56 protein-coding genes and 2 tRNA genes (1 of these 58 running past the window's edge) are annotated in these 57,671 nt (G+C 40.9%); 40 read left to right on the forward strand and 18 right to left on the reverse strand.

The annotated features are described in order from the left end of the window. Window positions 1-146: 146 nt before the first annotated feature. From EHO58_RS10425 to EHO58_RS10440, 4 genes are all read right to left on the reverse strand, one after another. Window positions 147-986 carry a sterol desaturase family protein gene (locus EHO58_RS10425; protein WP_135679881.1) on the reverse strand — a complete coding sequence of 280 codons (840 nt, stop codon included), beginning with the start codon at window positions 984-986 and terminating at the stop codon, window positions 147-149. Window positions 987-1,088: 102 nt separating this feature from the next. Beyond that, a complete protein-coding gene (locus EHO58_RS10430; protein WP_135679882.1) occupies window positions 1,089-2,204 on the reverse strand; it encodes a helix-turn-helix domain-containing protein in 1,116 nt (371 codons plus the stop codon). Continuing rightward, window positions 2,201-2,572, reverse strand: a complete 372-nt coding sequence (locus EHO58_RS10435; protein ID WP_135628970.1) for a type II toxin-antitoxin system VapC family toxin — start codon at window positions 2,570-2,572, stop codon at window positions 2,201-2,203. Before EHO58_RS10435 ends, EHO58_RS10430 begins: the two co-directional genes overlap by 4 nt. Further along, complete coding sequence (locus EHO58_RS10440) at window positions 2,569-2,772, reverse strand: type II toxin-antitoxin system VapB family antitoxin (RefSeq protein WP_135628971.1); 204 nt, start codon at window positions 2,770-2,772, stop codon at window positions 2,569-2,571. The genes EHO58_RS10435 and EHO58_RS10440 overlap by 4 nt, the downstream gene beginning before the upstream one ends. Window positions 2,773-3,106: 334 nt before the next feature. On the opposite strand from EHO58_RS10440, the gene EHO58_RS10445 reads away from it, so the two are divergent. The 12 genes from EHO58_RS10445 to rpsG all read left to right on the forward strand — a co-directional run bounded on the left by EHO58_RS10445 (window position 3,107) and on the right by rpsG (window position 15,187). Continuing rightward, a tRNA-Thr gene (locus tag EHO58_RS10445) sits at window positions 3,107-3,178 on the forward strand. A gap of 10 nt (window positions 3,179-3,188) precedes the next feature. Then, a tRNA-Trp gene (locus EHO58_RS10450) sits at window positions 3,189-3,259 on the forward strand. Window positions 3,260-3,303: 44 nt separating this feature from the next. Continuing rightward, complete coding sequence (gene secE, locus EHO58_RS10455; protein ID WP_086448612.1) at window positions 3,304-3,486, forward strand: preprotein translocase subunit SecE; 183 nt, start codon at window positions 3,304-3,306, stop codon at window positions 3,484-3,486. Window positions 3,487-3,511: 25 nt separating this feature from the next. Continuing rightward, a complete protein-coding gene (nusG, locus tag EHO58_RS10460; RefSeq protein WP_020770487.1) occupies window positions 3,512-4,057 on the forward strand; it encodes a transcription termination/antitermination protein NusG in 546 nt (181 codons plus the stop codon). 41 nt (window positions 4,058-4,098) lie between these two features. Next, window positions 4,099-4,527: a 50S ribosomal protein L11 gene (gene rplK, locus EHO58_RS10465; RefSeq protein WP_100709196.1), complete on the forward strand. Its 429-nt coding sequence runs from the start codon at window positions 4,099-4,101 to the stop codon at window positions 4,525-4,527. Between the two features lie 3 nt (window positions 4,528-4,530). Then, entirely contained in the window at window positions 4,531-5,223 is a 693-nt protein-coding gene (gene rplA / locus EHO58_RS10470; protein WP_100705591.1) for a 50S ribosomal protein L1, read from the forward strand. Between the two features lie 26 nt (window positions 5,224-5,249). Then, window positions 5,250-5,783 (forward strand): 50S ribosomal protein L10, encoded by a 534-nt coding sequence (gene rplJ, locus EHO58_RS10475; protein WP_135628972.1) that lies wholly within the window; start codon window positions 5,250-5,252, stop codon window positions 5,781-5,783. A 48-nt stretch (window positions 5,784-5,831) separates the two neighbouring features. Further along, a complete protein-coding gene (gene rplL, locus EHO58_RS10480; RefSeq protein WP_135628973.1) occupies window positions 5,832-6,215 on the forward strand; it encodes a 50S ribosomal protein L7/L12 in 384 nt (127 codons plus the stop codon). A 135-nt stretch (window positions 6,216-6,350) separates the two neighbouring features. Next, window positions 6,351-10,031, forward strand: a complete 3,681-nt coding sequence (rpoB, locus tag EHO58_RS10485) for a DNA-directed RNA polymerase subunit beta (protein WP_135679883.1) — start codon at window positions 6,351-6,353, stop codon at window positions 10,029-10,031. Window positions 10,032-10,046: 15 nt separating this feature from the next. Then, complete coding sequence (gene rpoC, locus EHO58_RS10490; protein WP_135628975.1) at window positions 10,047-14,252, forward strand: DNA-directed RNA polymerase subunit beta'; 4,206 nt, start codon at window positions 10,047-10,049, stop codon at window positions 14,250-14,252. A 75-nt stretch (window positions 14,253-14,327) separates the two neighbouring features. Continuing rightward, the gene (gene rpsL / locus EHO58_RS10495) at window positions 14,328-14,702 is read left to right on the forward strand and encodes a 30S ribosomal protein S12 (RefSeq protein ID WP_008596375.1); all 375 of its coding nucleotides are present in this window, start codon (window positions 14,328-14,330) and stop codon (window positions 14,700-14,702) included. 11 nt (window positions 14,703-14,713) lie between these two features. Further along, window positions 14,714-15,187, forward strand: coding sequence for a 30S ribosomal protein S7 (gene rpsG / locus EHO58_RS10500; protein ID WP_008594381.1), 474 nt, complete (start codon window positions 14,714-14,716; stop codon window positions 15,185-15,187). A gap of 75 nt (window positions 15,188-15,262) precedes the next feature. Here rpsG and EHO58_RS10505 read toward each other — a convergent pair whose 3' ends face one another. Next, window positions 15,263-16,996, reverse strand: coding sequence for a hypothetical protein (locus EHO58_RS10505; RefSeq protein ID WP_135679884.1), 1,734 nt, complete (start codon window positions 16,994-16,996; stop codon window positions 15,263-15,265). 249 nt (window positions 16,997-17,245) lie between these two features. Further along, entirely contained in the window at window positions 17,246-17,866 is a 621-nt protein-coding gene (locus EHO58_RS10510; protein WP_135679885.1) for an adenylate/guanylate cyclase domain-containing protein, read from the reverse strand. Window positions 17,867-17,964: 98 nt separating this feature from the next. Between EHO58_RS10510 and EHO58_RS10515 the strand changes: the two genes are divergently transcribed. Then, a complete protein-coding gene (locus EHO58_RS10515) occupies window positions 17,965-18,804 on the forward strand; it encodes a sterol desaturase family protein (RefSeq protein ID WP_135679886.1) in 840 nt (279 codons plus the stop codon). Window position 18,805: 1 nt separating this feature from the next. Here the strand turns inward: EHO58_RS10515 and EHO58_RS10520 are convergent, their stop codons facing one another. Then, a complete protein-coding gene (locus tag EHO58_RS10520) occupies window positions 18,806-20,335 on the reverse strand; it encodes a metallophosphoesterase (protein WP_135679887.1) in 1,530 nt (509 codons plus the stop codon). 104 nt (window positions 20,336-20,439) lie between these two features. Here EHO58_RS10520 and EHO58_RS10525 point away from each other — a divergent pair, with 104 nt between their 5' ends. The 3 genes from EHO58_RS10525 to EHO58_RS10535 are packed head-to-tail and all read left to right on the forward strand — an operon-like array spanning window position 20,440 to window position 24,836. Further along, window positions 20,440-22,167 carry a GMC oxidoreductase gene (locus EHO58_RS10525; protein WP_135679888.1) on the forward strand — a complete coding sequence of 576 codons (1,728 nt, stop codon included), beginning with the start codon at window positions 20,440-20,442 and terminating at the stop codon, window positions 22,165-22,167. A gap of 9 nt (window positions 22,168-22,176) precedes the next feature. Continuing rightward, window positions 22,177-24,009: an alpha/beta hydrolase gene (locus tag EHO58_RS10530; RefSeq protein WP_135679889.1), complete on the forward strand. Its 1,833-nt coding sequence runs from the start codon at window positions 22,177-22,179 to the stop codon at window positions 24,007-24,009. A gap of 2 nt (window positions 24,010-24,011) precedes the next feature. Next, window positions 24,012-24,836 (forward strand): SDR family NAD(P)-dependent oxidoreductase, encoded by an 825-nt coding sequence (locus tag EHO58_RS10535; protein WP_135679890.1) that lies wholly within the window; start codon window positions 24,012-24,014, stop codon window positions 24,834-24,836. 7 nt (window positions 24,837-24,843) lie between these two features. On the opposite strand, the gene EHO58_RS10540 is transcribed toward EHO58_RS10535, so the two are convergent. Further along, window positions 24,844-25,293 carry an SRPBCC domain-containing protein gene (locus tag EHO58_RS10540; protein WP_100724335.1) on the reverse strand — a complete coding sequence of 150 codons (450 nt, stop codon included), beginning with the start codon at window positions 25,291-25,293 and terminating at the stop codon, window positions 24,844-24,846. A gap of 66 nt (window positions 25,294-25,359) precedes the next feature. On the opposite strand from EHO58_RS10540, the gene EHO58_RS10545 reads away from it, so the two are divergent. From EHO58_RS10545 to EHO58_RS10565, 5 genes are all read left to right on the forward strand, one after another. Further along, window positions 25,360-27,444 carry a 7TM diverse intracellular signaling domain-containing protein gene (locus tag EHO58_RS10545; RefSeq protein WP_135679891.1) on the forward strand — a complete coding sequence of 695 codons (2,085 nt, stop codon included), beginning with the start codon at window positions 25,360-25,362 and terminating at the stop codon, window positions 27,442-27,444. Between the two features lie 166 nt (window positions 27,445-27,610). Then, entirely contained in the window at window positions 27,611-29,632 is a 2,022-nt protein-coding gene (locus EHO58_RS10550; protein WP_244241132.1) for a 7TM diverse intracellular signaling domain-containing protein, read from the forward strand. A 76-nt stretch (window positions 29,633-29,708) separates the two neighbouring features. Beyond that, window positions 29,709-31,010: a cyclic nucleotide-gated ion channel gene (locus EHO58_RS10555; protein ID WP_135679893.1), complete on the forward strand. Its 1,302-nt coding sequence runs from the start codon at window positions 29,709-29,711 to the stop codon at window positions 31,008-31,010. A 91-nt stretch (window positions 31,011-31,101) separates the two neighbouring features. After that, a complete protein-coding gene (locus tag EHO58_RS10560) occupies window positions 31,102-31,542 on the forward strand; it encodes a DUF1761 domain-containing protein (protein WP_135679894.1) in 441 nt (146 codons plus the stop codon). A gap of 111 nt (window positions 31,543-31,653) precedes the next feature. Next, window positions 31,654-33,708, forward strand: a complete 2,055-nt coding sequence (locus EHO58_RS10565; protein ID WP_135679895.1) for a sensor histidine kinase — start codon at window positions 31,654-31,656, stop codon at window positions 33,706-33,708. Here EHO58_RS10565 and EHO58_RS10570 read toward each other — a convergent pair. The 3 genes from EHO58_RS10570 to EHO58_RS10580 all read right to left on the reverse strand — a co-directional run bounded on the left by EHO58_RS10570 (window position 33,700) and on the right by EHO58_RS10580 (window position 37,371). Then, window positions 33,700-35,025, reverse strand: coding sequence for a di-heme oxidoreductase family protein (locus EHO58_RS10570; protein ID WP_244241133.1), 1,326 nt, complete (start codon window positions 35,023-35,025; stop codon window positions 33,700-33,702). The two genes, EHO58_RS10565 and EHO58_RS10570, sit on opposite strands and share 9 nt — an antisense overlap. Before the next feature lie 143 nt (window positions 35,026-35,168). After that, complete coding sequence (locus EHO58_RS10575; RefSeq protein ID WP_135679896.1) at window positions 35,169-36,656, reverse strand: RCC1 domain-containing protein; 1,488 nt, start codon at window positions 36,654-36,656, stop codon at window positions 35,169-35,171. A 127-nt stretch (window positions 36,657-36,783) separates the two neighbouring features. Beyond that, complete coding sequence (locus tag EHO58_RS10580) at window positions 36,784-37,371, reverse strand: YdeI/OmpD-associated family protein (protein ID WP_135679897.1); 588 nt, start codon at window positions 37,369-37,371, stop codon at window positions 36,784-36,786. Between the two features lie 68 nt (window positions 37,372-37,439). Between EHO58_RS10580 and EHO58_RS10585 the strand changes: the two genes are divergently transcribed. Together EHO58_RS10585 and EHO58_RS10590 are read left to right on the forward strand one after the other, a co-directional pair. Then, entirely contained in the window at window positions 37,440-38,459 is a 1,020-nt protein-coding gene (locus EHO58_RS10585) for an MBL fold metallo-hydrolase (protein WP_135679898.1), read from the forward strand. A 36-nt stretch (window positions 38,460-38,495) separates the two neighbouring features. Beyond that, window positions 38,496-39,545 (forward strand): questin oxidase family protein, encoded by a 1,050-nt coding sequence (locus EHO58_RS10590; RefSeq protein WP_135679899.1) that lies wholly within the window; start codon window positions 38,496-38,498, stop codon window positions 39,543-39,545. On the opposite strand, the gene EHO58_RS10595 is transcribed toward EHO58_RS10590, so the two are convergent. The 6 genes from EHO58_RS10595 to EHO58_RS10620 form a co-directional block, all read right to left on the reverse strand. Then, entirely contained in the window at window positions 39,542-40,141 is a 600-nt protein-coding gene (locus EHO58_RS10595) for an alpha-ketoglutarate-dependent dioxygenase AlkB family protein (protein WP_135679900.1), read from the reverse strand. The two genes, EHO58_RS10590 and EHO58_RS10595, sit on opposite strands and share 4 nt — an antisense overlap. After that, complete coding sequence (locus tag EHO58_RS10600; protein ID WP_208728780.1) at window positions 40,128-40,331, reverse strand: Ada metal-binding domain-containing protein; 204 nt, start codon at window positions 40,329-40,331, stop codon at window positions 40,128-40,130. Before EHO58_RS10600 ends, EHO58_RS10595 begins: the two co-directional genes overlap by 14 nt. A 41-nt stretch (window positions 40,332-40,372) precedes the next feature. Next, window positions 40,373-41,077, reverse strand: a complete 705-nt coding sequence (locus EHO58_RS10605) for a 2OG-Fe(II) oxygenase (RefSeq protein WP_135679902.1) — start codon at window positions 41,075-41,077, stop codon at window positions 40,373-40,375. Further along, window positions 41,074-41,934: a bifunctional helix-turn-helix domain-containing protein/methylated-DNA--[protein]-cysteine S-methyltransferase gene (locus EHO58_RS10610; protein WP_135628996.1), complete on the reverse strand. Its 861-nt coding sequence runs from the start codon at window positions 41,932-41,934 to the stop codon at window positions 41,074-41,076. Before EHO58_RS10610 ends, EHO58_RS10605 begins: the two co-directional genes overlap by 4 nt. 170 nt (window positions 41,935-42,104) lie before the next feature. After that, window positions 42,105-44,117: a S8 family serine peptidase gene (locus tag EHO58_RS10615; RefSeq protein WP_244241134.1), complete on the reverse strand. Its 2,013-nt coding sequence runs from the start codon at window positions 44,115-44,117 to the stop codon at window positions 42,105-42,107. 1 nt (window position 44,118) lies between these two features. Beyond that, the gene (locus tag EHO58_RS10620; protein WP_135679903.1) at window positions 44,119-45,651 is read right to left on the reverse strand and encodes a choice-of-anchor D domain-containing protein; all 1,533 of its coding nucleotides are present in this window, start codon (window positions 45,649-45,651) and stop codon (window positions 44,119-44,121) included. 266 nt (window positions 45,652-45,917) lie between these two features. On the opposite strand from EHO58_RS10620, the gene EHO58_RS10625 reads away from it, so the two are divergent. Continuing rightward, a complete protein-coding gene (locus EHO58_RS10625; protein ID WP_135679904.1) occupies window positions 45,918-46,583 on the forward strand; it encodes a TetR/AcrR family transcriptional regulator in 666 nt (221 codons plus the stop codon). Window position 46,584: 1 nt separating this feature from the next. Continuing rightward, entirely contained in the window at window positions 46,585-47,886 is a 1,302-nt protein-coding gene (locus tag EHO58_RS10630) for a glycoside hydrolase family 1 protein (protein WP_135679905.1), read from the forward strand. Window positions 47,887-47,892: 6 nt separating this feature from the next. Here the strand turns inward: EHO58_RS10630 and EHO58_RS10635 are convergent, their stop codons facing one another. Further along, window positions 47,893-48,522, reverse strand: coding sequence for a TetR/AcrR family transcriptional regulator (locus EHO58_RS10635; protein ID WP_135679906.1), 630 nt, complete (start codon window positions 48,520-48,522; stop codon window positions 47,893-47,895). Window positions 48,523-48,687: 165 nt separating this feature from the next. Between EHO58_RS10635 and EHO58_RS10640 the strand changes: the two genes are divergently transcribed. The 15 genes from EHO58_RS10640 to rplN all read left to right on the forward strand — a co-directional run. Further along, window positions 48,688-49,107: a DUF1761 domain-containing protein gene (locus EHO58_RS10640; RefSeq protein WP_135679907.1), complete on the forward strand. Its 420-nt coding sequence runs from the start codon at window positions 48,688-48,690 to the stop codon at window positions 49,105-49,107. Between the two features lie 228 nt (window positions 49,108-49,335). Beyond that, entirely contained in the window at window positions 49,336-51,210 is a 1,875-nt protein-coding gene (locus EHO58_RS10645; RefSeq protein WP_135679908.1) for an elongation factor G-like protein, read from the forward strand. Between the two features lie 51 nt (window positions 51,211-51,261). Next, entirely contained in the window at window positions 51,262-52,467 is a 1,206-nt protein-coding gene (gene tuf / locus EHO58_RS10650; protein WP_100710919.1) for an elongation factor Tu, read from the forward strand. Between the two features lie 10 nt (window positions 52,468-52,477). Beyond that, complete coding sequence (gene rpsJ / locus EHO58_RS10655) at window positions 52,478-52,786, forward strand: 30S ribosomal protein S10 (protein WP_008593919.1); 309 nt, start codon at window positions 52,478-52,480, stop codon at window positions 52,784-52,786. Between the two features lie 11 nt (window positions 52,787-52,797). Next, window positions 52,798-53,418, forward strand: coding sequence for a 50S ribosomal protein L3 (rplC, locus tag EHO58_RS10660; protein ID WP_135679909.1), 621 nt, complete (start codon window positions 52,798-52,800; stop codon window positions 53,416-53,418). Between the two features lie 15 nt (window positions 53,419-53,433). Beyond that, window positions 53,434-54,069 carry a 50S ribosomal protein L4 gene (gene rplD, locus EHO58_RS10665; RefSeq protein ID WP_135629005.1) on the forward strand — a complete coding sequence of 212 codons (636 nt, stop codon included), beginning with the start codon at window positions 53,434-53,436 and terminating at the stop codon, window positions 54,067-54,069. Then, the gene (locus tag EHO58_RS10670) at window positions 54,066-54,374 is read left to right on the forward strand and encodes a 50S ribosomal protein L23 (RefSeq protein WP_086448201.1); all 309 of its coding nucleotides are present in this window, start codon (window positions 54,066-54,068) and stop codon (window positions 54,372-54,374) included. The genes rplD and EHO58_RS10670 overlap by 4 nt, the downstream gene beginning before the upstream one ends. 3 nt (window positions 54,375-54,377) lie before the next feature. Then, window positions 54,378-55,217, forward strand: a complete 840-nt coding sequence (rplB, locus tag EHO58_RS10675; protein WP_100724357.1) for a 50S ribosomal protein L2 — start codon at window positions 54,378-54,380, stop codon at window positions 55,215-55,217. A 2-nt stretch (window positions 55,218-55,219) separates the two neighbouring features. Beyond that, entirely contained in the window at window positions 55,220-55,501 is a 282-nt protein-coding gene (gene rpsS / locus EHO58_RS10680) for a 30S ribosomal protein S19 (protein WP_024863921.1), read from the forward strand. Continuing rightward, window positions 55,501-55,833: a 50S ribosomal protein L22 gene (gene rplV, locus EHO58_RS10685; protein ID WP_086448203.1), complete on the forward strand. Its 333-nt coding sequence runs from the start codon at window positions 55,501-55,503 to the stop codon at window positions 55,831-55,833. The genes rpsS and rplV overlap by 1 nt, the downstream gene beginning before the upstream one ends. A gap of 11 nt (window positions 55,834-55,844) precedes the next feature. Next, a complete protein-coding gene (gene rpsC, locus EHO58_RS10690; protein ID WP_135629006.1) occupies window positions 55,845-56,522 on the forward strand; it encodes a 30S ribosomal protein S3 in 678 nt (225 codons plus the stop codon). Between the two features lie 30 nt (window positions 56,523-56,552). Continuing rightward, the gene (rplP, locus tag EHO58_RS10695) at window positions 56,553-56,966 is read left to right on the forward strand and encodes a 50S ribosomal protein L16 (protein WP_008593851.1); all 414 of its coding nucleotides are present in this window, start codon (window positions 56,553-56,555) and stop codon (window positions 56,964-56,966) included. Further along, window positions 56,963-57,265, forward strand: coding sequence for a 50S ribosomal protein L29 (gene rpmC, locus EHO58_RS10700; protein ID WP_135629007.1), 303 nt, complete (start codon window positions 56,963-56,965; stop codon window positions 57,263-57,265). Before rplP ends, rpmC begins: the two co-directional genes overlap by 4 nt. Before the next feature lie 2 nt (window positions 57,266-57,267). Continuing rightward, a complete protein-coding gene (gene rpsQ, locus EHO58_RS10705; RefSeq protein ID WP_008596401.1) occupies window positions 57,268-57,537 on the forward strand; it encodes a 30S ribosomal protein S17 in 270 nt (89 codons plus the stop codon). A gap of 1 nt (window position 57,538) precedes the next feature. Next, window positions 57,539-57,671 carry the beginning of a 50S ribosomal protein L14 gene (rplN, locus tag EHO58_RS10710; RefSeq protein WP_008596038.1) on the forward strand. It continues 260 nt past the right edge of the window, so 133 of the gene's 393 nt are visible here — the first part of the coding sequence; its start codon is at window positions 57,539-57,541; its stop codon lies off the right edge, out of view.

A 57,671-nucleotide genomic window follows, 5' to 3' on the forward strand; every position in this document is an offset into this window, starting at 1 on the left:
GTTCAGGCGGTGGTGACGGGGGAGGAGGTCACGGTGGCGGTGGCCATGGAGGAAGCGGAATTATATTCTAAGTTTTAGATACAAAAAAAGGAAACCGAGGAGACTCGGTTTCCAGTTTGAGCTAATGAAAATTGTATAGAGGAAATTTACTTCGCAAACCCAATCTGAGAAGCTAAGTCGGTTTTTGAATAATCTTCCTTCTTCTCTACTACCTCATCAAAATAGGTTTCGTAATTCGGGAAATTTGTTCCCATGATCCTATCCCAAAAATTGAAATAGAGGCTATAGTTCCCATGAAACTTTTGGTGATGAAGATTATGATGGGTAGAAGTATTGATCCATTTTGTGATCGGATGACTTGCCCAACCTTTCGGAAAAAATTCATATCCTAGATGCCACCATATATTCATTATCATCGCATAGAATGTATGGAATATAAATACTCCGAAATGGATCGGAACCAAACTGATAAACGGCACCACATAAATCGCTTCTAAAAAGGCTTCTGCCCAATGGAAATTATAAGCGGCTAAAGGAGAAGGGTTTACGGATTTATGATGGATTGCATGAACAAAAGTATAAACCTTTTTGTGATGCATTAACCTATGAGCCCAATAAAACCAAGTCTCATGCCAAACTGTGATCAAGATATAACTTAAGATCGCGTAAGCCCAACCTCTTTCGGAAATATCGAAGTAGAGCGCTCTTGGAAGATATCCTAATTTTTGAAGACTGAAAGAAATAACTGCAACCAAGCTGAACATTACCATCGTAACGGCAGACTGTTTGATCTCGTATACTACCTTCTCCCATTTTGGAAAATTTTTCTGGATCCTGTATTTCTCAAAGTATCCTTTTTTCCAAACCCAGAATATAAAGAATGCAAGTCCTGCTAAAGGATAGTATCTAATAAAGTTCATAGAAAGTTGGAATAGTCCGAAATTCCGAACACATTCCCAACCGAAATCACAAGCGTTGATTGCCATTTTTCCTCCGATCTCTGTATTCAGTTTACGGCGGATCCTAAAAGAAATCGTCCTCCCCGATCGGGGTGGAATAAAATATACGTCCAGACCGATCGAAACGGACTATTTGGACTTACTTTTACGGATTTTATTTCTGTATTCGGAAGGTGTAAATCCGGTCTCCTTTCGGAAAACCTCGTTAAAAGCGGATTTGGAGCCAAATCCTGAAGAATAGGCGATAGATAATAAAACTTCCTGAGGATCTGATTCTATTTTCTTTTTAGCTTCTTCAACCCTGTATTCATTCAATAATTGAAAGAAATTTTTTCCAATCTCGTTGTTCAGGTATTCTGAAAGTTGGTGAGTGCTGATCTCTAATTTGCCTGCCAAAAATCCGAGAGTCAGATCTTCTTTTAAGAATACCTTCTCCTTTTGGAATAGGCTTTCTAAACTTTGTTTTATATTCTCTAGGTCTAAGCCGCCAAGTTGAGTGGCTCTGTATTTTTTTTCTTCTTCTACAACTCTTTGGACTTCTAAGAAAAATTCAGGAAATCCCTGGCGTAGTATATACAAAGCGCATAAGAATATCCCGATTAGAGAACCGACACCTTCTAATCCTCTGATAGATCCAATAGATACGGAGACGAATCCGTATAATATAATGATTAAGATACAAATGCTTACTCCTAAGATCGTAAGCATCCTCGGATCTTTGTAAATTACCGAAAGTCTGAATCCCCAAAATAAACGGAAGAATGTGGAAAGTAGGAATACGAACATGACTCCCATTGTGCTCAATACCGGAATTTTCAAAAATAAAGGGAGGCCGGTTTGTAGCAGACTTTTCAGTACTTCTATCTTTTCGGGTCCGCCTGAAAAATAGAAGGGCGACATCCATAGAAAGATTGCAAGAGCGGGAAGCATCTTTAGGTAAAAAATTTTTTTGGACTCGGGTGTGTTTCCCATCGCAAGAAGAAGATAACGTTCGATGAAGGGACCCATCAATCCCGAAACAGGAAGATGGGTGAGATATAATCCAGGGTAATATATGATCACCTTACAAGTGAGTAAGAATGCGTGAGTGAGAAAGATACCGACTAAGAAAAAAATAATCGCTAATAGATTTTGTTTTTCTCCTCTAGGAGAAGAGAAAATTTCTCCGAGTGAAAATAAAAAAGCGAGTCCGATCGAAAAGGCTAAAAATAAAGAAGTATAAGATTGGGTTCCAAACTCGTTCATGTTGTAATTTCCGCGATGCCAACCTTCTCCGCAGCCTTTGTTAAAGATAAGTCTGCAGAATATAATTTAACACTTCCTAAGATACAACTTGCAAGCAAATGTGCGTCGATCCAGCCGATTCCTAGTCCGGCCAGCGAATTTCTTTCGGAAAATATCATGGTCTCTTTATGGTTTGCAATCGGAACTTCTTTCAATTGGGCATATTCGGTTAGAAAGGAATTCTTATTTTTAAAATTTCCCAAACTGAGTTCTCCCTCTACCATAGGATGACGTCGTACTAAGCCAAGGCTTAGTAGTTCGACCAGTTTGGGATCCGATTTGCGCAGATGATTGATCCAAACTGAGGTGTCTACGAGCACCGCCGTCATTTAGAGGTTTTTTTGCGGGTAGGACCTTCCGCTTTTGGATCGCTTCCACCTAAGAGAGCCATTCTTTCTGCAGATTTTTCTCGAATAAGTGCACGCAATCCCTCCTGCACGAGACGTGTCTTTTCTAAGATCCCGGTATAATCTTGTGCACTGGAGATCAGTTCGTCTGGAATGTATAGAGTGGTTTTGACAGCTAACATGAATGGTAATATATGGTGTTAAGTGCCATATGTCAAGAGAGTGGGAGCGGAAAAGTGATTCGGCGCTAGAAAATTGGTTCCGCCTTACCGCTGGCGGAGAAAATTTTGAATGTACGTTACCTTCTTCTCATATGTCTTGTTTACTTATGTCACATAAGAGAGATATCATCTCACTAAAGTCAAGTAGGGCTTTGCGAAGAAGACCCAAAAATTTCTCCCCCTTGCATAAATAATGCCAGCAACCAGGTAAGAGCCGCTAAAACCTTGACCAGGGACCCTGGGTAAAAATACTGTGTATTTCTAGCTCCTCTTCTGGGAGCGGGTAGATAGACATGCCCTCTTAGCTCAGTGGTAGAGCACTTCCATGGTAAGGAAGGGGTCACCAGTTCAAGCCTGGTAGAGGGCTAAGTTCGAATAGGTCTGTAGTTTAATGGTAGAACAAGGATCTCCAAAGTCCTTGGTGGGAGTTCGATTCTCTCCAGACCTGGAGTTTTGATCCTAAGGTTCGACAAAGTTTAGGAAGGATTTATAGTGAAGTTTGGCGCATTTGTACAAGAATGTAGAGAAGAACTTAAAAAAGTTCAATGGCCGAATAGACAAGAGGTGATGCAGTCCACCATCGTTGTTCTAGTCACGGTTTTATTTTTCTCTGCTTTTCTATTCTTTTCGGATACTGCGATTGTGAAGTTGCTTACCGGATTCTGGAATCTGTAAGAACTTAGGATAAAATGTGATTATGATGGCTGATTTGAAATGGTATGCGTTACAGACTTATTCCGGTCACGAGAATAAGGTCCAGAAAAATCTGGAAAAGCTGATCCAACAGCGTAAGCTGGAGGAAAAGATTTCTCAAGTGCGTATTCCTACCATGGAAGTCGCCGAGATGAAGAACGGCAAAAAGAAGGTCACTAAGAAGAAACTTATGCCGGGCTATGTTCTTGTTGAAATGGATATGGACGAGGACCTTCGATTCATGATCCAAAGTCTTCCTTCTGTTTCCACTTTTGTGGGATCAAAAGATGGAGGACCAGAACCTCTTTCCGTAGACGAGGTGAAAAATCTTTTCGCGGAAACCGGAGAGTTCCAATCAGAGGAGCCAGTTACTCCTAGATTGTTGTTTAAAGTGGGAGATAGCCTGAAGATTATCGACGGTCCTTTCGCGAATTTTACTGGAGTCGTAGACGAGATCTTCCCGGACAAAGGAAGACTCAGAGTGAAGGTGGAGATTTTCGGACGCTCTACCCCTGTGGAATTAGATTATCTACAGGTCAAAACCGAACCCTGACCGGTGGGAGAACCGGGAGAAACAAATAAGGTGTTTCGCCAATGGCAGCAAAAAAAGTAGTAAAGCAGATTAAGCTCCAGGTTGAAGCCGGTAAGGCCAACCCTGCTCCTCCAGTCGGACCGGCTCTCGGTCAGGCAGGATTGAACATCATGGAGTTCTGCAAGCAGTTCAACGAAAGAAGTAAGTCCCAGATCGGGTACAAACTTCCTGTAGTAATTACAGTATTCTCCGACAGGAGTTTTACATTCATTACCAAGTCTCCTCCGGCAGCTCTTCTTGTTAAGAAAGCGATCGGATTAGAGTCTGGTTCCGCAACTCCTCATACCACTAAGGTAGGGAAGATTTCTCGTAAGCAATTAGAAGAAATTGCTAAAACCAAAATGGAAGACTTAAACGCGAATGATCTGGACGCAGCTGTTCAAATTATCGCTGGAACTTGTCGTTCTATGGGCGTTACGGTAGAGGGTTAATTCATGAAACGCGGAAAAAAATATCGCGCGGCTAAAGAGAAAGTCGACGCAACTAAAGTTTATCCGATCGATAAAGCTGTAGAATTAGCTCAGGCTTCTTCTTACTCTAAGTTCGACGGAACGATAGAAATCGCTACGAAAGTAAATTATAAATCTCTCCAAAACGTGAGGGGAACTATTTCTCTTCCTCACGGAACCGGTAAACTGGTTCGGGTTCTTGTTTTCTGTAAAGGAGACAAACAAAACGACGCGAAAAACGCAGGTGCGGAATTCGTGGGCGATATGGACCTGATCGAGAAAGTTGCCGGCGGTTGGACCGACTTCGACGCTTGCGTTGCTACTCCTGATATGATGAAGGAAGTAGGTAAACTGGGACCGATCTTAGGACGTAAAGGTTTAATGCCTAAGCCTAAGGCTGGAACAGTTACTAACGATGTTGCGAAAGCAGTTGGCGAACTGAAATCAGGACGTATCGAATACCGTCCGGACAAAGGCGGAGTCGTTCACCTAGGTGTTGGTAAAGTCAGTTTTGATCATACCAAACTAGTAGAAAACATTCGTACAGTAGTTCAAACTCTTCTCCGAGACAAACCTTCGGATGCAAAGGGTGATTATCTGAAAACTTTCTCCGTTTCCCCAACTATGGGTGCAGGCGTGAAAGTAGACGTTAAGGAACTGGTCAACACATCCATTTAAGGATGTAGTAGACGGGAGTAGGAACAATGCCCAGCCAGGAAAAAATTGAAGCAGTAGCCGAATTAAAAGGCAGATTAGAAAAACGTAGCGACTTTATCCTAGCCAGCTACAGCGGACTCACAGTAGAAGAGATCACAAATCTTCGCGCGAAACTTCGTAAAGAAGGATCCGAGATGAAAGTGATCAAGAACAATCTCTTCTTACTCGCATTAAAAGAATCCGAGAAGCATAAGGATAAGAACATCGCCTTCGGTTCCGAATACCAAGGACCGTTAGCAGCGATTTTCTCAGACGCAAACCTTCCGAATGCAGCGAAGGTCCTAAAAGAATTCGCAAAGACGAATAAGAATCTTATTCTGAAAGCGGGATACTTGGACGGATCCGTTCTGGACGGAGAGGGAGTGGAAGCAATCGCAGGTCTTCCTTCGAGAGAGCAATTATTGGCTCAAATCGCAGGCGGTATCAATGGTCCGGCAAGAAGTATCGCTTCTGGCTTGAACCAAATTATCGCAGGACTCGCACGTGCTATCCAGGCAGCGGCAGAGAAGAATAATCAGTAGAACTAATTTAGTAGTTAAAAGGACCAAACGGAATCAAAGGAGCACCATATGTCTACCACTGAAGCGTTATTAGAGCAACTCGGCAAACTTACACTAGTAGAAGCAGCCGATCTAGTTAAAAAAATGGAGGAGAAGTTCGGAATTTCCGCAGCGGCTCCAGTAGCAGTAGCTGCAGCAGCACCAGCAGGTGGAGCAGCAGCGGCAGCAGATGAGCCTGCTTCCTTCAACGTTGTATTGAAAGGTTTCGGCGATAAAAAAATCGAAGTTATCAAGGTTGTTCGCGAGATCACTGGTCTTGGCTTGAAAGAAGCAAAAGATCTAGTAGAAGCTGGCGGAAAGTCTGTTAAAGACGGCGTTGCGAAAGCAGAAGCTGACGACATTAAAAAGAAATTAGAAGCTGTCGGAGCTCAAATCGAACTTAAGGCTGTCTAATCAGGGAGCCGAGGCTTTGTCTCCTCGATATCTGATTACAATCCTTTCACTCAGGCAAGGAGGCCAGCGGACGTCCTTGCCTTATTGTATTTTTTCGCGCAGTTATAATTTTCCATCATCCCAGGGAGCACACGAATGTACGGTCAAGTAGAAAGAAAACGGGTAAACTTCGGTAAGATCACCAATTTGGATTACCTTCCTAACTTGATTCAGATTCAGAAGAAGTCATTCGATTGGTTTCTTCAATCCGAAGTTAAGGATCCCACAAAAAGAAAAAACCAGGGACTAGAAGCGGTTTTTAGAGAAACCTTCCCTATTGAAAGTCCGAACAACGACATGGTGATGGAATACAGTCACTATGTTTTAGGAGACGCTAAAAAATCTCCTCAAGAATGTAAGGACACAGATGCTACTTTCGCTCTTCCTTTAAAAGCGGTCATTCGACTTATCATCAAAGAAACCGGAGAGATCCGTGAGCAGGTCGTCTATATGGGCGATCTTCCTGTAATGACTGAACAGGGAACCTTTATCATCAACGGAGCTGAGCGTGTTGTAGTTTCTCAGCTTCACCGTTCACCAGGTATCTTCTTCTCTTATGATGAAGAAAGAGATACTTACTCCGCCAGAGTGATCCCTTATCGCGGATCCTGGTTGGAATTTGAAATGGACAATAAGGGAATTTTGGTCGCTAAGATCGATCGTAAGAAAAAATTCCCTGCAACTCTTCTTGTTAAGTCTTTAGGGCACGGAACAAACGAAGAGATATTACGTTTATTTTATAAATCCTCCAAAGCAAAGATCGGAGGAGCTTCTACGAAGGAACTCAAACGTCTGATCGGACGTAGAGTGATCGCGGACGTGATCAATATGGAAACCGGAGAGGTAATGCTCGATGCCGGTTCCAAGATCAACGAAGATAATATCTCCATCTTAAAAGAGATGAAGGTGAAGGAAGTTGAACTCGTAGAATATCCTAAAGACAAGGATAATCCTGTTTTAGTTAACTGCTTGGAAAAAGACGGAGTCAACGATTACGAAGACGCAGTTCTTAAATTCCACGGTATCATGAGACAAGGCGAACCTTCTACGATCGAGAACGCAGAAGCCGAATTGAATCGCCTCTTCTTCTCTCCTAAATCTTTTGATCTGGGCGATGTGGGTCGTTACAAGATCAATAGCAAATTCGAATTCAATAACCCTAAAGAATTCACCAGCGCAATCGAAAGAGTTCTTCGCCCTGCAGATATCATCGAGACTGTACGTTACCTTCTCAACTTGATCTCTGAAACTGAAAACTACTATCCGGACGATATTGACCACTTAGGTAACCGTCGTATTCGTTCTGTCGGTGAGTTGATCGCTAACCAACTTAAAGTTGGTTTTACTCGTGTAGAAAGAGTGATCAAAGAAAGAATGACTGTTCAAGAAGTTGGAACTCAAACACCACAACTTCTGATCTCCATTAAACCGATCACTGCAGTTATCAATGAGTTCTTCGGATCCAGCCAATTGTCCCAGTTTATGGATCAGACAAACCCTCTGGCAGAGCTCACTCACAAACGTCGTTTGAACGCTTTAGGACCTGGTGGTCTTTCCAGAGATAGAGCGGGATTCGAAGTGCGTGACGTTCACTACAGCCACTACGGTCGTATGTGTCCGATTGAAACTCCTGAAGGTCCAAACATCGGACTTATTCTCTCCATGTCTTCTTATGCGAGAGTGAACGATTATGGATTCTTGGAAACTCCGTACAGAGTTGTTAAGAACAGTAAAGTTTCCAATAACATAGAATATTTAACCGCAGATAAGGAAGAATATCATTCTATCGCGGTATCTTCTTCTCCTGTAGATGAGAAGGGAGAGTTTAAAAATAAACTTATCTCTACTCGTCACAGATCGGATTACCCTTTCCGCAACCCGAACGAGATCCAATACATGGACTTAGCTCCAATGCAGGTGGTATCCGTTTCTACTGCGTTGATCCCATTCTTAGAGCATGATGACGCGAACCGCGCGCTCATGGGTTCTAACATGCAACGTCAGGCGGTTCCTCTTCTTAGACAAGAGGCTCCTTTCGTTGGAACCGGAATGGAAACTCGTGCAGCTTACGATTCTCGTATTTGTATCATCTCCAGACATGAAGGTGTGGTTACATACGTAGATGCGGAGAAGGTTGTAATCGAGCGTAAAGGCGGAAAAGAATCCGATACTTACGATCTTACTAAATTTAAGAAAACCAACCAAGGTACTTGTTTCAACCAAACTCCAGTTGTTGGAGTGGTTCACTCAGAGATCGACGGTAAAGTTACTAAAGTCAGCAAAGAGAAAATCGAAGTGACTGCGGATAACGGAAACGTTCGCGAATACAATCTGATCTCCGGTAACAAACAATACCAACCAATCGTTTCTAACGGCGAAGAAGTTCGCAGAGGAACTACCATCGCGGGACAAATCGTTTCCGGCGAAAGAATGGATGAGAATGGTAACATTCTACAAAAAGGAACCGTTCTTGCGGACGGTCCTGCGGTAGACAATGGAACACTCGCACTTGGACGTAACGTTCTTGTGGCATTCATGCCTTGGGAAGGTTACAACTTCGAGGATGCGATCCTAATCTCCGAGAAAGTTGTAAAAGACGATATTTTCTCTTCTATCCACATCGAAGAGTTCGAGATCCAAGCAAGAGAAACTAAACTTGGACAAGAACAGATCACAAGAGATATTCCGAATCTTTCGGACAAAGCTTTCCGTGATCTAGATGAAACCGGTGTGATCCGAGTTGGTGCAGAAGTAAAACCGGGAGATATCCTGGTAGGTATGGTGACTCCTAAAGGGGAAACCGATCTAACTCCTGAATACAAACTTCTTCACTCCATCTTCGGAGAAAAAGCGAAGGAAGTAAGAGATTCCTCTCTTCGTATGCCGAACGGTTTCGAAGGAACTGTAATCGATATCAAACGTTTCTCACGCGAGAAGGGAGATGAACTTCCTGCCGGTGTGGAAGAAATGGTGAAAGTTTTCGTAGCTCGTAAACGTAAACTTCTGGTCGGAGATAAAATGGCAGGACGCCACGGTAACAAAGGTGTCGTTGCGCGTATTATGGCAGAAGAAGACATGCCTTACATGGAAGACGGTACTCCAATGGATATCGTTCTGAACCCGTTAGGTGTTCCTTCTCGTATGAACCTCGGACAAATTTTCGAAACTCAACTCGGACTTGCTGCAAGCAAACTTGGAATCAATTTCGAAACTCCAGTTTTCGACGGAGCTACTGAAGCAGATGTAGAGAAGTATTGCAAAGAAGCAAATCTTCCTCTCAGCTCTAAATTCAAATTATACGACGGACGTACCGGATTACCTTTCATGAACGAGGTATTCTGTGGTTACATCTACATGTTGAAACTCGCTCACTTGGTGGACGATAAGATCCACGCTCGTTCTACCGGACCTTACTCTTTGGTTACTCAACAACCACTTGGAGGAAAGGCTCAGTTCGGTGGTCAGCGTTTAGGAGAGATGGAGGTCTGGGCTCTCGAAGCTTACGGCGCATCTCATACTCTTCAGGAACTTCTTACCATCAAGTCAGACGACATGCTCGGAAGAGCAAGAATCTACGAAGCTATCGTTAAAGGGATCCATTCCATTAAACCAGGAATTCCGGAATCCTTCAACGTATTGGTGCAGGAACTCAGGGGTCTTGCATTGGATATCGTCATCACTGACTCGGAAGGTAACAGCGTTGATATCTCCGACTACGAAGATGAATATTCCAAGAGCAAGAAGAAGATTAAGTTCGAAACGATCGAGAACGCCTAAGGGAAGTAAGGTAGCATGAGATCCAATAACGATTTTGAATCAATAACAATCAGATTAGCGTCTCCGGAAAGGATCAAAGAATGGTCTTACGGAGAAGTCAAAAAACCTGAGACAATCAACTACCGTACTTTAAAGCCGGAGAGAGACGGTCTTTTCTGCGAGAAAATTTTCGGAACTACTAAGGACTGGGAATGTTATTGCGGAAAGTTCAAGTCCATCCGCTACAAAGGCGTGGTTTGCGACAAATGTGGTGTTGAGGTAACTCACTCTAAAGTTCGTCGCGAGCGTATGGGTCATATCGAACTCGCAGCTCCAGTTTCTCATATCTGGTATTACCGTTCCGTTCCTTCTAGAATGGGACTTCTCTTGGACATGACCATCAATCAGCTCAAGAGCGTTCTTTATTTCGAAAAATATGTGATCATCGATCCGGCTGATACCGGAAGAAATCGCGGCGAGTTAATCGACGAAGAAGAATATCACGCTTACCTAGATGAATACGGCGACAAGTTTGTTGCTGGTATCGGTGCGGACGCGATCAAAGAACTTCTTTCTCGTATCGATGTGGATGCAGAAGCTCGTATCATCCGCCAAAAGATCCAAGAAAAAGAAAAGATCTCCGACAAAAGAATCCTGAAACGTTTGGAAGTATTAGAAGCTTTCCGTGATTCAGGAAACCGTCCTGAGTGGATGGTTCTGGATGTAGTTCCGGTCATTCCACCTGAACTTCGTCCAATGGTTCAGTTAGAAGGTGGACGTTTTGCTACCTCCGACTTGAACGATCTATATCGTAGAGTTATCAACCGTAACAACCGTCTAAAACGCCTTCTTGCGTTAAAAGCTCCTGAGATCATCGTACGTAACGAAAAACGTATGCTCCAAGAAGCGGTTGACGCGTTATTCGATAATAGCCGCCGCAAACGTACCGTAAAAGGTAAAGGTAACAGACCTCTTAAATCCATTTCAGACATGTTGAAAGGAAAGCAGGGACGTTTCCGCCAAAACCTACTCGGTAAGCGTGTGGACTACTCCGGTCGTTCCGTGATCGTAGTCGGTCCTGAGCTGAAATACCACGAGATGGGTCTTCCTAAGAAGATGGCTCTCGAGTTATTTAAACCTTTTATAATGAAACGTTTGGTGGATCTGGACTTAGCTCCTAACATCAAATCCGCTAAGAAAAAAGTAGAAGCAGAAGAAAAAGAAGTTTTCGACGTTCTGGAAACTGTAGTGAAAGAGCATCCGGTCATGTTAAACCGTGCACCTACTCTTCACCGTTTAGGGATCCAAGCATTCCTTCCGGTTCTTGTAGAAGGAAAAGCGATCAAACTTCACCCTCTTGTATGTCACGCATTCAATGCTGACTTCGACGGGGACCAAATGGCGATCCACGTTCCACTGACTCCAAAAGCTCAGTTGGAAGTTTGGATGCTAATGCTTTCTCCTCACAATATTCTGAACCCTGCAAACGGCCACCCGATCTGCGGACCTACTCAGGATATCGTACTTGGAATTTATTATCTAACTTCTGAACTTCCAACAGAAGCAGGAGTTCCTCTTAAATCTTTCGCGAACCTTGATGAGGTTACTTACGCGATCGATAGAGGAGTGATCGAGTATAGAACTAAAATTTCCGTTCTTCACCAAGGGAAGATCCTGGAGACTACTGCAGGTCGTTTGATCTTCAATACTGTTCTTCCGGAAGGATATCCTTATGTGAACCGTGCTCTTTCCGATAAAGAGACGAACAGAATTATTGCTGAAGTGTATGAGAAATACGGACCGGCTCAAACCGTTCTGATGTTAGACGATATTAAAAAATTAGGATATCGTTATGCAACTATCTTCAGCCCGACTATCTCTATCGAAGACATCAGAGTGTCTCCGGGTAAAGTTACTCTTGTTGGCGATGCTAACAAAGAAGTAGAGAGAGCCGACGGAGAATATCGTAAAGGTATTATCACTAACGAAGAACGTAAGAAAAAAGTGATCGAGATCTGGACTAAAACCAACGACCTCATCACCGACTCCATGTTCAAGGAATTGGAAAAAGACAAGGGTGGATATAACCCTGTCTTCATCATGGCGGCTTCCGGTGCTCGTGGATCTAAACAACAGATCCGTCAGTTGGCCGGTATGCGTGGTCTGATGGCGAAACCTTCCGGAGAGATCATTGAACTTGCGATTCGTTCCAACTTCCGCGAGGGATTAAGCGTTCTTGAATTCTTCATCTCTACTCACGGTGCTCGTAAAGGTCTTGCGGATACCGCGTTAAAAACTGCGGACGCAGGTTATTTGACCCGTCGTTTGGTGGATATTTCTCAAGACGTTATCGTCGCTGAAGACGATTGCGGAACCGAAGAATGTATCACTCTTGGAACCGTAAAAGAAGGTGAGAACGTTATCGTTTCTCTTAGCGACCGTGTATTCGGACGTTATACTTCTGAAGATATCGTAGACCCTGTTTCTGAAAGTGTAGTTTATCCTAAAGGATCTTTGATCACTAGAGAAGTAGGACAGAAACTGGAGAACCTTGGTTACGAAAAGATCAAAGTTCGTTCTCCTCTGACTTGCGAAGCTCGTTGGGGAATCTGTATTAAATGTTACGGAATGGATATGGCTCGCTTGACTCCTGCAGAGATTGGAGAAGCAGTCGGAACCATCGCGGCTCAGTCTATCGGACAACCTGGAACTCAGTTAACGATGAGGACATTCCACATCGGTGGTGCCGCTTCCGCAAAAGTACAAGAGAAGGAACACAAAGTAGGTTATCGTGCGATCGTTAATTCGATCAACGGTAGAACTTTACAAACGAATGATAGAGGTTTGATCTTCTCTCGTCGTGGTTCCATCGTAGTTCAAAGATTGATCCAACAGTTCAATTCTTCCGACCTAACCAACTTAAGAGTTGAGAACGGACAGAAAGTGGATAAAGGAGAGTTGGTTGCAACTCTTGCTTCTGGAGAGAACGTAACATCAGATGCTCCAGGAACAGTAAAAATCGCAGACGGACTCTTCAGGATTCTGGGAGAAGAAGCGGTTGTTCCTGTTAAAACTTCCACTACTCTGAACGTAAAAGTAGCACAAATTACTGAGCCGAATCAAGCTCTGGCAGAATTTGACCCATTCAACGAAATCGGTGTTACCGAACTCGAAGGAACCGCCTCTTGGGTGGATCTGGAAGTCGGTAAAAACGTTCGTAGGGACGAAGACGTTAAGACATCTAACGTTAATTATAAAGTAATCGAGCAACGTAGGGAAAAATTGATCCCAAGGATCGTAGTATCTTCTGGCGGAAGCAAAGAAGAATATCTGGTTCCTGTGGATGCGATCATCTCCGTTCAAAACGGAGACAAAGTGAAAGCGGGAGATATCCTCTTCAAGATCCCAACCGTTGCAGAAAAAACCCGGGATATTACCGGTGGTCTTCCAAGGGTAGACGAACTTTTCGAAGCTCGTCGTCCTAAAGACGCAACCACTCTTGCAGAAACTGACGGAAGGATAGAAGATAACGGAGAGATCGTAAAAGAAAAACGAGTTCTCTATATCGTTCCTGATAACGAAGAGCTGGATAAAGTAAAAGTAACCATTCCGATCGGAAAACAATTACGTGTTCGTCACGGAGACTTCGTAAAACGCGGAGATCAAATGGACGATGGAAACTTGGATCCACATGATATCTTGAGAGTAAAAGGTGTTACTGCACTTCAAGTATATCTTGTGCAAGAGGTTCAAGAGGTTTACAGACTACAAGGGGTGCATATCAATGATAAGCACATCGAAGTAGTTGTTCGCCAGATGATGCGTAAGGTTTTAATTACCGATTCCGGAGACACATCTTTCGTGAACCAACAACAAGTAGATCGTTTCGCTTTCTTGGAAGAAAACAAGAGAGTGGTAGCTGAAGGAGGATCTCCTGCTCAGTGTGTTCCGATCTTATTAGGTTTAACGAAAGCATCTTTGAATACTGAGTCGTTCTTCTCTGCTGCTTCCTTCCAGGAAACAACGAAGGTGTTAACTGACGCTGCAATCAAAGGAAAAACTGATAACTTAGCGGGACTTAAAGAGAACGTTATTATCGGTCACATGATCCCTGCGGGAACCGGAATGAGAAAATATCGCGATGTCGCGGTGTTCAAAGAAACTTACGGGGATCTAGATCGTCCTCTGGAAGTGGAAGAGGAAGAAATTCCGATGGCCATACCGGAAGACAACGAGAATTAAAGGAAAGCTTTACAATAGAGCAGGGTCGGTAGAACTGGTAAAATAGGTCACCGGCCTGCTAAAAAGAAGAAACTCATGCCTACAATTAGCCAACTTATACGTCACGGCAGGAAGAAACAGGTTAACAAATCTAAATCTCCTGCATTAAAAAGTAGCCCGCAGCGTCGGGGAGTGTGCACGAAGGTGACTACCTTCACACCGAAAAAACCGAACTCAGCTTTGAGAAAAGTTGCAAGGGTTCGTTTAACAACCGGTATCGAAGTGACCGCTTATATTCCCGGAGAGGGACATAACCTGCAAGAGCACAACGTTGTTCTGATCCGCGGGGGAAGGGTAAAAGACCTTCCAGGGGTTCGTTATCATATTATCCGTGGTACCTTGGATACTCTCGGTATCGATAAACGTCGTAAGAGTCGTTCTAAGTATGGAACGAAAAAACCTAAGGCGTAAGGGAGTTAGGAATGTCTAGAAGAAGAGGAAAAGTAGAACCACGCAAGATTCAACCGGATTCGGTTTATGGAGATGCAAACATCGCGAAGTTTATCAACTGCTTGATGTTGGACGGAAAAAAATCCGTAGCAGAATCTTTGTTTTATGACGCTCTGGATCTGATCCAAAAAAAGACCGGAAACGATCCTTACGTTACTTTTAAAGAAGCATTAGAAAACGTTAAACCACAAGTGGAAGTAAAATCCCGCCGCGTGGGTGGTGTGACTTACCAAGTTCCGATCGAAGTTCGTCCGGAAAGACGTTTAGCACTTGGAATCAGATGGTTGATCCGTTATTCCAGGGACAGAAACGAAAAAGGTATGGCTAACAAGCTTGCTGCAGAATTTATCGAGGCTCAAAAAGGCACCGGAGCAGCAATCAAGAAGAAAGAAGATATCCGTAAAATGGCAGATGCTAACAAAGCATTCAGCCACTATCGCTGGTAAGAATCTTTTAAATAGTTCGCGGTTGCATGAGACCGCGAACAAGTTTGATGAAGGGACTCCTAAAGAGTCCCTTTTTTATTTTATAAGCCTAATATCTCGATTAGATCTGTAGAATTTTTCAATACGAAATCCGATAATTATAAAAACCAAAAGTAGTAAATACCATAGTATTAACCTTATTTCGGTCCCATTTACAAAAAAGGAATAATAGAGAAATTTAAGATCTATACCTGTTTTGCTAAAAAGAAATTCGCACATAATAAATCTATGATCGAAATGGGTATAATAATTATCAGGCATATTTATGAAAGTCCATGTTTGAAGCAGGGATAAACAAGTAAGAAGCCCTATTAGGAAATTCCAGCCGTATTTCTCCCATTCGTTTGATCTTCTTTCCCTAATATAGTCAAAGGTAAGCTTAATTCCTAAAAAGGAATAATATGCGATTATAGGGTATACTGCTATCCAGTATCGTCCTACAGGGCAAGAGCCTAACCAAAAAATAGTATGAAATAAATTTGGGAGATGCCCGGCAAAGATCAAAGTTAAGGGAAAAATCGACCGGATAATATTTTTTCTAAATAAACGAGCAATCTCTATGAACGAAAAAAGAAGGAGAGGATTTAAGGCGAATAGACCGCGATCCGTATCAAAAAGATATCCCGTATAACGACCGACTAGATCGCTCACAAGGAAATCTCTTGATTGATAAGGAGAGATGGACCCGAATATAAATTGGTTATAAAAAATAAACACAATTAAACCTAAGGCATACACGGTTGTTCCGAATATCAATTTAGTTTTTTCATTACGGAAGATATAAACCCAATACAATATTAAGATAACTGAAACTCCTAAGAACTTGATGTGTAAAAATGGAAAGATAATTAAAACTATTGGAATATAGGTTTTGAACCGGCCAAATTTATTTTCGTAAAGGGAATAAAAAGAAACAAAAAGTAGAATAGAGATTAGCACTTCCGGAAATATCTGGCTAGAATATGCTATATAAGGCATTCCGAATATTGCAGAAACTATAATTAATGATTCGAATTTGGATCTGATCTCGGACAGAACAATCATTAATATTAGGGCGAAAAAGGCGGAGAAAGCGATCGTGATTAATACTTTAGCAGTTAATACCGGGACAGGTTTAATAATTCCTTGCTGATTTGCAAATGCAGGAGAAATGAACAGGGCTAAAAATGGGTAGTGTATAGAATACTCTATTCCGTTTTTTGAAATGCCATGGTCTCTGAAATCACGAAATAATAAGGACGGTTTATCTGTTTGAGATTGGTTATTTATTTCTAAATCAAAATCCTCGATTAATGATTCACTCAGGATCATATAATGAGGTTCATCTCCGATAAATGGAACCGATGAGTTCGCAAAAGAGATATAAAATAAAGAATAACATATTAGGAAAAAAGAAACAAAGAGTAAGAAGGATTTTTGTCTAACTTTTCCGTAATTTAGGATCAATATTAAAAGAGAGAGGATCAATGAAACAATCATCGCTTTATAATATAATTTGTATTCAGTAGTTTTGACCTGAAATAAATATAGGCTGGTTTCCGGTGTAATCGGTTCTTTTAGGACAAATTTTAAATTGGCAGTGCTGTTCTTGGCCGGGATCTCTATGTTGGTATAATCGTTTGCGACAATCCATTCTCCAATTTTGGTCCCATTATTAGAAATTGATAAGTTAAACTTTTTTTCCGAAGAGTTCCCGAGGGAGAATTTAAAATTTTTATCAATACCTTTGACAAAACATCCTGAAAAAAATTGATCCTTTATAGTGTACATATCGCCGGACTGAACAAGCCCCGAAGGCGAAGTTGTGCAGGTCGAATCACCTTGGCTTAAAAAGACAAGAGGTATGAGGTTGGATAAGAGAAAAAAACTTATTGGTATCCATATAGATTTTATGGAACGAAAGAATGCGCAAATGGATGCCATATCGAATCTGCGATTCATTCTTTTCGTTTGGATATTGTGGAAAAGTATATTATTTATTATTTGAAAATTTCTTCTTAATAAGAGTAAAAGAAATCGTTAGTACAAAACTTTATACGCTCCATTGGTTCCTGCAGGAACATCTTTGATTGTTTCGAACTTCAAACCTGTATCTTGCGCATTATCAAAAACAGTTTGAGTGATCAAGATCTCTCCTGCTTCTGCGGTATCTTCTCCTAATTTGCTTGCTGTGTTTACTTCTGAACCGAAAACGTCGGAGTCTCCTATCTTCAGAACTTTTCCGTAGCCTAATCCAACGCAGAGAAGGATTTTTTCTTCCGGAATTTTGTCCTTATTATATTCTAATAATTCTTTTTGCATTCTGATTGCTGCTTGGAGTCCCTTCCCAACATTTCTGAAGATCACTAAAAAACTATCCCCTTCCGATTTGAGAAGGATCCCGTCATGATCTTCTATGATTGGCACTAATACTCTTTCGGATTCATGGATGGTTTGCAGAAAATGGATGATCCCGAACTTTTCAACACCTCGCGAAAATCCCGAAAGATCGGTGAACATAATGCACCAAACTTCTCCGAATAGATCCCAGATGCGGGCGTCTATCTTTTCTTTATCTGCCCCCGGTTTTAATCTTTCTAAAACTAGGTTCTCTAGTCTGTCTTCGGATGCGCTTGCGAATATACTTCTCTTGAATGCCATAAGAATCGATTAGTAGGTCTTACTAATTGGATTTCGTCGACTTATTTTTTGAAAGACTAAATCTTTAAAATCGGTTATTCTAATCCTGGAAGGTCGGAATGAGATTCGTTTGTGAATTAAGTTGGGAATACTGTGTATCCGGTTTTGCTCTTTACCAATTAAAAATGAATTTCCTGCGTTATTATCCGATTGCGGGACTCGCATTTCTGGTTTTCTGGGTTTGGAAAAAGGACTTATTTCAAAAGTTTAGGATCCAAAAAGATTTTCCTAAAAAAGAAAGGATCATCTTCGAATTAAAACAATCCGCAGTTACTCTAATAATGTTCTGCGTGATCGCAGTTTCCGTTTATGTTCTAGGGAAATTGAAAATACTTCATATAAAAACATATAAGGATTTTACTGAATATGGATTGGGTTATGCGATATTCAGTTTTGTACTACTTACAATCTGGCACGAGACCTGGTTCTATTGGGCTCATCGGATCATGCATCATCGAAAAATTTATCCTTATATACATTCTGTACATCATCGATCCGTAAATCCTTCTCCGATGGCGGCTTATAATTTTCATTGGGTCGAAGCTTTTCTGGAAGGTGTATATGTAGTCCCGGCTCTATGTATCCTTCCTCTTCATTTTTATGTATTTCTGATCCATACTTTTTATGCAATGATCATGAATATTTGGTGGCATCTCGGATATGAATTCTTTCCTAAAGGATGGACTACTCATCCTTTATTGAAATGGATCAATACTTCTACCCATCATAATCTTCATCACCAGAAATTCCATGGGAACTATAGTCTCTATTTTAATTTTTGGGATAAAATAATGGGGACAAATTTTAAGGATTATTCCGAAATTTTCGAGAATCGTGTAGGCGCGGAGAAGAAGGAGGGGATCTCCGTAATTCCCTCCACCTACTTGCAAAAATCTTAATTTATTCTTTGATCCTTACTTTTAATAATCTTCTTCTGAGGCGTATTTCTTCTTCTAAAGATCTGGATAAGGCTTCGAACTTTTTGTTTTGAAGATCTATATTCTCAACCAATGTTTCGTACATCGGATTGGTTTTTCCATCCGGAACTAAGAAGTTCGGTTTTAGTTCTCCTTCAGTATAGACCTTAAAAGACGCTACGTTTGCATCTTCATCTATGAATAACACAGCTCCTCCGTGAGAAGACATCGGTTGTATTGTATCTACTACCCAACCACCTGTGTTAAACACTTCTTTGCCGGGAATTTTTAAACCTAGGTCTTGGGTTTCGACTGCAAACGGTTTATGTGTATGGCCAAAAATGAAAGTATAATCATTCGGGAATTCTCTTTTGGTTTTTTGTGTCTCCGCTTTCCATTGTGCAGGAAGAGTTTCTCCCAAATAAGAATTCATATTATGGACTACTTCGTCACTTAGCACGGAATCAGACATTCCTCTTTCTGCCTGTCCCACTTTGACTACAACCTTAGTAAGGATAGATCTAAGCACCCATGCAAAAATCGTTTTGAGAAAGAGGGCAACTTTTAGATTTCGAACAGCGTAATCTGCTACATTTTTCGCTAACCGGCTCACCGCTTTTTCATCTTGCAGCATATCATAAATGAGCCCGATACCTGTTCCTACTTTTCCAGATCTTCCAAGTGTAGACCAAAAGAAGTCAATCCATGCAAAGTTCTCTCTTTCTAATACGTAGATGGATGTCGGATTCGGAACCTCTTTTTGTTTTCGGAAAGGGATATAATTTCCCATCTTTGTCCAAACAGATTGAGTAGGCTTCGGTTTATCCTTGTCCTCATCCATTTCGGGTAACAGAACTCTTTGGACCGTGCTCATCAAAGAATAGATGTTTTCCAAAAAATGTCCGTGAGTTAAGAACACAGAACGTTTTCCGTTTTTAGAAGGGATTTCCAGATTTGGATAAGCGATCACCGCTTCCGCCTTCTTTAATTTTTTATTCCTTCTTAAAATTCCGGTAAGTAAGTCGGATTGAATGAAGTCTGGATTTACCATCTTTGTGGTATGCCATGTTTGATTGATATACTGATTCGGCTTTAGGTTTGCGATATACTCCATGTACTGCTTTTCTCTCGCAGTTTCCCAAAGATGGTGATCGTGATTGCCCGGGATATAAACAATACTTTCTGAAAAATGATGTTTGGTTTCTTTATATGCAATATCCAAAAATCTTTCGAAGGTCATGGATGCTTCGTTAATATCACCTAATGCTAATTCAAGTACGTCGCCTAATAATATGAATTGAGGCGGCTTTGAAGAACCATTTACCGAGTGAACGATATGTTTTAAACAGTTGAGAAGTTCGGCAAGTGCAGGCGAAGTTTTTTGAGGATTTACTTTGAATCGATCTGAATCTTTTACCGGATCCGGAAACTCTTCGATGTATGTAAGTAAACTGTTATATGCTCCTAGGTGAATGTCGGAGATAACGATATATTTAATTTTACTCTTAGGCATTTAGGAAGTGAATCATTCAAAAAACGTTAATAAAATCAATTAATTATTGCTATTTTTAGGTAAATGCGGCAAATAAGTAGATTTTTCGACGTTAGGAGGTCTACTTGAAATCTTACGAGGCTATAATCATCGGAACCGGATTCGGCGGTTCGATCAATGCCTGTCGTTTATCTAAAAAATGGCCAGGTAAAGTTTTAGTACTCGAACGAGGGAAAGAATATCCTAAAGGTTCTTTTCCGAGATCTCCAGAGGGAATGTCCAAAAACTTTTGGAATATTCCGGAAGAAGGTCATATTCCTAGATCTTCCAAATTCAAAAGAGCAGGTAGACAAACCGGATTATTCGATATTCGTAATTATCCGAAAATAGATGTGGTCCTTTCCGCCGGTTTAGGCGGAGGTTCTTTGATATATGCAAACGTGTTTTTGGAACCGCCTGATCATATTTTCGATCATCGCTGGCCTGAAACTATTAAAAAGAAACATTTAAAACCTTATTATAAAATAGTAAAAGATATCTTGGGCTCAAGGCCCATTCCGGATACCGCAGAAGATAGACGTAAAGTAGTTCGCACTGAATTATACGAAAATTTTGCGAAACATGAATCCAGAGTTTCTAAAAGAGCGGACATTAACGTATTCTTCGGTAACGATTTTAAGAAACCGACTCCTATTGGAGTTCAGGAAAAAAACCGTTTTGGAGCGATCCAAACTTCCTGTACGTATTGCGCGGAATGTGATGTAGGATGTAATACACATTCTAAAAATACTCTGGATCTGAATTATCTTTTTGTAGCTAGGAATTCCAACAAGGCTGAGATCAAGACTGAACATCTTGCTACTAAAATTGTTCCTTTGAATAGTAAAGGAGAAGAGGATCCTTCCAAATCGGGGGAACACGGTTATAGGGTTCATTATCTGAATTTGCAAGATGGAAAAACTTCCGAGTCTTTTGCGGATACAAAACGTATCGTGGTTTCCGCAGGAACTTTGGGGTCTACGGAACTTTTACTTAAATGTAAAACTAAGTTTAAGACCTTAACTAAAATTTCGGATAAACTGGGGACACAATTCTCAGGCAACGGCGATTTTCTTTCTTTTGCTGCCAAAGGGAAGAAACCTGCAGATCCGAATTATGGTCCGGTGATCACTCAATATACGGACTATAATTTATTCTCCGGTTTCGATTCTAAAAAAGCGTTCTTGCTGGAAGATGCAAGTTATCCGGTATTCGCTTCTTATTTCGTTTCAGGTGCACTCCCTATCGTTTTCAAATTAAAGTATATTTTTCATTTTATTGGAGAACTGTTCAAGAGTATCATCAGCGGGAAAATTTTCGGCAGAGTAGGATTTCTTTTAAGTGAAGCTTTGAAAGGGGATCTTTCTTACACTTCTGCGGTTCTTCTTTGTATGGGGATAGATACTTCGGACGGGAAGATGTATCTGGATAAAAAAGGAAATCTTCAGATACAGTGGCCTCAAAAAGAGAATCTAACACTTTATAATACCATAATGGATGTGAACAAAAGGTTCGCGAAATTCACCGACGCAAAGACAAGATTCCCAATGCCGACTTATTCTTGGCCGGTCCGAAATAACGTTACTGTTCACCCTCTAGGTGGTTGCGTTTTGGGAACTTCCGCGAATGCGGGAGTTTGTTCTTCGGACCCTAAAACTTTCGGTAAGGTTTTCGGTTACGAAGGTTTGTACGTCGCGGATGGCAGTTTATTGCCAACCGCAGTTGGTGCTAACCCTTCTATGACTATTTCCGCTCTTTCGGAAATGGTAGCGGAAGGAATTACAGGCAAGAAGCCGAATGCAAGTTTAAGGTAGGATATTCGATTGGCTACAGCGACGAAAAATAAATCAAAAAAAAATGCGAGTAAATCTAAGTTAGGCAAAACAGGAGTCAGTTCTCATCCGGTAAGTTTAGAATTTACCGAGGAAATGAAAGGTTTCGTTTCCATGCCTGGATCTTTTAATTATCAGGAAGATTATTCTGCGGGGAAGAAGGCAGGGAACTATCTGATGTTTCACTTAACGATCCGCGTGAATGATACTCAATTTTTTGTGTATGATCCGGATGAGACCGGCGAGGCTATCGGTTGGGTAGAATGCCAGCCTTTAGGCGGAAGATTCGAAGTAGAAAAAGGGGTCTTCCATTGTTTCGTGGATTATGGAAAACCTTCTGCCAACGAAAAACATATGAAATACCGTTTGTTCTTAAAGAACAAAGCAGGTAAGAAGATCACCTTAAACGGATTTAAGAAAGTGGTAGATGACGGTATTTTAAATATCTGGAGAGATACTTCTACACTTTATACTACCGTATACGAAGGATATGTAGATGAAAAAGCGGAGCCTAAAGCTAAGGTCCTTGCTAAAGGTATCTTACATATATTAGAAAAAGATTTTATTAAACAGATGACCACCTTCAAATCCAATGGCCGCACTTTTTCGGAAAGAAAAGACGCATTGTTCAGATTCGGTGAATTGTTCATGGGAAATCTCTGGGAAATTTACGGGGCCCAATTCAGAAAAGCGGAACCTGAGTTATGGAGAGAAAGAGATATTCCTGTATTCACTTTGGACGGGGTCAAAAATTCTAAGATCACTTTCCATCCATTCACTACCGATGATAAAATTTCACTGAATCTAGTTCGTTTTCAGAAGAAGGAGAGTAAGGATGTTGTAATCCTTATGCACGGGCTTACTACTTCTACAGATATGTTTGTTATGCCTGAGCATAAAAATCTTGTAACCTATCTGCATGAGAACGGATTTACCGATGTTTGGAGTTTCGACTGGAGGGGAAGTTTACGTTTTAATTATAATCTTTTTCCTCATAGATATACTTTAGATGATATCGCTCTCTATGATGTGCCGGCAGCTTTGAAAGTAGTAAAGGATGCAGTGGGTTCCGGGAAACGGATCCACTTTGTTGTTCATTGTGTCGGATCTATCTCCTTCTTCATGAGTTTGTTTGCAGGAAAGATTGATGGAGTGACTAGCGTCGTATCCAATAGTGTCTCTCTCACTCCTAATGTTCCGACTTGGTCTAAGATTAAATTGGCATTTTCTCCTTTTTTGATGGAGTCCGTTTTTAGATTCCCGAATGTAAACCCTCGTTGGTATTATCTGCCTGGTTTGGCTTCCGGAAAGTTACTCTCCAGATTCGTAAGCCTTTTTCATCATGAATGCGATGAACCTGCTTGCCATATGCTGAGTTTGATGTGGGGGACAGGATGGCCTGCTTGTTATGAGCACGCGAATCTTCCTGATATTACTCATAGAAGGGTAGGTGATTTGTTCGGGGCAACTTCTATGAACTATTATCGACATATCAGGAAAGCTGTGGGTCGAAAAGCTATGATCAAGTTTAGACCTACAGATGGTCGCTATGATTCTTTGCCTAATAATTATCTAGATAAGGCATCCGAGGTCAAAACTCCTGTGTTATTTATGACCGGGGACCAGAATAAAGTATTCAAAGATTCTAATATTATTGCTTATGAAACATTGAATCGTTTGAATCCGGGAAATAAAAACGAACTGTTCATCGCCGAGGGTTATGGCCATCAGGATACTCTGATGGGGAAAAAAAGCGATAAGGACGTGTTCCCTAGAATAGTGGAGTTCCTACGTAAGAATTCCAACGGAGTGAAAAAAGGATAAATATGTCTAAAGAAAACCGACCAGTCGTTTTTCTAACAGGAGCAGCTGGAGGGATCGGCAGAGAAACTGCGTCCCTTCTCTCCGAAAAAGGGTATCTTCTCTTTTTAACCGATTTGCAGAAACAATCTGCAGATCTGAAAAAGTTCGCTGATTCATTAGGAAAAGATCATATTGTTTTTCCTTGTGATATCTCTAAGGCCGCTGATTCGGAAAAAGCGATCAAAGAATGTGTAAAACAGTTCGGAAAGATCGATGTGCTTGTGAACAATGCGGGAATTATGAGACCTTCTAAGTTTGAAGATCTCACCCAAGACGAGATAGACGAACAAATAGAAATTAATATTATCGGCACCATTCGATTGACTAAATTGGGGATGCCTTCTCTTAAAAAATCGCAAGGTAAATTAGTGATCTTATCCTCTTTAGCCGGGATTGTTCCGGCACCTCATCATTCTATTTATAGTGCGACTAAATTTGCACTTAGAGGTTTTGCTTTAAGTTTATATTTGGAATGGAAAGAGATAGGTATACGTGTTAGTTCCATTTTGCCTGGAACCATTCAGTCTCCTATGACCAAGTATATGGCGTCTAGAGATAGTTCTCCTATGGCTTATATCAATCCACCTTTACCACCTTCTGTGGTGGCAAAGGCTATTTGGAAAGCGATCAAAACGGATAAGGCCGAGATCTATGTTCCGTATTCTCAAGGATTACTGGCTAGAGTTGCGTTATTATTCCCTTCTTTATTGTCTTTGATCTATCCGATCATGGCCAAAAAAGGAGTTCGAAATTTCGAATCATGGAAGAGAAAAGGAGTTTTTGACTGAGGCGAAATTAGAAATTATCTTCGCTTAACTCTTTTAATTTTTGATTCATTTTTATATGTGAATTACGCACTGCGGTTTGGATATGCGAACTAAATACATTAGGCATAATCCCGGTTAAGATTGCAGTGTGACTGAATTTGGTGCGACCAGGGGTGATCTTTTCGAAAGTGAAACGATGATCTCCGGCAAACATGTATTTGAAAAAGAGCGGAAAGGCACCTTTCCAAGATATGGATTTAGAATTGGCGAGTTCGTATATCAATGCCTTGGTGGGCAGATACACTCCCGTGAAATAATAATCGAAAACAATAATCGTTCCGTCTTGCACCGGTTTGCCGAGAATCCTTTTTAAGAAAGGGTTCCAGGAAGGAAACTTGGAGAAGTCGGTAAAAATACTCCAAATTTTTTCGGGAGATGCCTGGATTTCTATCGAGGTGACGATTGTTTGAGGATTCATTCGTCACATATCTGATGTTCTATCTGAAAAATGTCTATCTAATAAATGTTTAAAATTCGGTAATTTATGAATTGTAAAAGTTTTATTCTCTATATCGCTTTCATTGCGTTATTCGCAAGTTCTTCTTTGTCTGCAGAAGATAAGATCCACGTTAGTAAAGATATTGAAAGATTACCTTTGGGTAAATCGGTCTATTATCTGGAAGATCCGGAAAGAAAATTAACGTTCGAAGATATTTCGAAGCCGGATGTTGGATCCAAGTTCATTAAATCCGACAAAGATTCATTAGATTTTGGTCAATTAAATTATAATTATTGGTTTCGGCTAACTTTCGAGAACGATACTCCGGAGTCGGTTTCGAAACTAGTGGAGATCAACTACAGCAATATAGATATAGCACAATTTTATAAACCGAATTCCGACGGCACTTATTCTAAAGAAGAGAGCGGGATGCTTTTTCCTTTTTCTGCCAGAAGTTTTAAGAACAGGAACTTCGTTTATCAGATAGAATTGGAACCAGGACAACAAAAAACTTATTATTTAATGACTTGGACCAGTGGTGGGCTGAATATTCCGCTTACTCTTTGGGACAAGGAAACATTCTCCCAATACAATGCGGACGTTCAACATGGTTTAGGTTTATATTATGGAGTGATGATAGTAATGATCCTCTATAATATTTTCATCTTCTTCTCCGTAAGAGATGTGAGTTATTTCTACTACGTATCTTATATTCTCGGTTTTTTAGGGATACAGTTGGTTCTTACCGGGCATGGATTCCAATATTTATGGCCGGCATTTCCTTTTTTACAAAGGAATTTTTACGTGGTTTTCACAGGTATCTGTATGGCCTCGGTTCTACTATTCACAAAAAGGTTTTTGAATACAAAGGATAATGTTCCTAAATGGTTAGATAAATCAATGAAGATACTGATTGTCGCTCATGGGTTTATTACTCTGACTCCTTTAGTTTTACCTCCCGAGATTACAGTAAAATTAGCGTTACTTTTGACCCTTCCTGTTCTGATCTTCATCCCGACTGCGACGGTGATCAGCTTTTTGAAAAAGTTCCGTCCCGCACGTTATTTCCTTTTGGCATTCACGGTTCTTACAGTTTCAGGAACAGTGGTAGTTCTTCGTTTTATTAATGTTTTAGGTTCTACCTTCTTAACCGAATACGGATTGTATCTTGGCTCTACAATGGAAGTCATTCTTCTTTCCATCGCCTTGGCGGATCGTATCAATATTATGAAGAAGGAAAAGGAAGAAGCCCAGGCAAAAACCTTGGAGATGCAAAAGATACTTACGGAGTCTTATGCTAGATTTGTTCCAAAAGACTTTTTAGCCAATTTAGGGAAAGACTCCATCTTGGATGTGAGGCTCGGCGATCAGATCCAGAAAGAGATGGCAGTTCTATTCAGTGATATTCGCTCCTTTACCACATTATCCGAACAGATGACTCCTGCTGAGAATTTCAATTTTATCAATTCTTACTTAAGTAGGATGAGCCCGATTATCCAACGACATAATGGATTTATAGATAAGTTTATCGGCGACGCGATCATGGCCCTATTTCAAAGAAACGTAATAGATGCCGTTTCCGCAGGTGTGGAAATGCAAAGGTATTTGAAAGAATATAACGAACACAGGAATCGCCAAGGTTATATTCCTATTCAGATCGGAGTCGGGATACATTCAGGATCTTTAATGCTCGGAACAATCGGAGCGGAAGAAAGGTTAGAAGGTACCGTAATTTCAGACACAGTCAACCTTGCTTCTCGGATCGAAAGTCTCACTAAAGTATACGGTTCTAGGATCGCAGTCAGTGAAAGTGCGATTGAAGAAGTGAAAAAATACGGTAAATTCCATTTTCGCTTCTTGGACAGAGTAAAAGTCAAAGGTAAACAAAAACCTGTTTCCGTTTATGAAGTGTTCGACGGGGACGAGCCTCAACACCAAGATCTGAAATTAAAAACCAAAGAATCCTATGAAAAAGGCGTGAAAGCGTTTTACTCTAACTCATTCGAGGAGGCAAAACAACAGTTTGAGAATGTAATCTCCATCTTCCCGGATGATAAGGCTACACAACTCTACTTAAAACGTTTGTACCCTGTAACTCATGATCGGAAGTTAGAAGAAGTAGAAGAATAACCTGTGCCGAACGGCATCCGGTAATGATAAATCATCCGCCACTGGGAACGTGAAAAGGCTATTTTATTCTTTCCTAAAGAAGGGAGGAGTAAAATATTCCTACAAACGTATTCCAATGTACCTATTCAGGTTTTTCGTTCTAATTTTATGTTTTTCGGCCTCGTCTTTGTTTTCGGAGGAGGCCATTCCTTTATCTTCCCAGGTAGAACGTAAAAGAATTAGTACTGAGGTCTATTTTTTAGAAGATCCTAATAAGGGTCTTGGGATAGAGAAGGTCTCCTCCTTAGAGTATTCCGGAAAATTCAAAAAATCGGATATGGATCCTTTGAATTTCGGACAGACTAACTTCGATTATTGGATCAGGATTACCCTTAAAAACCCAGAAAAGACACAGATCCGAAAAATTTTAGAAATAGATTATACGAATATAGATCGAGTGGATTTTTTTGCAGAAGATATATCCGGCAAACAAGAGTTAATCAATTCGAGTGGGATGGCTTTTCCTTATCCTGTTCGAAAAGTAAATCACAGAAATTTTATCTATACTTTGGATTTTAAACCGGAGCAGATCCGTACTTTTTATCTGAAGTTAAACACAAGCGGTGGTTTGGTTTTCCCACTGATCGTATGGAACCCGGAGACCTTCTATCATCATAACGCCGATATTCATTTAGGTCTTGGATTGTATTATGGGATCATGTGCGTGATGATCCTTTATCATTTGTTGATATTCTTATCCACTCGAGATATCAGTTATCTATTTTTTGTGACCAATATTTTCGGATTTTTCGGGATACAATTGGTACTTACCGGTCATGGATTCCAATATTTATGGTCGGAACATCCGGATTTACAGAGGAATTTATACGTAGTCTTCACTGGAATATGTATGTCCTCTTTGGTATTGTTCGCCCAAAAGTTTTTGAATACGGAAGAGAATATAAATCGTAATCTGAATTATTCTCTTCATTTTACTTGGGTGCTTCATGCTCTTCTAATATTCTCTCCTTTGTTTTTGCCTCCTGAATTTACGGTAAAAGTAAGTTTGGCTCTGAGTATTCTTGCTCCTTCTTTAGTTTTGATCGCTGCTTCTATTTGCTTTTTCAAAAATTATAGACCGGCCAGATACTTTCTATTGGCGTTTAGCTTCTTATGTATCTCCGGAATGTTCGTGGTTTTAAAATTCGCGAACTTGGTCGGAGTTTCCAATTGGGCAGATGATGGATTGTATATAGGCTCTTCTATGTCCGCATTGATATTCTCATTTGCGTTAGCAGATAAGATCAATATTCTCAAAAAAGAAAAAGAAGATGCACAACGTAAGATTTTCGAAGCGCAAAAAGAAAATCTGGAAATGCAGAAAACTCTGAACGATTCTTTGGAAACCTTAGTGATAGAAAGGACCAAGACGATAGAAGAGCAAAAACTGGATATAGAAGCTAAGGCGAAATTGATCGAGAAGGACCTTGCTATCGCCGGGAAGATCCAATTTTCACTTCTTCCTTCTATTCTTCCAAAAGCACATAATGTAAGAATTGCATATAGATGTATTCCGATGTTGCATGTAGGTGGGGACTTTGTAGATCTGATCTCCGATAGAACAGGTAGAGCTCTTGGAATATTTATCTGTGATGTGACCGGACATGGGACGGGTGCCGCTATGGTCGCTGCAATGGTAAAGATGGCCCTTGCAGATTGGTCCGATTATTTAAGCGATCCAGGATACATGCTCGCAAAAATGAGAGCCCAACTTATGGGAAAACTGAACGGAAATTTTGTGACAGCTACTATGATCACATTCTATCCCGAATCAGGAAGGATCTTAATTGCAAATGCAGGTCATCCGGAAGCGATATTGATCCGTAAATCAAACGGAAAACATGAGACCTATCGCCCTACCGGGATTGCGATCAATGAGTTCTTATCCACACCGAATTACCAAACCTTAAAAACTGAATTATCTAAAGGTGATAAACTCATTCTATACACCGACGGTCTTCCGGAAGCAAGATCCAGAGAGGGAGACTTTTATGGGGATGATAGATTTTTAGATCTGCTCAAAAATTTTTCCGAATTAGAGCCTGAACTTTTTTGTAACTCAGTGATCGGGAAGATCCAACATTTCACTCAAGAAGAACAAAGTTCTCATGACGACATGGCAATGGTCGTTTTAGAATATCTAGGCTAATCCGGTTTTTCATATACAGTGCTGTAGAAAGGCCAATACTCGGTCCGATACTTAAGTCAGCTTCTTAGGTCGAGTTATGATAAGCTCAAATAATCGCGTTAGAGTATATTGGGATCTACTTGTATTCGTCTGTATATTTTGGGCTTCTTTAGAATCTCCTCTTAGGATCGTTATTTCTTATGATCAGAATCTTCTCCTTACCGGTGTTTATTTCTTTATAGATTCGGTCTTTGCATTAGATATCGTTTGGAATTGTATCACCCCTGAATATAAGGAAGGGAAATGGATCGTTCTAAGATCCGAAGTGATCCGCGATTATTTAAAGTCTTGGTTTATTATAGATTTGATCGCGGCAGTACCTTTCGAATACGCCACGCTTAAAATTTTCGGGTTACAACAATCCCAATATCCTTATCTATATCTCATTTTAGGCGTAACCCGGATCTTAAAAGTATTTCGAATCTCAGATATACTTCATAGGATCAATCTGGCTTTCCAGCCCACTCCTGGGATCTTAAGACTGGTACTTTTTGCCTTTTGGGTCACATTAGTCGCTCATTGGTGCGCGGTTGGCTGGTTGTATATGGATAATCTTCAGGATTACCAGACAGGTCAGTCTGAATATATTAAAGCCTTGTATTGGACCGTGACTACCATCGCCACTGTGGGTTATGGAGACATTACTCCTTCTACCGATTTGCAAAGAATATATACAATATTCGTAATGATGTTAGGAGCCGGTGTATATGCAACTGTTATCGGTAATATCGCAAGCATATTAGGGAATCTTGATCTGGCTAAGGCAGCTCAGATGAAGAAGATGGCCCAAGTGGATTCATTCCTGAAGGCAAGGAGTATTCCGCCGGATATGCGTAGAAGAGTGAGAGATTATTATATGTATATCATAGATAGAGGATGGGGAGAAGATGAAAGTCTACTTTTGAACGACCTCCCTCTGTCTTTAAGAAAAGAAGTAAAGATACAATTGCATCGGAGTTTATTGGAGAAGGTCCCTTTCTTGAAAGGTGCTGATCCCGCTTTGGTGGCAAGTCTTGTTTTTTCTTTAAAACCTACGATCTTTTTGAAAGGAGACACAGTTTTTAAAAGAGGAGAGAAGGGTGACAGTCTTTACATTCTAAGCGAAGGTTCTGTCGACATATTAGGCTCCGATGATAAAACCGTTTTGTTAAATTTACAAGAAGGACAGTTTTTCGGAGAATTGGCCTTGGTAACTGAAGAGCCAAGATCTGCAACAGTTCGAGCTACGAGTACCTGTGAAATTTATACTTTAAGTAAGTCAGATTTCGATCATTCATTGGAAAGATTTTCGGAATTCAGATCCGCTATAGAAAAATCCGTTTCTAATTTGAAAAAGTAATAACTCTTCCTCTCTTTCCTATGCCGATTCCGAAATTACTTGACCGACTCATAAATTCTGCTAAAAAGCACGGGCGGAAATAGGAGATTTTATGTTACCGGTAATACCGTTAAATTATTTAGCGATTTTGGTTGGAGTTCTTGCAAACGTGGTGATCGGATTTCTTTGGTTCGGTCCGATCTTCGGCAAGGTCTGGGCGAAAGAAATGGGTTACGAAAATATGGAACCCGACACTAAGGCGATGATGAAATCTATGGGTCTCATGATCATCGGTTCTTTTTTAACAGCGTACGTTTTAGCTCATAGTTTATTTGTTTGGAAACCTTCTTCTTGGAATCTTCCTGGAGATGGACCTGCTTGGATGTATGGAGCTTATGCTGCATTCTATACTTGGTTAGGTTTTTATATACCGATGCTTTTAGGCTCTATCGCTTGGGAATCAAAATCATGGAGATTGTTTTTTATCAATGCAGGATATAATTTGGTTTCTTTAGCAGCTATCGGTCTTATCCTCGCTGTTTGGCCTGCTTAATAAAAAGATTCGCATTCCTAATTTATAAAAAAGGGATTCCAAATCGGAATCCCTTTTAATATCCTAAGCTAAAACCAGAAATTTCTTTCCGAAGGAAATCCGGAAGTTCTCTTGAAAAGTAAGCATAACGTATTAATCTTTATTCCTTCATTAATCGGGGCTTTAGTTCTATTCGGCTGGTTATTCGATATTGAGATCTTAAAACGACCTAAGGATTCCATGGTTGCAATGAATCCGATGTCGGCACTTTCATTTGTATTTATCGGATTGGCACTTTATCTCAACCTAAACCGTTCAGATTCAAATATATCTCGAATTCTTATTCGATTGATTGCGCTATTTGTCCTTTTAGTTGGGCTTACTAAATTATATTCGATTATCAGCGGATTTGATCTTGGAATGGATAAGGTCCTTTTTTCAGACAAGATAGCAAAAGATATTATAAAAGGTATCCCGAACAGAATGGCTCCGAATACCGCGTTTGATTTTGTGGTGCTCGGTTCCGCTGTTTTTTTGAGTTCCTATCGAAAGGAAGTTTTAAGTTCTATTTCTAATTATTTATGTATTTTAGTACTTTTGATCGGACTGTTTTCGGTCATAGGTTATGTATATCAGGTCCAGGAATTTTATGGAATTCTTTCCTATATTCCTATGGCAATTCATACGGCTATTAGTTTTATTTTCTGTTCTTTTGCTCTTCTTTTGATTAACGGACATTCCGGATTTATGAGGGTGTTTACGAGCAAAAGTTCGGGAGGGATCTTAGCTCGGGTCTTAATTCCGTTTTTGATCATTATTCCCGTTTTGTTCGGTTATCTTCGTATCTATCTAAATAGATTAAATCCTGTTAGTTTGGAATTAGGAGTAGGATTCTTGATGACAGGGATCATACTTACTTTTTTTGTCCTGGTTTGGTTCGTTGCTACTCAATTAGAAAAATCGGATATAGCAAGAACGGAAGCAGAAAGAAAACTTTCAGAATTGAATCATGAATTAGAGAAGTTGGTCAGTTCTAAAACTATGGACCTATTCAAAAGTGAGAACAGATTCAGGACTATTCTAGAACAATTTCCATATCCTGTGCTGACCTACGATCCTCAAGGTGTTTGTACAGGAACAAATTACGCCTGGGAAGAGATGTGGAATACCAGAAGGGATGTATTAGTCGATTATAATATATTAAAAGATCCTCAGATCAAGGAAGCCGGGTTTTTCCCTTTTGTGGAGAAAGCATTCGGCGGAGAGCCTGCAATTTCAGAACCTTTCCCTTATGATCCGAAACTAATCGGAAGTTCTGGAAGGAATCGTTGGCTGCAGATGGTACTTTATCCGGTTAAAAACACGGCGGGTAATATTTTAGAAGTGATTGTAGTCCACCAAGACATCACTGCAAGTAAAGAGGCGGAGAATGAGATCCGCCTATTGAATAATGATCTAGAGGAAAGAGTAAAAGTCCGCACAGAACAATTAGTTTTGGCAAATAAGGAATTAGAATCCTTCTCCTATTCTATCTCTCACGACTTAAGAGCGCCTATCCGAGGGATCAGCGGTTTCACTCAGATCTTGATGGAAGATTACGGAGTGAATTTTGATGCGGAAGGAAAAAGGATCATAGGCAAGATTATAGAGAATGCCAAGCAGATGGGTCAGTTAGTGGATGATCTTCTGGAATTTTCCAGGTTGGGGAGAACCGAACTCGCCGAAAGAGAAATTTCGATGAAAGAATTGGCTACCACAGTATATAAAGAATTAATAAACTTAGAATCGGGAAGAGATATCCGTTTTGAGATACAAGATATTCCTAATGTTAGAGCGGACCAACCTGCGGTGCGTCAACTTTGGGTGAATTTGATCTCAAATGCGATCAAATATACTAAAAAAGCAGGATCACCACTGATCCAAATCGGTTTTATGGAATCAGAAGAAGGAACGGTCTTTTATGTAAAAGACAATGGTGCAGGTTTTAATATGCAGTATTATAATAAATTATTTGGGGTCTTCCAGAGATTACATTCCAATGCGGACTTTGAAGGCACAGGAGTTGGTCTTGCAATTGTCAAAAGGATCGCTTCTCGTCATGGGGGAGATGTATGGGCTGAATCCAAGGAAGGAGAGGGTGCTACTTTCTATTTCACTCTCCCAGGACAAGATCCTAAATTAAAGTGATTCCAAAAATCTAACTAGTTGATCTCTTTGAGAAGAAGAAAGTCCCAGCACATACTGTTTACTTCTTTCCGCTTCTCCTCCATGCCATAGAACGGCTTCCATAAAACTTTCAGCTCTTCCATCATGCAATAATTGTAATGTTCCATTTACTTCGGAAACTAAGCCGATTCCCCAGAGAGGAGGAGTTCTCCATTCTTTTCCGGAGGCCAAATGATCCGATCTTCCATCATTAAGACCTTCTCCCATATCATGTAATAAAAGATCAGTATACGGTCGGATTATTTGTCCTGATATTTCGGGTGCTCCGGAAATATTTCCAGTTAGTAATTTGGAAATATGGCAAGAACTACATCCGGCTTGAAAGAAGATCTTTTTCCCGGCAATGGTTTCGGAAGAAGAAGGTGACCTTCTCGCAGGAACCGCGATCAGCCTCATATACTTTACCATCATATCTATTTTAGCAGGATTCAATTCAGGCAAGTTGCCATGAGGAGAAGAATCACATGCGGTTTGAGCGGATGTGCAGTTTTTAAAAGGAAAAAGAGGACTGGTCACTCCTATATCTTCTAAAAATGCGCGAGAGCCTTGTTGTTTCAAATTGGGTTCGTTTGATTTCCAACCGAATCTGCCTATCTTATTGGTTCCCGTCGCAATATCAGGAACCGAATTCACTCTTCCTGAGATCCCATCGAAATTGGAATCATATTCATCTTGTAAAGATAACAAAGTTTCATCAGGGATCGCTTCTAATAATCCCATTCCGATTACCTTAGAAGTATTTCTGAGAGAATATATTTCTCCGTCCGAGGCAAGGGGACCGTAATTTAGATTGGAAAATTCTATTTTAGGCTTTCTTAATGTATATGGAGTTCCATCCTTGAAAACTCCTTCGACCTGGGAATAAGAAACGGACACCTTTCCTTCTGCGGGAACACCGCTCAAGGAGAAGGGTTGGAATTGCCCTCCATAATTCGGATCGTTACTAAGTCTGACTAACGCGGTTAGCATAGTTTCAGTCGGTCCAGAAGGAACTTTTCCTATTCCATTTCCCACATGACAGGCTAAACAGGAATTTGCATTGAATAGAGGTCCGAGTCCTCTTCTATCTATTTGTCCTGAGCTGGAGTTTTCCCAAGGAACCTCAAAGACGGATTGGCCCACCGTAAAATCTGAAATTTTGTCCAAAGGAAGTCCCGGTGCAAATTGTAAATAAGCCCTCGAAGTAAAATCGTAAGAGGTCATACCTTTGCCTCCGGACAATTCTTCTCCTTCTTCATATTCCCAGGGATCTAACTTGCTTCCGGAAACGGAAACCAAGGGATAGATTTCCGAAAATCCGCAAGCCGGATCTTGAAGGTTACAATTCCCATTTCCAAAAACTTGTTTCCCGATCTCGGAACATCCTATTAAGGAAATGGAAAATAGGAATATGGATCTTTTTATAATAAGTGGCACTATTCTTATGGAAATGTTAAAGCAACTGGGGTCTTGGCAGCCCAAGAATCTTGCAGATCAGACCTTCCTAAAGAACCTCTAAAATTCCAACCCCAACCATAAACGGAACTATCAGGCAATAATACAAAACCGTGAAGAGCTCCGATCCCTAAGCTGGATCCTTTAGCGATCCCGACTACGCTTAAGTTTGGTTCGGTAACTTTAGTAGCAGCGTCCGGATTTCCTAGGTTGCCTTGTCCATTTTCTCCCCAACCTTGGATACTTCCGTCGGAGAGTAGGGCAAAACTTTGGGTCCCGCCTGCGAATACTCGAATAGCATTCGTTATATTATTTACTTGTAATGGAGTATTTTTAGGACTGTCTTGGTTCCCCAAACCCAGCTGACCACTTGCATTTAATCCCCAGGCAAAAACTGTCCCGTCGCTTTTTAATGCGAGAATATGATCTCTCCCATTCGCTATATGTTTTACACCGGTAAGTCCTGGAACCTTTGCGGGAGTTGAGGTAATTGCAGTCGCAGTGGAAGTAGTTCCATTTCCTAAATTTCCATACTGGTTTCTTCCCCAAACATAAACGTCACCGTTTGAATCTAGGGCGGCGGAATGTTGGGAACCTGCAATTACTTGGATGATATTAGTAAGCCCGACCACGGTCACAGGATTGGAAGAAACTGTCGTAGTGGTAATTGCCGGATCTGCATTTCCTAATTGGCCCACATTATTTTGTCCGAATGAGACTACTGTTCCGTCAGACTTAAGGATTACTGCGTGATTGAAACCGAATGCTCCCATAACAGCATCTGTGATCCCTGGAACTTCTGTAGGAGGTGTTTGTGCAGCCGGATTTCCTGCGGTCCCAACTGCAGGTTCAGTTGTGTTTCCGAGGCCTAATTGTCCTTGGGCATTTGCTCCCCAAGTATACACTTTTCCATCGTCTTTGATCGCTAATGAATTGTTTTGATTAAATGAAAGGCTTACGATCCCTGAGATAGAAGTGAGTTTTACTATATTCGGATTGCTTGTATCTCCTTCCGAAAATCCGGTCCCTAATTGGCCTTTATTGTTTCTTCCGCAGATATAAACGGATCCATTTATTATAAATCCTGAATGTGATCCTCCCGCAGTTAGTTTGTTCCCGAAATAGAAGGAGACGGATTTTTCAAGTACGTTACCTTCTTCACTCGTTAAAACTACTTTGAGTGTGTTTTGTCCTCTTTTCGGTTTAAGGTTGGATACTTGGAATTCAGTGGTTTCACCTTCCACTTCCGTTTCCTTGTTTTCGTTCAGAAACACTTCGTAGTTCCCGGAGCTTGCGCTTCCGATCCCCAGGTCGAACTGATAAACGGATAGAATTTCTCCTTCGGAGGGGGAGGTAATCTCGAAATTGGAGCTAATAGTGGAGGCAGTTCCACCTAAAAGCCCCATTGGGGTTTTGGAGGAAGAGTTGGAGCAGGTCCATAGGAATAGAAAAACTAGGGGCAATAGGCGTTTCATGGCATTCTCTCTAGATAATGAATCTAAGTCTCAATATCAAAAATACCAAAATCGAAAGAATCCACTTTTGGTCAATCCATTAAAAACGCTCATTTTCGAGTGAAAATTAGGAGAGAAGGGCAGAAGTTTAGGTTTTGGACTCCTTCTTCTTCCATGTGATTGCATCTATCCTCTTTTGGGATTGGGAGTCTGAGATGAGAATATCCAACCTTTTAAGCCTAGTTTCTTCCCTTTTGGGACTGATCACCCACCAAATGGCAGTTCGCTGGTAATAAGGTGCCTGGCTTTTAAAGAACTCCCAGGCCTTTGTATTTTTTTGGAATTGTTTTTTAAAAATAGAAGGTAGTTCTATCTTATCCTGTTCGAATGAATATTGCGCGGTCTTTTTCTTTTCAGAATGGAATGCTTGTAGTCCGGACTCTTGGACTAAACCTTCCTGGATCAACTCTTGGATACGTTTAATATTGACCTTGCTCCAAATACTTCCGGTTTTTCTGGGAGTAAAGCGAGCAGTATAACTATCCTCGTCTATGCTCTTTCGGATCCCATCTATCCAACCGAAACATAATGCCTGATCTATTGCCTCTCCATAAAGAATTCCTTTTTTGGAGGACTTTATTTTATAAAAGCCTAGAAGAAGTTCCGTTTCTTTTTTATAATTTTTGGAAAGCCAGGAACGGAATTCCTTTCCGGTCTTAAAGAACTTTGGTATCATTAGGAATTTCTACTTGGCAGAAGTTTGAAGTGTATGTTAGTTTATGAAAGTTATTTTCGGTAGGTAGCATGAGTATAAGAGGTTCCAGGTCCAGTTTTTTTAGTCTTTTGACTGCGGTCTTATTAATGCAGAATTGTCTGACTTCTTCCGCAAATATCCAGGACTATAAGGAACATTTTATAGGAAATGATCCCAAGGATCTTTCTTCAGAGATCCCAAAGGGAAAAGTAAGAGCGGTATTTTTAGGTACTAGCTCCATTCTATTGGATGATGGAGAGACTCAGATTTTGACGGATGGATTTTTTTCCAGGCCTTCTCTTTTTAGAACCATGTTCTCTAAAATTTCTTCGGATGAACAAGAGATTAAATACGTTATGCTACTTGCGGGTATTAAACGTTTAAAAGGGATCTTGGTATGCCATTCTCATTACGACCATTCTATGGATTCTCCTTTTATCGCTAAGGAAACCGGAGCGAAATTATACGGTTCTCTTTCTACCATCCAAATCGGAAAAGGGGGAGGGTTGCCTGATGAACAATTGGCATTATTCCAACCCGGGAAAAAGATCCAGATAGGTAAGTTTAAGATCACTGTGTTGAATTCTAAACATACTCCTCCTTTTAAAATTTTAGGAAAAACGAATGCTGCCGATCCGAATAGACCGGATCTAACAGAGGCTCTTTCTCAACCAGCTAAGGCGGAAGATTATATAGAGGGCGGGACCTACGATTTTTTAGTAGAACAGGGAAAACATTCCATCTTAATTAAAGGAAGTACGAATTATATAGAAAACGCTTGGGAAGGTCTAAAGGCGGACGTTCTGTTTTTAGGGATTGCAATGCTCGGTAAACAGGAAGAAGAATTTAGGTCGAAATATTACGAAGAAACGGTGACAAAAACTTCTCCTAAGATGGTGATCCCGGTGCATTGGGATAATTTTTTCAAACCCTTAAGTTCGCCATTGGAACCTAATTTAAGCCTGGGAGACGATGTGAAAACCGGTATGGAATATATGATACGTAAAACTTCCCAGGATGGGATCCAGTTTAAGATCCTAAGAGGTTTCGAGAGCATTCTGTTATTTTAATATACTGGTTCGTAAGGATCAAGGCGGCTATGCTATATGGAAGAAGAGGATACGATGGAGAAAGTTTTAGAATATTTAGAACCTTATGGTCCTGATCTAAAAAACGGACTCAGTAATCATGCCCCAATGGCTTGTGAGGCATTGCTTACCATGGGGAAAAGAGAAAGTATTTTCCCTTGGTTGGAACGGTATGGAAACCAATTCTTAGAAAAAAAGAAACCTAGAAACAAAATCTACAGCGGAGATTGGAAAGACTTCCTGGGAATTCCGGATACATATCCTGAATGGGAAAACTTTTTTAACTCAGAGCTGGAAGAAGGTCCCTGGCAAAAAACGATTTCTGAATGGGCGGTCAAACTTGCTCCTGGGATTTGTGCAGACGCTACACATGGAGTGATCCGCACAGGACATGCGGTCAGAAGTTTGACTAGAAAAGAATCCAGACGTAGAAGGAGAGAACTTGCTTCCGGATTAGCAGTTTGGGCCTCTAGTTATTTGGAATTGCCTACTTCTTTTGATTCTTTGCTGGGTCTACAGCCGGAAGACGCTATACAAAAAGTGGACTTTGTTCCGAATGAATTTAAAAACTTTTCGGGCACAATCGTTTCTTCTCTGCAGGGATTAGGAGATTATGATCATTTTTCTCCCGTGATCGGATATCTAAACGTTTCTAATCGACCTGAAGAAATTATCTCAGGCTTATCGGAAGGATTTTCCAGAGTAGTGTTGAATAATGTGGAAGATAATCTATCCGCGATCGTTTTTATCCATTCTGTGACTAGTGTTTCCGCTCTCAGAAGTATATTGCCTTTTCTGAATGAATATGAAAAAAAGTCGGTCTTAAGATATTCATGGCAGTCGGGAGCGGCTTTATTTTCAGCATTCGGTAAAAAGTTAAATCTGGAACTTCCTGAAAGATTAGAAAAAGAATCCAGAGAGGAAATGATAAACGGAGCAATCGAGCATGGAGACGAACATGCGATCAAATTTACGGAAGTATGTTTGAAGGAGTATGAATTCAATCCTTCTCCTGCATATTATGCTGCCGCTAGTTTGGCTAGAAAGTTTTTAGAACCTTTGTCTTAATGGCGCATGGTTCTAAAAGTCAGATTTATTCTGGGTTGTTTGATCGATTTTGTTTTAGGAAGACTATGCAGCCAAGATTCTTGGGCTCCTCGCATAACTAATAAACTTCCATGTTCTAAGATTAACGAAATCTGTTCTTTTGTGGACTTATGTTTGAAGTAAAATTTTCTTTCCGCTCCAAATGATAAAGAAGCGATTACGGAATTTTTCCCCAAGGCTTTTTCATCGTCGCTATGCCAGGCCATCCCTTCTTCTCCATTATTATACAAATTGAGTAAGCAGGAATTAAATTTAGTTTCAGTGATTTCTTCCATTAAACTTTTGAGCTCCGAAAGTTCTTTTGTCCAAGGTAAGGCTTTTTTGGTGGTGTTTGAATATGTGTATTCATAATCTGAATCTCCGAACCAGGCTACTTTTCTTTTAGTGGTTATATGTTTTCCGTAAATTATAGCCTCGTCGTTCTTCCAAGGGATGTCCTCAAGTAAAATTTTTAGAAGACTGTCCGAAGCACTCTTAGCAAGGATCGTCCCGTAATACGTTACGATTCCCTGATAAGGAAGTAAGTTCCTCTGCCTTTCCGATTCAAACAGTTCCATTTTTCCAAACTTTATATTTTTCTTTTAAACAATGCCTGCAAGGTCTGAACCCTAAATGGATCGCTTCTTTTTCAGAAGTAAAGAAAATACGATTTTGTTTATTCATTCTTTTGCCTGAATTACAAGAAAGAGTTCCGTAAATTTTTAGTTTCAAATTTCCAGCCAAAGCTAATTTCTTTTTTCGAATCAAAGATCTTATTTCTTGTGATTGAAATTGGGAATGAAGAAGCATTAAGATACCGCGTAGTGAAAGATTATACCCAAAGTATGTCTGTTTCCACTATGAACTTCGCTGACTCCATGTTTTACCTGAGATCTATAATATCCTTTTACTCCTTTGACTGGGAAAAAGTCAGTAGTGAATATGATCATATCTCCTCTTTCAGGACGGAACACTATCGGTTTAGATTGAGCTCTTGGTCTGGATTGAGTTAATACAAATTCGCCTCCTTCATAGTCTTTATCTGGCTCATTTAGGAAGAATGCTAATTGGATCGGAAAATAAATATCTCCGTATAGATCTTGGTGAAGAGTATTAAATCCTCCTTTTCCGTATTTGAGCAAAAGACTTGTAGGTTGAGTTTGTCCCTTCTCTTTGCATAGATCTTGAAAAGTATTCAAATCGAGTGGAAATCTGTTATTAATTCCCAGATTTTCCATCCATTGGTTCGCTAATGGAGAAAGTTTTGGATAGATTTCCTTTTTGATCTTAGTGATTTGTTCTGGTTCTGGGTTTTTGAAATATTTATATTCTCCGGAACCAAAACGATATTTTTCCATCACCACAGTTTTACGAAATAGATCTGATTGATCGTAGGAAGAGATCCATTCCGAACAACTTGCCTCATCTAATACTTTCTTTTGAAGGACGGCACCAGAAGAATTCAAGTTTTCTAATAGACTATGCCAATTTAATTTTAAAAAGTCCGGGTTCACAGATCATTCCTGTTTACCAGATCCGTCTTGGCAGCTTCCCAGCCGATCATCGCAACTTTACGAGAATCTCCCCAATGGTATTCTCCAAACTCTCCGGAAGAACGGATGATTCTATGACAAGGGATTAGAAATGCTACAGGATTATTACCAATCGCAGTTCCTATGGCTCTAGTTGCCTTAGGATTTCCCATTTGTTCTCCTATCTGCCCGTAGGTGGAAAGTTTCCCCATCGGGACTTTTAAAAGAGTTTCCCATACTTTGAGTTGGAAGTCGGTTCCCTTAAGATGCAACTTTATCTTACCCAGCTGGCTCCAATCATGAGTGAATATGAACAATGCATTCTGTTGGATCATATCTACGGTCTGATTATATGTTGCGTTCGGAAAGATGGATTTTAATTCTTGGAATACCTTCTTCTCATTTTCGGAAAATGAAATATAACAAATTCCTTTTGGTGTAGAAGCCACAAGTAATCTTCCAAAAGGGCTCTCGGCATAACTATAATTAATCGAAAGATCCTTTCCTCCGTTCTTGTACTCACCCGGAGTCATTCCTTCTATATTCACAAATAGATCATGCAATCTACCTGTCCCGGAAAGTCCCGAATCCAGAGCTGTATCAAGCAAGGAGGAGCCATTTTCTTTTAATAAACCTTTTGCATATTCCAAGGTGGTGTATTGTAAGAACTTCTTTGGACTTACTCCTGCCCAGTCCGTAAACATTCTCTGGAAATGATGAGGGCTAAGTTTGAGTTTGCCGGCTACATCTTCCAAGTTTGGTTGTGTTTTGAAATTTTTACGAAGATAGAAGATCGCGTCTGCAATCCTTTCGAAATCTGTGTTTTGTTGTCCTTTCATGGTCTTGGAGTATAGGTAAGAAAGAGTAAACTCGAAACCCGATACTTGCTATTTGTAATAAAATTATACAAATAATAAAATTTTCCTAAAAGTTTTTTTATCTTTTAGAAAAATCAATTTGTATTGAGGGAGAGATCCGGGCCGAAACCCGGACTTAAAAGAGTGGAAAGTTATTGAATGGCGCCTGTTATACCGGTAGGTGCTTGTAGATATTTTAAAGCACCATAAGCATCTACTGAAGTTCCATATTTGGTCTTGGCACTAATGGAAGAAGTTGTTTTACCTCCATTTCCAATCGCCTCTATTACATCTTGAGAATTTAGAGTTGGATTATAGGAACGGACAAGCGCTGCCACTCCAGCCACATGAGGCGTCGCCATTGATGTACCATCTATCACTTTATATTGGGTGAGATTGTCTTTATCCAAAGTGGTCAACTCGAATAAAACAACTCCAACCCCAGCCTTAGATATAGTCGAGTCCGAATAAAAATAAAAGGCAAACGTACAAGCTGTGGCTGAACCTGTGCAAAGTGGTAAAGAATATTCTACGGACCCTAAAGCACCGTTCATTTCTCCAGAATATACTCCTAATCCATAAGGGGATTGGCTAGGATGGGGTACTAAATTATCCCCACGATAGGAAGTATAAACTTTATCGTATGATTCGGTGTCCAGATAAATTAACGCGCTAACTTTTGTGAGATCGGTTCCGCTTGCAAGTGAAAACGTTTTATAGGCATAACTAGTAGTATTTGCAGCATAACCACTCGTAGATGTTCCTGCCATCACAGTTGCACAATCGTTAGGGAGAAGTAACATACTGTAGCTACTACCGCCTATTGTACAATTATTTGCCGCCCAGCTTGTGCCAGAGCTTAAATAAATTGTCCATGTGGAAAAATCGGTTAATTCATATCCTTCTAATCCTGTCCAAGAACTTCTGATATTTGTTCCGGGAGCTCCCACATCTACGGAACGATTTGTGGAGGTTGCATTTGAATCATAATTAGAAAAGTTAGCGACTAGATACGCTTGGTCCAATGCTCCTACGCATAAAAGATTCGTGTGAGTGAATTCACATGGGTAGGATTGTTGATAAAGAGAAGTACTCGAGCCTTGCAAATCTGCGCCATCATTACCTGCAGCTACTATAAATAAAGCCTCATAAGGGCTTCCTGAGGCGGCGGAGGTAATTGCATTTGCAAATGAACTATCGTAAGTATTTCCGCCGAGACTCAAGTTAATTACCTTAGCTCCGTTACGTAATGCAAAATTGATCCCTTTTACGATGTCAGCTGTGGTTCCGGAACCGAATTCATCTAAAACTCTAACCGCCATTATTTTGGCGTTCCAACAGACTCCTGAGGATCCAAGATTATTATCTCCTTTCGCAGCGATTGTTCCTGCCACATGAGTTCCATGCCCGTCCAAGTCCATAGGATCTGAATCTATATCTGCATAATCATAACCATTCGAACATGCTCCGAGGGAAACTCCAGTATCACTCACACAACTTGCGCTAGACCACATATTTGAAGAAAGATCCTCATGATTGTAGTTCACCCCGGAATCAATAACGGCAACTACTGTGGTAGTACAATCCGTTTGTAGATCCCATGCGTTTTGCATATTCATGTCGTTGCCACTTGTCCCAGGGTTAGAAGTGGAATAAGAAGGAGAAAAAATTGTCTGTCCGGAATTTTTCAGACCCCAAAGTTGATTGAACCCTGGATCATTCGGTGTTTTCACAGTTTTATGATACACATAATTAGGCTGAGCAAATTCCACTCCAGGTTGGTTATTATATTCTTGGATAGCTTCTTCTATGGAAGAACCTTCTCTTACGGAAATTCTACTAAGTCCGTTTGAATGAACGGATTCTAGAAGGGAACCTCCTAGCTTATTTGCTGCAAAGGTTTTGACGGATTCTCCGGTATTTCCTTTGAATTTTACTAGGATCTCTCCTTGCACGAATTTTTGATTCTTTGCGAATCTGCGTTTTTTGAGACCTTCTGAGCTTGAATCAGTTTGGGCTAAGGATTCGAACTGCCTTTTGATCTTTTGTAGGAAGTTTTGGTCTGAACCTTTTGCAGTTAGACCTCCTACGAATAAGAGTGTAAGTATAAATATTAAGATTTGGATCTTCATATTTTTTTTGAAGAATTGGATTAATTTTTTCATATTATGGACCAGTAATATTGATAGAGAATTGAGAAGAAAAAGCGGAACCTGTATTTAAAGTCGAGTAAGACTTTAACTTAACGTAATATGTTCCGGTAGAGGTGAAGGTTATTAATTTGCTATTTGGAGCGTAAGAACCGCTTGTCCAAGGAACATTTGTGCAAGTTACTCCGGAGTCTCCTTCTGCCGTAAAGGTTGACCCTTTTTTATAACAGACTTTAAAACCTCCGCCGGATTTATTAACATCCTTTTCTTTTGCATTGTTCCATTGTATTAAAACATCCTTACTACCACCGACTCCGCTAAGATCAATGGCAGAAGAAGATGCAGAACCCAAATCTCCATTGGAAGATGCGAGAGTCACTTTTGCCGTTTTACTTCCGTTGCTAGATGGACTAAATTTAATCGTAAACGTAGTGGAAGAATTTGGCGAAAGAGTCAAGAGTGGAGGTTGAGTCACTGAAAACTCGCTCTGATTTGTGCCGCTTAAAGTAACCGGGGTGCTAGGCAGAGTCAAGTTGGCTGTCCCTGAATTTAAGATTGTAACAGAGATCGAACTGGAGCTGGCTCCAGGGAGAATACTTCCGAAACTAAAAGTATGCCCTGTTCCGGTTGTTGCATCTTCTGTAATACTACTATTATTTACGTAAGATACTTTTATATTAGGGACCGGACCAGAAGTGCCTGTGCCGTTTAATGCTATTTGGAAAGGAGAAGAACTATCATTACTTTGGATATTAAAACTTGCGGAATATGAGGCAGAAGAAGTCGGCGCAAAAGTGATCGAGATAGTTCTACTTCCTCCCGAAACGATTGTGCTACTTCCGGATAAAGCACTTAGGCTAAACTTAGAACTATCTGTTCCGGTTATGCTTGTGTTCGAAATAGTAAGATCTTGGTCGCCTATATTATAGATTGTTAATTGATTTGTCTGAGTGGTTCCGGAACTGGTCGCGAAGTTCAGATTAGAAACGCCGGAAGTTAGGGAATTATCACCATAACTTAAGTTGATATCCGGGCCAGGTAGAGGAGTTGCGGTAACTTCGATATTTAGAAGGAAATTTGAACTCAAGGGATCGTCCGAAACAATCTTTAAAGTCGCCTTTTTTACACCGAGGGTCTTAGGCGAAAAGGTAAGGGTGAATGTTTGGGTCGCGCTAGCGCTTAAAACGTTTGAGGTTGGCTGAGTTAGGCTGAATTGGTCCGAATGACTTCCGCCTAAAATAACGTAGTTTGGAGCACCACTGAGCGTTATACTTTCTGAGCTTGTATTCGTAATTACCATTGTATATTGATTTACGCTGCTAGCATATAAACTACCCAACTTTAAAGTTCTGCCTGTCGGCAATCCAGCGTAACCTTGTCTTCCTACCTTTAGGGAAGAGTTTGTTACAGTTGGAGGAGTTGATCCTCCACCAAGGAAGAACTTAAGTCCACCGCCTCCTCCCCCGTCGCATGTCACAAGCGTTAGGAGAAAAAGAACAAATAAGAAACAGAATCGAATATTTTGCAAATTGGGGAGTTTTATTGTCATAAAAATAAAATAGAATTCCAGAGAATTTCATACTTGATAGAGCGCGAATCTTTTCCGCGGTAATAAGGCAAAAAAACAGGATCCGCTGTACCTAATTTGAGATATTTCACTTAAAGAATTACGTTATGTGCCCTAAGGGATAATTGATTTAAAGTTACCGTCTCATTTTTACTTTTCCGCAAATTTGCAAATGGCTTGACGATTCTTGAATTCAGGTCCATTTTTAGAAAAATGTCACAATATGTGACATTTTAAAAAGAGGGGATGTGGGAACAAGGGAGCAAACCAGAGAACTTGTATTAGAAGCCGCAGAATCGCTGTTTTTAGCCAAAGGACTCCTGGATGTTTCTATGGAGGAGATTGCCGCCAAAGCAACTTGCACCAGGCGAAATCTGTACCGTTATTTTGATACAAAAGAAGCACTCAGTATCGCGGTTCTTCGTAAACTTCTTTCTCCTTGGAATGATTTTCAGCTCCAAACATTTGAAAAGCTGAGAAGTTCCAATCTTTCCGGTAAGGAAGAGCTTGTTTCCTTTCTCAAAACTCTAGCTAAATATTTAGAAACTCATAAACCTTTACTACGTTTTACTGCAGAGTTCGACTTTGTATTCAGAGAGCGTGGTTCTTTTCAATTGGATGCTTCTTCGGAAGAGTCACTATTCGCAGAGTTCCTATTCACCGAAAAACTTATCATACAAATTTTAGAAAAGGGGGAAGGGGATAGAAGTCTTAGTATCCCTTCTTCCTTAGCAATACTAGTTCCTACAATTACAACAGTTCTTTGGAGCCTTGGGCAGAGAGTCGCTCTTAGAGAAACTTTGATCCCAAGAGAATTCGGCGTGAATGGTATGGAGCTTGTACAAACACAAATTGATCTATTGGTGCTTGCGTTAGAAATGAAAGAAGGCCTCGGAGAAAAGAAGGAGAATTAACATGTCTAAAAGTTTCGAACTTCCTAAAGATTTTTTATTGGGTTCTGCGACAGCAGCAACTCAGATAGAAGGTGGAGATATATATAATAATTGGTATGCTTGGTCTCTGATCGGAAAAGTAGGAAATGGAGAATCTTCCATCACTGGAGCGGATCATTATCGTAGATATGTAGAAGATATAGAACTTCTTTCTCAACTCCACCAAGAATGTTATCGGATGAGCATCGAATGGAGTCGTATAGAACCTAAACAAGGAGAATGGTCCGCGGAAGGAGTGGAACATTATCGGGACGAGTTCCAAAGACTTATCAAAGCAGGCATTAAACCACTTGTAACTCTTCATCATTTCTCTTGTCCTCAATGGTTCCAAGAAAAAGGAGGATGGCTTTCCAAGGATGCAGTAGAGGACTTCATGAGATTTGTGGACTTCTCCATTAAAAATTTCGGGGATCTCGTTTCAGAATGGTGTACTATCAATGAGCCGAATGTATTCGCAAATGATAGTTATATGGATGGAAAATATCCTCCAGGAAGTCACGGTGATATTGCGGCTTACATGAAGGTTACTAAAAATCTAATCTTAGTACATTTGAAATCATATAAGCTGATCCATAAAATCCGGAAGGAACTCGGATTTGTGGGAGAAACTAAAGTTGGTTTTGCACATCATCTTGCTATATTCGAACCTTTTAATTCTCATCCACTCGCCAAATTAGGATGTTTTTTAAGCGATTATCTATTTCACGAAATCCATATGAAAGGTTTTGTAGAAGGTAAACTTTGTTTTCCTGTAGGTTTCGGTTATCCGGAAGGGAAGGGGATCTTCTGTGATTTTATTGGGATCAATTATTATTCCAGACATTTATTCAAAGCTAGCTATAATCCGGGAAATCTATTCGCTACTCCTTTGGTGGATCCTAGTATCTCACAATCAGAGAAAAATGATCTAGGTTGGGAAATTTATCCGGAAGGTATTCACAAAGTTTGCCATCGAGCTTGGGACAAATACAAACTTCCTATCTATATTACAGAGAATGGAATCCCGGATGAGAAAGATGAGAAGAGAGAAAAATATATCGTAGACCATCTCTATCAGATTAAACTTCTCTTGGATGAAGGTGTCAAAGTGGAACGTTATTATCATTGGTCCTTTTTAGATAATTTAGAATGGAATGATGGTTATGGTCCTCGTTTTGGTTTGGTAGAAGTGGATTATACTACTATGAAAAGAAAACCTAGAATGAGCGCACTTCGTTACGCAGAGATTTGTAGGACTAAGAGGATCGAAAATAGATCTATCTGAATAATCTCATTTGCCAGTTGAGATCGATTGGAGATAATTTTTCATCATGTTGAGAAAGTGACCGGATAATTTCCGGTCACCTGATCCTTTTAAGAAGCCATAGACTCCTTCATGAAACATTACGATAAAGGAAGCAGCTTCCTGGGTATTGATATTTTCTAGGATCAGTCCGTTCTCTTTTGCTCGTACCAATTCTTTTTCTAATTCTTGGATCCAAAGCTGAAGAGCGGATTTTAATCGAGTATGGAATCCTTTATCCACAGGAGACATCTCCTGCATAAAATTATTCAAAGGGCATCCATAACGAATTAGATCCGGCTTAATATCGCAGATATGTTTTTGCATCAGATCCAGGATCCCTTGCAAAGGATCCTCGTAATCCTGGAGAGGGCGGATCCAGCGGTCTATAATCAGAGGCCGGATAACTTCCTCCACCACCGCGTAACCTAAAATGAACTTGGTAGGAAATTGATGGTAAAACGCTCCTTTACTCAAATCAGTTCCCTTTACTATATCATCCATGCTTGTGGCCTGAAAGCCTGATTGGAAAAACTTCTGAAAGGCAGTGTATAGGATTTTCTCTCTGGTTTTTTCCAGATCTCGGGTTTTTGGTAACTGTTTTACTGCCTTCTTCATTTATTTCGGAACTTAATCTCTCCTACTAATTAAGTTATTTTCCCGAATTCCGCAACAAAAAAGGATGCGGGAAAATATTTTTCTTGTAACATACTAATTAGTATGTTAATGAGATCCATCCGTTTGCAAAATATTATGCAGCGGAAAAATCTATTGGATAATAGTATGATACCGATCAATTTAACTTCAGTTTTGTTGGCTACTCTTGCCGCTATGGTTTTAGGCTTTCTTTTGCATGGACCCATTCTTGGCAAAGTTTGGATGAGGCTCGCGAATATTGTGCCCACAGGAAATGAAAAGTTTTCAGATATGCTTCCGAATTTATTTTGGAACTTAGTCGCAAACTTTGTGACCGCTTATGTGATAGCCGTCATTTATCTGTTCGCTATGCCTTCTCCTTATCTGGCGGGTGAGGGTATTTGGAGAGGAGTAATTTGTGCACTTTGGCTATGGATCGGTTTTGTAGTAACCTCCACTTCGATGGAAGTGATTTGGATGGGAAGAAAACTTGGCCTTTGGTTATTCGAATGCGGCTGTTCTTTTCTGGTTATGTCGGTCATGGGTGCGATCATCGCAAGTTATTGAAATAAAAGCCGGCTGGCTCTAACCGGACTTTCGTTCTACGAGTAGTAGCGCCATTGTAATGAGGCTACTACTGAATATAAGAAAAGTTTATTTCTTTTTAGGTCGGTAAGGTTCTTTTAAAGACTTGGTTGCCGCTCTTCTTTGGATTCGAAGTAAAGCAGAGAGATTCTTTCTTTGACGTACGCGCACCTTGGCGAACGAATGGATTTTTGCTTACGGTCTTCTCTTATGTCAGTACCATTCTTAAATCCAGGAATATTCGCACATATTGATGCGGGTAAGACCACACTCTTAGAAAGGATCTTATTCGAGACCGGCAAAATTTCTGCGCCGGGCAGAATTGAAGAAGGTACCACAGAGTCCGATTATCTTCCGGAAGAGATAGAAAGAGGAATTTCTATCCAATCTACTGTGGCTCGGATTCCTTATCCTGATACGAAAAAGCCTCGGGTCATTCTCCAATTCGTGGATAATCCTGGACATCTTGACTTTCAGTCCCAAGCAAACGCTTCTTTGCTCGTTTCCGACTTCGGCTTGGTTCTTATAGATTCATTCGAAGGATTAAAATCCCAGACCTTCCAGAACGTCGAAGCACTTAGAAAGTCAGGAAAACCAATATTATTTTTTCTAAATAAACTAGATCGTCCTGGTGCGGACATTCTTTCTCCACTCGTTGATCTAGAAGTCGCCTTAGGAAAAGAACCGATCCTTTTATTCAAAGAAGACGGAAGTATTCCCGTTTTAAAGGGAGAAGGTCAGGAGTCGGAGTTCCTACCGCTCATAGAATGGGACCACGGACTTTCGGAAGAATATCTGAAAGATCATAAACTTCTTCCTAAACTTGCTCTCAAAGGTTTGGTACAAGGGTTCTGGGAAGGAAAAATTTTTCCAGTGCTCGGAGGTTCTGCACTCCAAGGACTCGGCGTAAAGGAATTACTCTCCCTATTAGAGATCCTCGCCCAAGGAAAGCCTTCTTCTCCTTCTTCCAAAGAGCAAACAGGTGTTGCTTTCAAAAGAGAGATCCATCCTGAACTTGGAAAACTTCTTCATTTCCAAACTTTGGCATCCATTAAGGTCGGAGACTTCTTCTTACATGGCGAAACAAGACATAAGATAGAGAATTTATACCAAATTTCCGCAAGAGATTATGAGGAAGTTTCCGCGGGCTATGCAGGAGAACTTCTCGCAACTACTTCTCTTTTGGATTGGATCCCTGGAGAAATCCTTTCGAGACATAATATAGAAAACAAAACTCTACTCTCTCCGATTAGAAAACAATTTCAGATCTTGATAGAACCTGAAAAAGAAGAAGATCGACAGGAACTTTGGGATCGTTTGCAAGATCTGGCCTGGTTGGATGAAGCGGTAAGTGTAGATATTCTTTCTGAAACGGGGCAATTTCGTTTATCAGGCACCGGTGAGTTACATTTGGAGATCTCTCTTTCGCGTTTAAAGGAGTCTTTTTCGAAAAGCTTTCAAACAAGTGGAATCAAGGTTGCAAGATTTGCTCTATGGAAAAATTTGGTTCAAAAGGTCGCATTTCAGCATACCGCGTTCGATCAAAAGATCTCGAGCGGTCAGGTGCTCGCGTCCTTGGAAAGTTCTCACAACTTTTCTAAGGGAGTGCGGTTTAATGTTCAGCTAGCTGATCCAATCAAAGAGGCGATTACATCCGCGTTTACGGAAGTCACCGCCCGGGGAATAGATGGAGAAGAAGTTCTCGGTCTACAAATGATTGTCGAGGGTTACGAGTCTCCAAGTGAGACAAAGTCTTTCGATCTTTCTTCCCTGATCAAAGTAGCTGTCATCAAAGGTTTAAAGGACATAATTCCGAATCATTCGGTTTTCATTGGTCCCCTTTCCGAGTTAGAGATTCTTACACCGAATCAATATCTCGGAGATATATTGGCCAGTTTGGCTAAGAGGGACGCGAAGATTCGTAAGGTCACTGAGTTGACCGAAGGGCGTCATTTGATCCAGGCAAGCGCTTCTACGCAAAACTTGCTTGGCTTTAGCGGTGTCCTTAGAAATATGGCACAGGGAAGGGGCGTCCTATCTTTGGACACCCTTTTCGACTTTGATAACCATTCTGTATTGTTTTAACAAACAAGTCTGTATTCAGATTTGTTAATAAAGTAAGGAGTTAAAAACGCTATGGCTAAGGAGAAATTCGACAGGTCCAAACCACACTTAAACGTTGGTACAATCGGACACGTTGACCATGGAAAAACCACGCTAACGGCAGCAATCACCACTACGCTTGCAAAAGTATTGGGTGGAAAAAACAAAGCCGTAGCGTACGACCAAATCGATAACGCACCTGAGGAAAAAGCTCGTGGTATCACCATCGCTACTTCTCACCAAGAGTATGAGACTGCGAACCGCCACTATGCTCACGTAGACTGCCCAGGTCACGCTGACTATGTTAAAAACATGATCACCGGTGCTGCTCAGATGGACGCTGCGATCCTAGTTGTATCTGCAACTGACGGACCAATGCCTCAAACGAAAGAGCATATCCTGCTCGCTCGTCAGGTAGGTGTTCCTTACATCATCGTATTCATCAACAAAGCTGACATGCTTGCTGCTGATGAGCGCGAAGAGATGATCCAAATGGTTGAGATGGACGTTCGTGACTTGTTAAACAAGTACAGCTTCCCTGGTGATGACACCCCAATCATTTACGGATCCGCTCTTAAAGCTCTTGAAGGCGACGAGTCTGAGTTAGGAGCTCCATCTGTAGTTAAACTAATGGAAGCTCTGGACACTTACGTTCCGAATCCAAAACGTATCGTTGACAAACCATTCCTAATGCCAGTAGAGGACGTGTTCTCTATTACTGGTCGTGGAACTGTTGCAACTGGAAGAGTAGAGCAAGGAACTTTGAAAATCAACGACGAAGTTGAAATCGTTGGTGTTCGTCCGACTACTAAAACAGTTGTTACTGGTATCGAGATGTTCCGTAAACTTTTAGATTCCGCAGAAGCTGGAGACAATATCGGTGCTCTTCTTCGTGGAACTAAAAAAGAAGACATCGAAAGAGGACAGGTTCTTGCTAAGCCAGGATCAATCACTCCTCACAAAAAATTCAACGCGGAAGTTTACGTTCTTACTAAGGACGAAGGTGGACGTCACACTCCATTCTTCAATAACTACCGTCCACAGTTCTATTTTAGAACTACCGACATCACTGGCGTTTGTAACCTACCTAACGGTATGGAAATGGTAATGCCTGGTGACAACGTTACGATGAGCATCGAGTTGATCCACCCGATCGCTATGGACAAAGGTCTTAAATTCGCGATTCGCGAAGGTGGAAAGACTATCGGTTCTGGCGTAGTGGCTGAGATCACCGAGTAAGAGAAAGGAAATGGCTGGCCAAAAGATCAGAGTAAAGCTTAAAGCTTTCGATCATAAGTTGATCGACCAATCAACTTACGAGATCGTTGCGACTGCCAAAAGGACCGGGGCTACTGTCTCCGGTCCGATTCCTCTTCCAACGAAGAAGGAAATATACACAGTCCTCCGTTCTCCACACGTAAATAAAAAATCAAGAGAGCAGTTTGAGATGAAAACTCACAAAAGGCTCATAGACATTCTGGACACCAATGAAGACACAGTTGAGGCTTTAATGAAGCTACAACTCCCTGCAGGTGTTTCAGTGGATATTAAATCCTAAGGGAAGAAGAAATGGCAAAGGGATTAATCGGTAAAAAGATAGGGATGTCCCAAATCTTCGACGAGCAAGGAAACATTATTCCTGTAACCGTCTTAGAGGTAGGTCCCTGCGCAGTTTCCCAAGTCAAGTCCGCCGCTACGGACGGTTACGACGCGATACAATTAGCTTATCAGGATGATAAAGAAAAACACCTGACCAAAAGCGAGATAAAGCATTTGGCAAAAGCTGGACTAACTCCTAAGAGAGTGTTGAAGGAATTCCGGAATTTCGGCGAAGAGCCGGCTGCAGGCGCTGAGATAAAAGCTCAAGACGTGTTTGCTGTTGCGGATATTGTAAAAGTTACAGGAACCAGCAAAGGTAAAGGTTTCCAAGGTGTTATCAAAAGATACGGACACCATGGTGGACCAGGAGCTCACGGTTCTCGTTTTCATAGACATCCAGGATCCATGGGATCCAACACTACTCCAGGTAGAGTATTCAAAGGTCGTAAATTACCGGGCCGTATGGGTTTTGATACAAAAACTGTATTAAACCTGAAAGTGGTTCGTATTCACGAAGCAGAAAATTTGGTTTTTGTAAGTGGATCCGTTCCGGGACCTGCAAACTCCATCATCACTATTGAGAAGATATAAAGACCGCGGTTAGTCATGAAAGCACAGAAGTACTCAAAAGAAGGAAAACTGCTCTCGGAAATCGAACTTCCTGCAGCGTTGTTCGAATCCAAATATAGCAGTGGCGCGATTTACGACGCCATCAAAGCGGAGAATGCTAACCTTCGCTCCGGGAATCATCATACCAAAACTCGCTCGGAAGTATCCGGGGGTGGTAAAAAGCCTTGGTCCCAAAAAGGAACCGGTAGAGCTCGTCAAGGTTCTATCCGTGCTCCTCAATGGGTGGGCGGTGGTACTGTTCACGGACCTCGCAAGAGAGATTATTCTTATAACGTTTCTCCAAAAGTGAAACGCAGAGCGGTTCTTTCCGTTTTGAATAAGAAAGCCCAAGACGCGGTCATTAAAGTAGTAGAAGATCTGGATCCAAAAGAATTCAGCACTAAAGCTTTCTCTACTTTATTCAATAATATCGGATTAAAGAACACCGGAGTGATCGGATTCTTAGTAGGTGGAGAGAACGATTTCCTTAAAAAGTCGGTTCGTAATATCCCTACTGTAAAATACATCAACTCCAAACGTATCGCGGTTCGTGACATTCTATATAATAGAAATCTTGTAATCACCGAAGGTGCTTTGGGAGAAATTCTCAAACATTACGGAGAAGGAAAATGAATCTTAACGAAGTGATCTTATCTCCGATCATCACTGAAAAGTCTCAGGATCTTGAGACTATCGGTGAAAAAGCCGGTAAAAGAACCGTAAAATACACTGTGGAAATCCACCCTAGAGCTAACAAAACTCTAGTGAAGGAAGCTTTCCGTAAAATTTACAATGTAGTACCTTCTTCCGTAAACATCCAAGTGTATCGCGGAAAGATAAAAAGATTCCGTCATCTACCTGCTCCTAAAGCTCATTGGAAAAAAGCAATCGTGACTTTCCAAGACGGAGCTAGCATCGACTTCGGAAAGGAAGCATAAGAAATGGGAATTAAAAAGTTTAAACCCGTTACTGCCGCCAGCCGTTTTAAATCGGTATTAACCTTCGAGGAAATCACCGAGACAGAACCGTATCGCCCTTTAACGATCAGCTTAAATTACAAAGCAGGTCGCGGAGAAGGTGGTAAAATTGCGGTTCGCAGAAAAGGCGGAAGAGTAAAACGCAAATATCGTATCATCGACTTCAAACGTCGCAAAGTAGGGATTACCGCTACAGTTAAAACTGTAGAATACGATCCTTATCGTTCGGCGTTTATTTCTCTCGTTAGTTACTCTGACGGAGAATACGCTTATATCCTAAATGCTGAAGGCATGAAAGTTGGAGACAAAGTTTCCAATGGAGAAGGCGCTGAAATTAAAGTTGGAAACGCACTTCCACTCGGAAAAATTCCTCCAGGCACTAACGTGCATAACGTGGAATTGAAAATTGGAAGAGGCGGGCAAATCGCAAGAACTGCAGGATCCTTCGCTACTATCGCAGGTAGAGACGGAGAGTATGTTCTTCTGAAACTTCCAAGCTCCGAAGTTCGTAAAGTTCACCAGAACTGCTACGCTACTATAGGAATTTGCAGCAATAGAGATCATAACCTTGTTTCCATCGGTAAAGCCGGTAGAAACAGATGGTTGGGAAAACGTCCTAAGGTCAGAGGGGTTGTAATGAACCCGGTTGATCACCCACATGGTGGTGGTGAGGGACGTACTTCCGGAGGACGTCACCCAGTGACTCCTTGGGGTATTCCAACTAAAGGATACAAAACTCGTCGTAGGGCTAAACCTTCCGACAAGTTCATTATCCAGAAGAGAAAGGGAAATAGGAGCAGGTAATCATCATGAGATCTTCTAAAAAAGGTCCGTTCATCGACAGTCACCTCATGAGCAAGGTGATCAAGCTGAACTCTGAAAACCAAAAGAAACCGTTTAAGACCTGGTCTCGTAGAAGTACGATTTTCCCGGACATGATCGGTCACACCATCATGGTTCATAACGGAAACAAATTTATCCCTGTTTTCATTAACGACAACATGGTAGGACACAAGTTAGGAGAATTCGCTCCGACTCGTACTTATCGTGGTCATGGAAACACCGATAAAAAGGCGGCTAAGAAGTAATGGAAGCCGTAGCAATCGCAAGATTTATTAGAATGTCGCCTCGTAAACTTCGTCTTGTTGCGGATGAGATCCGTGGATACGAAGTTGCTGAAGCTCTGGATATTCTTAAATATACTAACAAAAGAGCGATCGAGCCTATCTTCAAACTTATCAAATCCGCTTCTGCAAACGCAGTTGTGAAAAGTGATAACGCTGATCCAGGCAAGATGTTCATTAAAAAGATCCTGGTGGACGAAGGCCCAATTCTTAAACGCTTCCGTCCTCGTGCTCGCGGTAGAGCTGCAAGGATCCGTAAGAGAACCAGCCACGTTACAGTGGTAATCTCGGATTAATAGGGGAAATCATGGGACAGAAAGTTAACCCAATCGGACTTCGTATCGGAATTACCCGCGGATGGGATTCCATCTGGTTCTCTCAGCAGGACTATAAAAAGAACCTGCACGAAGATATTAGAATTCGTAGATTTATCCAAGGCCGTTTCAAAGAAGCTGGCGTTGTAAAAGTTGTAGTGGAGCGTTTTCCTGAGAAGATCAACGTGAACCTTCACACTGCTAAGCCAGGTGTGGTAATCGGTAAAAACGGAGCGAATATCGAAGCCGTTAAAAAAGTCCTTAAGACTATGACCGAAAAACCTCTTAATCTTAACATTATCGAAGTTAAGAAGCCTGAGACTATTGCACAATGTATCGCTGAATCTATCGCGATCCAAATCCAAGAACGTCAGCCGTTCCGCCGCGTGATGAAACAAGAACTTCGTCGTGCGATGAGAGGTGGAGTAGAAGGAATTAAGATCCTTATCTCCGGACGTTTGAACGGAGCGGATATGGCTCGTCGCGAAGGTTATCGTGAAGGAAGAATTCCTCTTCATACCCTTAGAGCGAAAATCGATCTAGGATTCCGTGAAGCAAGCACCACTTTCGGACAAATCGGAGTGAAGGTTTGGACTTACACTGGAGACTTCATCAACAGTAAAGAAGAGTCCGAAGAAGATAAATACGCCGTTAAAAGAAGGACCAACTGATCGTCTTTGATGATCCAAAGGTAAAAAACGATGTTATCACCTAAAAGAGTTAAGTTCAGAAAAAGACAAAGGGGCCGCTTGAAAGGAAACGACGAGCGTGGTTCCAAAGTGTCCTTCGGAGAGTTCGGTCTTAAAGCCGTTACTTCCGGACGTTTGACTGCAAGACAGATCGAAGCGGCAAGGATCACTATCAACCGTCAGGTAAAAAGAGGCGGGAAACTTTGGATTAGGATCTTCCCTCATCTACCTATTACTAAAAAACCAGCGGAAACTCGTATGGGTAAAGGTAAAGGTAACCCTGAGTTCTGGATCGCAGAGATCAGACCTGGTAGAGTTTTATTCGAAATGAGCGGAATCGATGAGGCGACCGCTAAAAAAGCTTTGGATCTGGCTGCTTATAAACTGCCTGTTCAAACTGAATTCGTGAAGAGGTCTACGCTGTGAAAAAGATCAAACTCGCAGAGTTGAAAGACGCAGAAATTTTAGCACAATTGGAAGATGCTTACAAAATCATTCGTACAGCACGTTTCCAATACGGAGTGGCTCGTTCTTTGGAAAACCCGAAGGTGATTACTAATGCGAAGAAAAAAATCGCACGCCTTCTAACAATCCAAAAGAACAGAGAGTTGGCTGCGAAGTCTGGCGCTACTAAAGCTAGACGTTATTCAAGAGCTACTCGTAAGAGACAGGCTCTGGCAAAAGCAAACGCTTCTGCTAAGAATGTAGCTAAAGGAACGAACTGATTATGGAAACTGCAAAGAAGCATATAAAAAAATCACTTCTTAGCGAAGGTAAAGTTGTGAGCACCGCTATGGACAAAACCCTAGTGATGTTAGTAGAGGCTCGTAAGACTCACCCTAAGTTTAAGAAGATCGTTCGTAGAACCGTTAAAATGAAGGTTCATGACGAAAAAAATGAATGCCAAGTAGGAGATAGAATTCTGGCGATTGAAACCAGACCTCTATCCCGTGAAAAGCGTCACCGTCTATTTAAGATCGTAGAAAAGGCAAAGTAAGATGATCCAACAGGAAACCATCCTCCAAGTCGCCGATAACTCCGGAATAAAAAGAGTTATGTGTATTAAAGTCTTAGGAGGCTCTAAAAAACGTTACGCCTCCGTAGGAGACGAGATCATCGTCGCCGTTAAAG

This window comes from Leptospira selangorensis, from assembly GCF_004769405.1.
Lineage (GTDB): Bacteria > Spirochaetota > Leptospiria > Leptospirales > Leptospiraceae > Leptospira_B > Leptospira_B selangorensis.

What these genes read in the sequence shown, in the direction of transcription:
- rplL (WP_135628973.1), top strand. Translation starts at nt 5,832, where the DNA reads ATGTCTACCACTGAAGCGTTATTAGAGCAACTCGGCAAACTTACACTA.
- EHO58_RS10630 (WP_135679905.1), top strand. Translation starts at nt 46,585, where the DNA reads ATGTCTAAAAGTTTCGAACTTCCTAAAGATTTTTTATTGGGTTCTGCG.
- EHO58_RS10510 (WP_135679885.1), bottom strand. Translation starts at nt 17,866, where the DNA reads ATGGCATTCAAGAGAAGTATATTCGCAAGCGCATCCGAAGACAGACTA.
- EHO58_RS10640 (WP_135679907.1), top strand. Translation starts at nt 48,688, where the DNA reads ATGATACCGATCAATTTAACTTCAGTTTTGTTGGCTACTCTTGCCGCT.
- EHO58_RS10590 (WP_135679899.1), top strand. Translation starts at nt 38,496, where the DNA reads ATGGAAGAAGAGGATACGATGGAGAAAGTTTTAGAATATTTAGAACCT.
- rplK (WP_100709196.1), top strand. Translation starts at nt 4,099, where the DNA reads ATGGCAGCAAAAAAAGTAGTAAAGCAGATTAAGCTCCAGGTTGAAGCC.
- EHO58_RS10535 (WP_135679890.1), top strand. Translation starts at nt 24,012, where the DNA reads ATGTCTAAAGAAAACCGACCAGTCGTTTTTCTAACAGGAGCAGCTGGA.
- rplC (WP_135679909.1), top strand. Translation starts at nt 52,798, where the DNA reads ATGGCAAAGGGATTAATCGGTAAAAAGATAGGGATGTCCCAAATCTTC.
- rpsC (WP_135629006.1), top strand. Translation starts at nt 55,845, where the DNA reads ATGGGACAGAAAGTTAACCCAATCGGACTTCGTATCGGAATTACCCGC.
- EHO58_RS10615 (WP_244241134.1), bottom strand. Translation starts at nt 44,117, where the DNA reads ATGAAAAAATTAATCCAATTCTTCAAAAAAAATATGAAGATCCAAATC.
- EHO58_RS10645 (WP_135679908.1), top strand. Translation starts at nt 49,336, where the DNA reads ATGTCAGTACCATTCTTAAATCCAGGAATATTCGCACATATTGATGCG.
- rplP (WP_008593851.1), top strand. Translation starts at nt 56,553, where the DNA reads ATGTTATCACCTAAAAGAGTTAAGTTCAGAAAAAGACAAAGGGGCCGC.
- EHO58_RS10430 (WP_135679882.1), bottom strand. Translation starts at nt 2,204, where the DNA reads ATGAACGAGTTTGGAACCCAATCTTATACTTCTTTATTTTTAGCCTTT.
- rplV (WP_086448203.1), top strand. Translation starts at nt 55,501, where the DNA reads ATGGAAGCCGTAGCAATCGCAAGATTTATTAGAATGTCGCCTCGTAAA.
- EHO58_RS10610 (WP_135628996.1), bottom strand. Translation starts at nt 41,934, where the DNA reads ATGAAAGGACAACAAAACACAGATTTCGAAAGGATTGCAGACGCGATC.
- EHO58_RS10670 (WP_086448201.1), top strand. Translation starts at nt 54,066, where the DNA reads ATGAATCTTAACGAAGTGATCTTATCTCCGATCATCACTGAAAAGTCT.
- EHO58_RS10515 (WP_135679886.1), top strand. Translation starts at nt 17,965, where the DNA reads ATGAGATTCGTTTGTGAATTAAGTTGGGAATACTGTGTATCCGGTTTT.
- rplB (WP_100724357.1), top strand. Translation starts at nt 54,378, where the DNA reads ATGGGAATTAAAAAGTTTAAACCCGTTACTGCCGCCAGCCGTTTTAAA.
- EHO58_RS10505 (WP_135679884.1), bottom strand. Translation starts at nt 16,996, where the DNA reads ATGTACACTATAAAGGATCAATTTTTTTCAGGATGTTTTGTCAAAGGT.
- nusG (WP_020770487.1), top strand. Translation starts at nt 3,512, where the DNA reads ATGGCTGATTTGAAATGGTATGCGTTACAGACTTATTCCGGTCACGAG.
- rpsL (WP_008596375.1), top strand. Translation starts at nt 14,328, where the DNA reads ATGCCTACAATTAGCCAACTTATACGTCACGGCAGGAAGAAACAGGTT.
- EHO58_RS10425 (WP_135679881.1), bottom strand. Translation starts at nt 986, where the DNA reads ATGGCAATCAACGCTTGTGATTTCGGTTGGGAATGTGTTCGGAATTTC.
- EHO58_RS10560 (WP_135679894.1), top strand. Translation starts at nt 31,102, where the DNA reads ATGTTACCGGTAATACCGTTAAATTATTTAGCGATTTTGGTTGGAGTT.
- rpoB (WP_135679883.1), top strand. Translation starts at nt 6,351, where the DNA reads ATGTACGGTCAAGTAGAAAGAAAACGGGTAAACTTCGGTAAGATCACC.
- EHO58_RS10620 (WP_135679903.1), bottom strand. Translation starts at nt 45,651, where the DNA reads ATGACAATAAAACTCCCCAATTTGCAAAATATTCGATTCTGTTTCTTA.
- EHO58_RS10575 (WP_135679896.1), bottom strand. Translation starts at nt 36,656, where the DNA reads ATGAAACGCCTATTGCCCCTAGTTTTTCTATTCCTATGGACCTGCTCC.
- EHO58_RS10545 (WP_135679891.1), top strand. Translation starts at nt 25,360, where the DNA reads ATGAATTGTAAAAGTTTTATTCTCTATATCGCTTTCATTGCGTTATTC.
- rplJ (WP_135628972.1), top strand. Translation starts at nt 5,250, where the DNA reads ATGCCCAGCCAGGAAAAAATTGAAGCAGTAGCCGAATTAAAAGGCAGA.
- rpsG (WP_008594381.1), top strand. Translation starts at nt 14,714, where the DNA reads ATGTCTAGAAGAAGAGGAAAAGTAGAACCACGCAAGATTCAACCGGAT.
- EHO58_RS10635 (WP_135679906.1), bottom strand. Translation starts at nt 48,522, where the DNA reads ATGAAGAAGGCAGTAAAACAGTTACCAAAAACCCGAGATCTGGAAAAA.
- EHO58_RS10585 (WP_135679898.1), top strand. Translation starts at nt 37,440, where the DNA reads ATGAGTATAAGAGGTTCCAGGTCCAGTTTTTTTAGTCTTTTGACTGCG.
- EHO58_RS10440 (WP_135628971.1), bottom strand. Translation starts at nt 2,772, where the DNA reads ATGTTAGCTGTCAAAACCACTCTATACATTCCAGACGAACTGATCTCC.
- EHO58_RS10520 (WP_135679887.1), bottom strand. Translation starts at nt 20,335, where the DNA reads ATGCCTAAGAGTAAAATTAAATATATCGTTATCTCCGACATTCACCTA.
- rpsQ (WP_008596401.1), top strand. Translation starts at nt 57,268, where the DNA reads ATGGAAACTGCAAAGAAGCATATAAAAAAATCACTTCTTAGCGAAGGT.
- rplA (WP_100705591.1), top strand. Translation starts at nt 4,531, where the DNA reads ATGAAACGCGGAAAAAAATATCGCGCGGCTAAAGAGAAAGTCGACGCA.
- EHO58_RS10435 (WP_135628970.1), bottom strand. Translation starts at nt 2,572, where the DNA reads ATGACGGCGGTGCTCGTAGACACCTCAGTTTGGATCAATCATCTGCGC.
- EHO58_RS10580 (WP_135679897.1), bottom strand. Translation starts at nt 37,371, where the DNA reads ATGATACCAAAGTTCTTTAAGACCGGAAAGGAATTCCGTTCCTGGCTT.
- EHO58_RS10555 (WP_135679893.1), top strand. Translation starts at nt 29,709, where the DNA reads ATGATAAGCTCAAATAATCGCGTTAGAGTATATTGGGATCTACTTGTA.
- rplD (WP_135629005.1), top strand. Translation starts at nt 53,434, where the DNA reads ATGAAAGCACAGAAGTACTCAAAAGAAGGAAAACTGCTCTCGGAAATC.
- rpsJ (WP_008593919.1), top strand. Translation starts at nt 52,478, where the DNA reads ATGGCTGGCCAAAAGATCAGAGTAAAGCTTAAAGCTTTCGATCATAAG.
- tuf (WP_100710919.1), top strand. Translation starts at nt 51,262, where the DNA reads ATGGCTAAGGAGAAATTCGACAGGTCCAAACCACACTTAAACGTTGGT.
- rpoC (WP_135628975.1), top strand. Translation starts at nt 10,047, where the DNA reads ATGAGATCCAATAACGATTTTGAATCAATAACAATCAGATTAGCGTCT.
- EHO58_RS10595 (WP_135679900.1), bottom strand. Translation starts at nt 40,141, where the DNA reads ATGGAACTGTTTGAATCGGAAAGGCAGAGGAACTTACTTCCTTATCAG.
- EHO58_RS10540 (WP_100724335.1), bottom strand. Translation starts at nt 25,293, where the DNA reads ATGAATCCTCAAACAATCGTCACCTCGATAGAAATCCAGGCATCTCCC.